Annotated in this window: 44 protein-coding genes, 2 tRNA genes, 1 other RNA gene and 1 pseudogene (2 of these 48 cut by a window edge); 23 read left to right on the plus strand and 25 right to left on the minus strand. The window is 65.2% G+C overall.

The annotated features are described in order from the left end of the window. Together gluQRS and CAFEA_RS00695 are read left to right on the plus strand one after the other, a co-directional pair. Nucleotides 1–574, plus strand: partial view of a tRNA glutamyl-Q(34) synthetase GluQRS gene (gene gluQRS, locus CAFEA_RS00690; protein WP_063938754.1) — the 3' portion only. It extends 365 nt beyond the left edge of the window; the window shows 574 of its 939 coding nt (coding positions 366–939); its start codon lies off the left edge, out of view; its stop codon occupies nt 572–574. 96 nt (nt 575–670) lie between these two features. Further along, nucleotides 671–3871: a YPDG domain-containing protein gene (locus tag CAFEA_RS00695; RefSeq protein ID WP_063938730.1), complete on the plus strand. Its 3201-nt coding sequence runs from the start codon at nt 671–673 to the stop codon at nt 3869–3871. 70 nt (nt 3872–3941) lie between these two features. Here CAFEA_RS00695 and CAFEA_RS00700 read toward each other — a convergent pair whose 3' ends face one another. Beyond that, nucleotides 3942–5666, minus strand: a complete 1725-nt coding sequence (locus tag CAFEA_RS00700) for an alkaline phosphatase D family protein (RefSeq protein WP_238635454.1) — start codon at nt 5664–5666, stop codon at nt 3942–3944. Between the two features lie 132 nt (nt 5667–5798). Further along, nucleotides 5799–5887, minus strand: a tRNA-Ser gene (locus tag CAFEA_RS00705). A gap of 122 nt (nt 5888–6009) precedes the next feature. Here CAFEA_RS00705 and ffs point away from each other — a divergent pair. From ffs to CAFEA_RS00735, 6 genes are all read left to right on the plus strand, one after another. After that, nucleotides 6010–6105: signal recognition particle sRNA small type (gene ffs, locus CAFEA_RS00710), an RNA gene on the plus strand. Nucleotides 6106–6126: 21 nt separating this feature from the next. After that, nucleotides 6127–7407, plus strand: coding sequence for an aspartate aminotransferase type Ic (locus tag CAFEA_RS00715; RefSeq protein ID WP_063938731.1), 1281 nt, complete (start codon nt 6127–6129; stop codon nt 7405–7407). Between the two features lie 10 nt (nt 7408–7417). Continuing rightward, nucleotides 7418–9550: a DNA polymerase III subunit gamma and tau gene (locus CAFEA_RS00720; protein WP_063938732.1), complete on the plus strand. Its 2133-nt coding sequence runs from the start codon at nt 7418–7420 to the stop codon at nt 9548–9550. 39 nt (nt 9551–9589) lie between these two features. Next, nucleotides 9590–9964 carry a YbaB/EbfC family nucleoid-associated protein gene (locus CAFEA_RS00725; protein WP_063938733.1) on the plus strand — a complete coding sequence of 125 codons (375 nt, stop codon included), beginning with the start codon at nt 9590–9592 and terminating at the stop codon, nt 9962–9964. 63 nt (nt 9965–10027) lie between these two features. After that, entirely contained in the window at nt 10028–10654 is a 627-nt protein-coding gene (gene recR, locus CAFEA_RS00730) for a recombination mediator RecR (RefSeq protein ID WP_063938734.1), read from the plus strand. A gap of 103 nt (nt 10655–10757) precedes the next feature. Further along, nucleotides 10758–11837, plus strand: coding sequence for an HNH endonuclease signature motif containing protein (locus CAFEA_RS00735; RefSeq protein ID WP_063938735.1), 1080 nt, complete (start codon nt 10758–10760; stop codon nt 11835–11837). A 10-nt stretch (nt 11838–11847) separates the two neighbouring features. Here the strand turns inward: CAFEA_RS00735 and CAFEA_RS00740 are convergent, their stop codons facing one another. The 6 genes from CAFEA_RS00740 to CAFEA_RS00765 form a co-directional block, all read right to left on the minus strand. Further along, a complete protein-coding gene (locus tag CAFEA_RS00740) occupies nt 11848–12561 on the minus strand; it encodes a type 1 glutamine amidotransferase (RefSeq protein ID WP_063938736.1) in 714 nt (237 codons plus the stop codon). Then, nucleotides 12554–13852, minus strand: coding sequence for a MurT ligase domain-containing protein (locus CAFEA_RS00745; RefSeq protein ID WP_063938737.1), 1299 nt, complete (start codon nt 13850–13852; stop codon nt 12554–12556). The genes CAFEA_RS00740 and CAFEA_RS00745 overlap by 8 nt, the downstream gene beginning before the upstream one ends. A 10-nt stretch (nt 13853–13862) precedes the next feature. Next, entirely contained in the window at nt 13863–14855 is a 993-nt protein-coding gene (locus CAFEA_RS00750; protein ID WP_063938738.1) for a DNA polymerase III subunit epsilon, read from the minus strand. Nucleotides 14856–14869: 14 nt separating this feature from the next. Beyond that, on the minus strand, nt 14870–16111 hold the full coding sequence (locus tag CAFEA_RS00755; RefSeq protein WP_172796739.1) for a hypothetical protein: 1242 nt from the start codon (nt 16109–16111) through the stop codon (nt 14870–14872). A gap of 56 nt (nt 16112–16167) precedes the next feature. Next, on the minus strand, nt 16168–17979 hold the full coding sequence (gene leuA / locus CAFEA_RS00760) for a 2-isopropylmalate synthase (RefSeq protein ID WP_063938740.1): 1812 nt from the start codon (nt 17977–17979) through the stop codon (nt 16168–16170). Between the two features lie 180 nt (nt 17980–18159). Next, entirely contained in the window at nt 18160–19011 is an 852-nt protein-coding gene (locus tag CAFEA_RS00765) for a DMT family transporter (RefSeq protein ID WP_034996911.1), read from the minus strand. 90 nt (nt 19012–19101) lie between these two features. On the opposite strand from CAFEA_RS00765, the gene CAFEA_RS00770 reads away from it, so the two are divergent. Both CAFEA_RS00770 and CAFEA_RS00775 read left to right on the plus strand, forming a co-directional pair. After that, a complete protein-coding gene (locus CAFEA_RS00770) occupies nt 19102–20367 on the plus strand; it encodes an aspartate kinase (RefSeq protein ID WP_063938741.1) in 1266 nt (421 codons plus the stop codon). A 12-nt stretch (nt 20368–20379) separates the two neighbouring features. Further along, nucleotides 20380–21405, plus strand: coding sequence for an aspartate-semialdehyde dehydrogenase (locus CAFEA_RS00775; RefSeq protein WP_063938742.1), 1026 nt, complete (start codon nt 20380–20382; stop codon nt 21403–21405). A 109-nt stretch (nt 21406–21514) separates the two neighbouring features. Here CAFEA_RS00775 and CAFEA_RS00780 read toward each other — a convergent pair whose 3' ends face one another. The 9 genes from CAFEA_RS00780 to CAFEA_RS00820 are packed head-to-tail and all read right to left on the minus strand — an operon-like array spanning nt 21515 to nt 30143. Beyond that, entirely contained in the window at nt 21515–23026 is a 1512-nt protein-coding gene (locus CAFEA_RS00780) for a YkvI family membrane protein (protein ID WP_063938743.1), read from the minus strand. Between the two features lie 25 nt (nt 23027–23051). Next, entirely contained in the window at nt 23052–23600 is a 549-nt protein-coding gene (locus CAFEA_RS00785; RefSeq protein ID WP_082855742.1) for a YdhK family protein, read from the minus strand. A 24-nt stretch (nt 23601–23624) separates the two neighbouring features. Next, a complete protein-coding gene (locus CAFEA_RS00790; protein WP_063938744.1) occupies nt 23625–24164 on the minus strand; it encodes an RNA polymerase sigma factor in 540 nt (179 codons plus the stop codon). A 12-nt stretch (nt 24165–24176) separates the two neighbouring features. Beyond that, the gene (locus tag CAFEA_RS00795) at nt 24177–24512 is read right to left on the minus strand and encodes a Na+/H+ antiporter subunit G (RefSeq protein WP_063938745.1); all 336 of its coding nucleotides are present in this window, start codon (nt 24510–24512) and stop codon (nt 24177–24179) included. Nucleotides 24513–24514: 2 nt separating this feature from the next. After that, entirely contained in the window at nt 24515–24781 is a 267-nt protein-coding gene (locus CAFEA_RS00800; RefSeq protein ID WP_063938746.1) for a cation:proton antiporter, read from the minus strand. A 3-nt stretch (nt 24782–24784) separates the two neighbouring features. Then, entirely contained in the window at nt 24785–25222 is a 438-nt protein-coding gene (locus CAFEA_RS00805) for a monovalent cation/H+ antiporter subunit E (RefSeq protein WP_063938747.1), read from the minus strand. Further along, the gene (locus CAFEA_RS00810; protein WP_063938748.1) at nt 25222–26769 is read right to left on the minus strand and encodes a monovalent cation/H+ antiporter subunit D family protein; all 1548 of its coding nucleotides are present in this window, start codon (nt 26767–26769) and stop codon (nt 25222–25224) included. The genes CAFEA_RS00805 and CAFEA_RS00810 overlap by 1 nt, the downstream gene beginning before the upstream one ends. Then, nucleotides 26769–27230: a cation:proton antiporter subunit C gene (locus CAFEA_RS00815; RefSeq protein ID WP_034996923.1), complete on the minus strand. Its 462-nt coding sequence runs from the start codon at nt 27228–27230 to the stop codon at nt 26769–26771. Before CAFEA_RS00815 ends, CAFEA_RS00810 begins: the two co-directional genes overlap by 1 nt. Nucleotides 27231–27233: 3 nt before the next feature. After that, nucleotides 27234–30143 carry a DUF4040 family protein gene (locus CAFEA_RS00820; RefSeq protein ID WP_063938749.1) on the minus strand — a complete coding sequence of 970 codons (2910 nt, stop codon included), beginning with the start codon at nt 30141–30143 and terminating at the stop codon, nt 27234–27236. A 148-nt stretch (nt 30144–30291) separates the two neighbouring features. Between CAFEA_RS00820 and CAFEA_RS00825 the strand changes: the two genes are divergently transcribed. Further along, a complete protein-coding gene (locus CAFEA_RS00825) occupies nt 30292–31680 on the plus strand; it encodes a hypothetical protein (protein WP_063938750.1) in 1389 nt (462 codons plus the stop codon). 132 nt (nt 31681–31812) lie between these two features. On the opposite strand, the gene CAFEA_RS00830 is transcribed toward CAFEA_RS00825, so the two are convergent. Beyond that, complete coding sequence (locus tag CAFEA_RS00830; protein ID WP_063937531.1) at nt 31813–32991, minus strand: IS1249 family transposase; 1179 nt, start codon at nt 32989–32991, stop codon at nt 31813–31815. A gap of 188 nt (nt 32992–33179) precedes the next feature. On the opposite strand from CAFEA_RS00830, the gene CAFEA_RS00835 reads away from it, so the two are divergent. Continuing rightward, nucleotides 33180–39203, plus strand: coding sequence for a G5 domain-containing protein (locus tag CAFEA_RS00835; RefSeq protein ID WP_063937819.1), 6024 nt, complete (start codon nt 33180–33182; stop codon nt 39201–39203). Between the two features lie 280 nt (nt 39204–39483). After that, nucleotides 39484–42714, plus strand: a complete 3231-nt coding sequence (locus CAFEA_RS00840) for an alkaline phosphatase (protein WP_063937817.1) — start codon at nt 39484–39486, stop codon at nt 42712–42714. Between the two features lie 87 nt (nt 42715–42801). Here the strand turns inward: CAFEA_RS00840 and CAFEA_RS00845 are convergent, their stop codons facing one another. Then, nucleotides 42802–43548: a hypothetical protein gene (locus CAFEA_RS00845; RefSeq protein WP_063937815.1), complete on the minus strand. Its 747-nt coding sequence runs from the start codon at nt 43546–43548 to the stop codon at nt 42802–42804. Between the two features lie 311 nt (nt 43549–43859). Between CAFEA_RS00845 and CAFEA_RS00850 the strand changes: the two genes are divergently transcribed. Beyond that, complete coding sequence (locus CAFEA_RS00850; protein ID WP_063937813.1) at nt 43860–45053, plus strand: IS481 family transposase; 1194 nt, start codon at nt 43860–43862, stop codon at nt 45051–45053. 1251 nt (nt 45054–46304) lie between these two features. Here the strand turns inward: CAFEA_RS00850 and CAFEA_RS00855 are convergent. The 3 genes and pseudogenes from CAFEA_RS00855 to CAFEA_RS00865 form a co-directional block, all read right to left on the minus strand. Next, a pseudogene (locus CAFEA_RS00855) lies at nt 46305–46967 on the minus strand (IS256 family transposase); the annotation flags it as partial. A gap of 77 nt (nt 46968–47044) precedes the next feature. Further along, nucleotides 47045–47121: transfer RNA gene (locus CAFEA_RS00860), tRNA-Pro, on the minus strand. A gap of 84 nt (nt 47122–47205) precedes the next feature. Continuing rightward, the gene (locus tag CAFEA_RS00865; protein WP_063937811.1) at nt 47206–48102 is read right to left on the minus strand and encodes a metallophosphoesterase; all 897 of its coding nucleotides are present in this window, start codon (nt 48100–48102) and stop codon (nt 47206–47208) included. Nucleotides 48103–48126: 24 nt separating this feature from the next. On the opposite strand from CAFEA_RS00865, the gene CAFEA_RS00870 reads away from it, so the two are divergent. Then, nucleotides 48127–48576, plus strand: coding sequence for a GatB/YqeY domain-containing protein (locus tag CAFEA_RS00870; RefSeq protein WP_063937809.1), 450 nt, complete (start codon nt 48127–48129; stop codon nt 48574–48576). On the opposite strand, the gene CAFEA_RS00875 is transcribed toward CAFEA_RS00870, so the two are convergent. Beyond that, on the minus strand, nt 48573–51029 hold the full coding sequence (locus CAFEA_RS00875) for a penicillin-binding protein (protein WP_063937807.1): 2457 nt from the start codon (nt 51027–51029) through the stop codon (nt 48573–48575). The two genes, CAFEA_RS00870 and CAFEA_RS00875, sit on opposite strands and share 4 nt — an antisense overlap. 180 nt (nt 51030–51209) lie before the next feature. Here CAFEA_RS00875 and CAFEA_RS00880 point away from each other — a divergent pair, with 180 nt between their 5' ends. From CAFEA_RS00880 to CAFEA_RS00895, 4 genes are read left to right on the plus strand one after another with little or no spacing between them, the layout of a single operon-like run. Then, nucleotides 51210–51569, plus strand: a complete 360-nt coding sequence (locus CAFEA_RS00880) for a WhiB family transcriptional regulator (RefSeq protein ID WP_034996937.1) — start codon at nt 51210–51212, stop codon at nt 51567–51569. 15 nt (nt 51570–51584) lie between these two features. Continuing rightward, on the plus strand, nt 51585–51740 hold the full coding sequence (gene sp36, locus CAFEA_RS00885) for a Sp36 family protein (protein WP_076590059.1): 156 nt from the start codon (nt 51585–51587) through the stop codon (nt 51738–51740). After that, nucleotides 51741–52196 (plus strand): RidA family protein, encoded by a 456-nt coding sequence (locus CAFEA_RS00890; RefSeq protein ID WP_063937805.1) that lies wholly within the window; start codon nt 51741–51743, stop codon nt 52194–52196. A 40-nt stretch (nt 52197–52236) separates the two neighbouring features. Next, the gene (locus CAFEA_RS00895; protein ID WP_063937803.1) at nt 52237–53049 is read left to right on the plus strand and encodes an MBL fold metallo-hydrolase; all 813 of its coding nucleotides are present in this window, start codon (nt 52237–52239) and stop codon (nt 53047–53049) included. Between the two features lie 66 nt (nt 53050–53115). Here CAFEA_RS00895 and glxR read toward each other — a convergent pair whose 3' ends face one another. Beyond that, complete coding sequence (gene glxR / locus CAFEA_RS00900) at nt 53116–53799, minus strand: CRP-like cAMP-activated global transcriptional regulator GlxR (protein ID WP_034996942.1); 684 nt, start codon at nt 53797–53799, stop codon at nt 53116–53118. A 264-nt stretch (nt 53800–54063) separates the two neighbouring features. Between glxR and nth the strand changes: the two genes are divergently transcribed. The 4 genes from nth to CAFEA_RS00920 are packed head-to-tail and all read left to right on the plus strand — an operon-like array spanning nt 54064 to nt 57264. Then, nucleotides 54064–54837, plus strand: coding sequence for an endonuclease III (nth, locus tag CAFEA_RS00905; protein ID WP_063937839.1), 774 nt, complete (start codon nt 54064–54066; stop codon nt 54835–54837). Next, a complete protein-coding gene (locus CAFEA_RS00910; RefSeq protein WP_063937801.1) occupies nt 54834–55367 on the plus strand; it encodes a TlpA family protein disulfide reductase in 534 nt (177 codons plus the stop codon). The genes nth and CAFEA_RS00910 overlap by 4 nt, the downstream gene beginning before the upstream one ends. Continuing rightward, nucleotides 55368–56066 (plus strand): NUDIX hydrolase, encoded by a 699-nt coding sequence (locus CAFEA_RS00915; RefSeq protein ID WP_034996947.1) that lies wholly within the window; start codon nt 55368–55370, stop codon nt 56064–56066. Nucleotides 56067–56076: 10 nt separating this feature from the next. Continuing rightward, complete coding sequence (locus CAFEA_RS00920) at nt 56077–57264, plus strand: MarP family serine protease (RefSeq protein ID WP_034997774.1); 1188 nt, start codon at nt 56077–56079, stop codon at nt 57262–57264. Here the strand turns inward: CAFEA_RS00920 and CAFEA_RS00925 are convergent. Beyond that, on the minus strand, nt 57254–57671 hold the 3' portion of the coding sequence (locus tag CAFEA_RS00925; protein ID WP_063937799.1) for a phage holin family protein. Its footprint extends 140 nt past the window's final position; the window shows 418 of its 558 coding nt (coding positions 141–558); its start codon lies beyond the right edge, outside the window — the gene reads right to left on this strand; it ends in the stop codon at nt 57254–57256. The two genes, CAFEA_RS00920 and CAFEA_RS00925, sit on opposite strands and share 11 nt — an antisense overlap.

Consider the following 57671-nt stretch of genomic DNA (forward strand, 5'->3'; position numbering starts at 1 on the left):
CTGCCGTGATCTTTCAGAAGAGCAGCGTGCTTTACGACGCTCCGAGCTCCACGCCGAAGGCCGCCTCCCCGCAATCAGGCTGCGCGCGCACGTGCGCGAGTGGACGGTGCACGACTTCTACCAGGGGGAATACACCGGTCCGGTGGACGATGTGATCCTGAAGCGTGGCGGGCGGATCGACCAGGCGCAGGCGGGGGACTGGGCGTACAACCTGGCCGTGGTGGTCGACGACGGCTACCAGGGCGTGGACCAGGTGGTGCGTGGAGACGATCTGTTGTTTTCGGCGCCGGCGCAGGCGTACCTATCCGACCGCTTAGGGTTCACAGCACCCGTTTATATTCACGTTCCGTTGGTGGTTGGGCCGGAGGGACGTCGATTAGCAAAGCGCGACGGGGCGGTGACGCTGCGGGAGATGCTCTCCGAGAACGATGTGGACGATGTAGTGGCGCAAATCGCGGAATCGCTAGGTTACGTGGGGGTTTGTAGCGTGCGTGAGTTACTGGAAAAGTTCGACCCATCACAACTTTCGCAACATCCTTTTATGTGGACGCCTCAACAATATGAAGATTTGTGAAGCATAACCTGTCCGTTATATGAGAAAATGTTGCGAAATCTCTGAATTTTGCTCATATTGGGCGACGCCTTTTTGTTAGTTATCGAGGAGAACCCAATGAACGCGAAGAAGATCGCCGCGAGCGCCGTCGCGGTGGCTCTCGGCACCTCCGCCATCGTGGCGCCGCAGGCGGCTGCGCTGCCGGAAGAGTTTGTCAGCCCGCCGGGTGCGGTCGGCAACCCGGGACAGGAGGAATGCCAGGTTGTCATGGAGGACACCGTTTCCACCTCTCGTCCGGACGAAGCCAGGGAGGCGTACCAGAGCGGTGTCTCCGCTGGTGTCGCGCTGAACAGGACTAACACCGAATATCTGACGTGGGTCACCCTGGACAAGAAGGGTGAGCGCATCTTCGAGCGCGCCAAGGCGGAGTTCGACGTAATCAACTACGCATCCAAGGACGTCACGCAAACGTTCACGGTGAAAGAGCAGCAGCCGGGCGCGCTGACGTTCGACGCCAAGTTCCCGGAAAGCGGCGATGCCGTCGCGCTCGACGTCACGGACATTGTTCCGGCCGGCACCAACGAATTCTCGCTTGCACCGCGCAAGAACCAGTATGTTCCTGTGGGGCTTGGCCTGAACAATTCCCTGGATAAACAGACGTGGGCGTGGAAGATCAACCAGCCCAGCGCCATGGGCTCGACTGGCACCAGTGTGAAATCCCGGGCGAGCGTCGAAGTCGCTCCGTGGCCGATTGAGACGGACAACTGCATGCCGATCACCGCGTCGTCCACCGAGTCCAAGGCGATCATCGCCGACGACAACGAGTACGACACCGGCATCACCGTCGCCAACGCCGAGAACGACTTCGAGCGTCTGACTGGCAACGTCACCGTGGGCGGCAAGGCCGTCGCCGACGCGAAGGTGCGCGTGGACGCCAACGGCAAGGTCTACGTCACCCTGCCGAAGGGCGCAACCGGCGGCGTGGACAACAACAAGCCGGCCAAGGTCGACGTGCAGCTGCTCGCCCAACCGCGCGAGGAGACCAAGGACTCCAAGTTCGAGGCCTACAACTCGCCGCAGGCGCTGCGCGTGGTGGACGACCTCGGCCGCGTGACCCAGGATTCGCCGGAGTTCACCGGCGAGGTCCCGGTGCAGCAGTTCGCTCCGGAGTACGAGTCCCCGGCGACCGTGAAGCCGGGCAAGACCGTCAACGTTGCGCTGCAGACCCAGCCGGGCGACGTGCGCGGCAAGGCAGTGGACGCCACCTACACCGTGAAGAACGCCCCGGAGGGCTGGACCGCTGCACCGGCGAAGGACGGCACCCTGAAGGTCACCGCACCGAAGGGTGCGAAGGGTGGCGACACCGCTGAGTTCACTGTTGAGGTGGCGTACCCGGACGGTTCCGTCGATACGCTGAAGCCCGTTGTGAAGGTGACGGACTTCCAGGCAACCGTGACCACTCCGGGCTACGGCGAAGAGCAGGGCAAGCGCGGCACCGAGGTCACCCTGCCCCAGACCGAGAAGCTGCCGAAGGGCTCCACCTTCACCATCACCGAGGGCCAGGACCTGGGCGACTGGAAGCCGGAGATTGACCCGGAGACCGGCAAGATCACCGTCACCATCCCGAAGTCCGCGAACCCGGGCGACGAAAAGACCATCCTGGTTGACGTGAAGTACCCGGACGGCTCCACCGATACAAAGGTCCCGGCCAAGGTCATCGTGCTGAACGACCCGGCATACGGCGAAGTCACCGACAAGCCGGGCGAGACCGTCGAGCTGCCGCAGACCGGCGACGTGGTCGACGGCTCCACTTTCACCATCAACCCGGAGCAGGACCTGGGCGACTGGAAGCCGGAGATTGACCCGGAGACCGGCAAGATCACCGTCACCATCCCGGAGGGCGCGAAGCCTGGCGACGAGAAGGAAATCCTGGTCGATGTCAAGGATCCGAAGTCCGGCAAGGTTGACACCGTCCCGGCGAAGGTCATCGTCCACGGCGTTCCGGAGTACCCGGCAGTGGAAAAGACCCCGGGCGACAAGGTTGTCCTGATCCCGGCAAGCAGCCAGACCCCGGCAGACTCCACCTACGAGATCACCCTGGACCAGGATCTGGGTGACTGGAAGCCGGAGATCGACCCGAAGACCGGCGAGATCACCGTCACCGTGCCGGAGACCGCCAAGGACGGGGACAAGAAGACCATCAACGTCACCGTCACCTACCCGTCCGGCAAGACCGACGAGGTCCCGGCGGAGATCAACGTCAAGGAGCCGGCACCGACCGAAACCCCGGAGCAGCCGGGCACCCCGGGCACGACCGGCCCGACGATCATCATCCCGGGTGAGACAAAGGAGCTCACCCCCGAGGTCATCGGTGACAAGGACGGCGACCCGACCTACAAGATCCCGGACGGCTGGAAGATTCCGGACGGCTGGAACATCACCGTCAACCCGAAGACCGGCGACATCACCATCACCGCGCCGAAGGACGCCACCCCGGGCACGAAGATCGACGTGCCGGTGGAGATCACCTTCCCGAGCGGGAACACAAAGACCCAGGAGATTCCGGTCGAGGTCGGCGAGACCTCCGAGGGCACCATCCCGTTCGTCCCGGGCCAGAAGGATCCGCTGGTGATCTTCGTACCGAAGGACGCGGACAAGGGCACGGACCCGAAGCTGCCTGAGGGCTGGACCATCGTCGAGCGCGGTGACAACACCTTCACCATCGGCGTGCCGGAGGGCACCAAGCCGGGCACCTACGAGATCGTCTTCACGGGCAAGGACGGCTCCGGCGAGGTCAAGGTACTGGTCGAGGTCAAGGAGGGCGCGATCGTGACCGAGCAGGGCTCCTCGGAGAACCTGCAGAAGTGCTTCGCCAACATGTCCTCGGAGTCCAACCCGCTGCTGTGGCTGATCCCGGTCGGCCTGCTCATCGCCATCGGCGCACCGCTGGCCGGCCCGCTCGGCCAAGAGCTGAGCAAGGCTGCCGCGAACGTGTCGGCGCAGATGAACATCCCGAACCCGTTCGAACAGTTCGGTATCGACGGCACCATCAACCGCCGCCCGCAGCCGGAGTGGATGACTCAGCTGCAGGCTGAGGCTGGCCGCATCCAGGCGCAGTTCGGCCCGCAGGTCACCCAGGCCGCCGCAATCGGCCTGTCCCTGGCCGGCCTCGCAGCAGGCCTGGGCGTCCTGGCCGCGCTGTGCAAGGACGGCGAGCTGCCGGAGTGGGCGGCGTCCTCCACCAACGCGGAAGGTTCGTCCTCGAACAAGGACGCTGAGGGTTCCTCCAATGAGGAGAATCCGGCTGAGGAGAAGTAACTCCCACCGCTAGAACGCCCAGCCGCCCCCCGTTAGATCAACCGGGGGCGGCTGGTTTTTCGTCGATAAGCTATTGCCCGAAGCCCTCGCTCTTGTGCCACGTCAGTGACGCGCCGGGGGAGACCGGCGAGGCCGGGTCCAAGATGTTGTGGACACGAAGCCACTGCGCGTCCACCTGCTCGGGCGTGATGTCCACAACCGTGTAGCCGTGCGTGTCCAGCGCCACGTGGTGCAGGCTGGGGTTCGCCGCGCGCAGGTAGCCGCACGCCGCGCCGAAGATGGGGTGGCCGGCGCGGATTTTCGTCGACTCCGCCACGTTCGGGGCGGTGATGGAGGAGCAGACGATCTCGCAGCCGATCTCGTCGCCGCCGTGGGTGATGGTGTGCGCCCACTCGGAGTGGATGTCGCCGGTGAGGAAGATCGGCTGCTTGCCCAAACGTCCCAGGGCGTTGATCAGGCGGCGGCGCTCGAAGTCGTAGCCGTCCCACTGGTCGCCGTTGAGCGGCATGTCGTTGAGCTCGGGCAGCGGCGCCTGCGCCGGCACAATATTCGCGCTGAGCGACTTAGCGACGGGACGCGTGGCCGCATGGTTAAACGTCGCGCCGATGTGCAGCGGGGAGAACATCACCGAGTTGCCCAGCGCGTTCCACGTCGCGGTGGAGTGCTCGAGGGTGTCGATGAGCCAGTCGTACTGCTCGGAGCCGAGCATCGTGCGCGCGTCGCCGGTCTGGCGGGCGCCGCCGCGCCAGAACTCCTTGTCGCGGTAGGTGCGCAGGTCCATGATGGTCAGCTCCACCAGGTTGCCGAACTGTAGGGAGCGGTAGATGTGGCCCTCGTCGGAGGTTTCGGTCAGGCGCACCGGCATCCACTCGTAGTAGGCGCGCATGGCGGCGTCGCGGCGGGTGTGGAAGTCGCCCTCGTCCGCGTTGTGGTTGTCGGCGCCGTCGCGCCAGTTGTTGTTGGCGATTTCGTGGTCGTCCCACACCACCACCCACGGCATGGCGGCGTGGGCGTCGCGCAGGTGCGGGTCGGTGCGGTAGCGGCCGTAGCGGGTGCGGTAGTCCGCCAGGGCGACAATTTCGTGGGCGGGTTGGTGCAGGCGCACGGGTCCGTAGCCTGCGTATTCGTACTGGGCGTATTCGTAGATGTAGTCGCCGAGGAAGACGGTCAGGTCCAGCTCGCCGTCCCAGGCGCGGGCCGCCATGTCCTTGTAGGCGGTGAAGAAGCCGGATTCCCAGTTGGCGCACGACGCCACGGCCCAGCGCTGCCGGTCCACGTGCCCAACGGGGGCGGTTTTGGTGCGGCCGAGCGGGGAGGCAGCACCCTCGTGCGGGCCGTTGGCCACGGTGAATGCGTAGTAGTAGACGGTGTCCGGTTCCAGGCCGGACACGTCGACGTGGATGGTGTGGTCGCGCTCTGCGCGGCTTTCGGTCTCGCCTTCGGCGATGACGTCGCGAAGCTGCGCGTCGCGCGCGACCCGCCAGCGCACCCGGGTGTTGGTGCCGCCGCCGGAGCCGGGCATCGCCTGCTCGTCGGGGGTGATGCGCGTCCAGATCACCACCGCGTCCGGCAGCGGGTCGCCGGAGGCCACGCCGTGCACAAACGGCAGCGGCGCGAGCTCCATCTCCACGGGCACCGGCTTCGTCGGCAGCGTGCTCTGCGATTGCGCACTCGGCACCGCCACCGCCGCACCCGCCGCCGACGTCGCCACAGCGGCGGTGCGCAAAAAGCCGCGTCGAGACAGGCGCTTTTGCCTATCGACGCCCTCCGGTTGCCTCCGCTCACACCCGTACACGCCCCACAGTGTGGGCTCTGCGCGCCCGGTCTGCTACCGGGGGAGGGCGATGTAGCTGGGAATTCGCCGGAAGTTCGCGCGGAGTTTACTTGCGGCAACGCAAAAGCCGGCACCCCGTGGGGTACCGGCTTGTGGCGGAGGATGTGGGATTTGAACCCACGAGGGTCGTGAAACCCGCACGCGTTCCAGGCGTGTGACATAGGCCGCTAGTCGAATCCTCCAGCGACGCTCGAAAGCGTCTTGCGATATATTAGACCACCCAGCGCCCACGGCCAAAACCGCAGCGCATCCGGCTTATGCGCCCTTGGCTTGTTTCTGGAGGGGCAACATGGCTACAGTAGCGGGCAGGATCCCACGCGGTGTTATCTTGTGAACTCCCCCAGGGCGGGAACGCAGCAAGGGTCAGCGAGCTCTGGCAGGTGCGTGGGGTCCCTTTTTAATGCGCGCTACGATGTAACCCATGTCTCTTTCGGATCTTGATCCCACTCAGTTCTCCGAGCTGGCCCAGCGCACCCGTCAGCAGTACGACGAGCTCAAGGCCCGCAACCTCAACCTGGACCTCACGCGCGGCAAGCCGTCGAGCGAGCAGCTCGACTTCTCCAACGCCCTGCTCTCCCTGCCGGGGGAGGGCGATTACACCGACAACACCGGCGCGGACGTGCGCAACTACGGGGGCCTGACCGGCATCGCCGACATCCGCGAACTGTGGGCCGAGGCGTTAGGCATCGATCCGGACAACCTCATCGCCGGCGATTCTTCCAGCCTGAACATCATGTTCGACCTGATCTCCTGGTCGTATATATGGGGCACCAACGACTCGCCGCGCCCGTGGAAGGACGAGGAGCGCGTCAAGTGGATCTGCCCCGTCCCGGGCTACGACCGCCACTTCGCCATCACCGAGCACTTCGGCTTCGAGATGGTCCAGGTGCCCATGACCCCGACCGGCCCGGACATGGACGCCGTCGAGGAACTGGTGAAAGATCCGCAGGTCAAGGGCATGTGGACGGTGCCGATTTACGGCAACCCGACGGGGGTGACGTTCGCGCCGGAGGTCGTCGAGAAGCTTGCCGCGATGGAAACCGCGGCTGAAGACTTCCGCATCGTCTGGGACAACGCCTACGCCATCCACACGCTTACCGGCGCGCTGCCGGACAACCCCGACGTGATCGCGCTGGCGCAAAAGCACGGCAACCCGAACCGCTTCTGGTACATGTCGTCCACCTCCAAAATCACCCTCGCCGGCTCCGGCGTGGCATTCTTCGCTTCCTCGAAGGCCAACTTGGAGTGGTACGCCTCCCACGCCTCCATCCGCGGCATTGGCCCGAACAAGGTCAACCAACTTGCACATGCGCGTTTGCTTGGCGACGTCCAAGGGTTGCACACGCTCATGAAACACCACGCCAACTCGCTGGCGCCCAAATTCGAGGCCGTCATTGGGATCCTTGGCGACCGCCTCGGCGAGTTTGGGGTAGCCGAGTGGACCGAGCCGGAAGGCGGCTACTTCATCTCCCTCGACGTGCTGGACGGCTCCGCCACCCGCGTGTGGGAGCTGGCCAAGGACGCCGGCATCACCCTGACCAAAGCCGGCGCCTCCTTCCCGCACGGCGTGGACGAGAACGACCAGAACATCCGCCTCGCGCCCTCGCTGCCGCCGCTGGACGAGGTGCGCACCGCCATGGACGGCGTTGCCACCTGCGTGCTGCTCGCCTGCGTGGAAGCTGCGGAGGCGCAGGCGGGCTAGACTTGCCCGCGTGGCTCTGTACAGGAAATACCGCCCCGCAACGTTCGGCGAGGTCATCGGCCAAGAGCAGGTGACCCGCCCCCTTTCAACCGCCCTGGACAACGGGCGGATCTCGCACGCCTACCTCTTTTCCGGCCCGCGCGGCTGCGGAAAGACATCCTCGGCGCGCATCCTGGCGCGCTCGTTGAACTGTGCCGAGGGGCCCACCTCCACCCCCTGCGGCGTGTGCGAATCCTGCGTCGCGCTTGCGCCGGGCGGCACCGGCAACCTGGACGTGATGGAGCTCGACGCCGCCTCCCACGGCGGCGTGGAGGATATGCGCGAACTGCGAGAGCGCGCCCTTTTCGCGCCGGCGGAGTCGCGCTACCGCGTCTTCATCATCGACGAGGCCCACATGATCACCAAAGAGGGCAACAACGCCCTGCTGAAGATCGTGGAGGAGCCGCCCGCCCACCTGATTTTCATCTTCGCCACCACCGAGCCGGAGAAGATGCTGGGCACTATCCGCTCGCGCACCCACAACTACCCGTTCAGGCTGCTGGCGCCGCAGGCGATGCGCGAGCTGGTGCAGCACGTGGTGGAAGAAGAAGGCGTCCACGTTGACGAGAACGTCTACCCGCTGGTCATCCGCGCCGGCGGCGGCTCGCCGCGCGACACCCTTTCGATCCTGGACCAGATGCTCTCCGGCGCCGGCGAGGACGGCCTGACCTACGAGCTGGCCCTGCCGCTTCTCGGGGTGACGGACCTGACGCTGCTGGACGCCGCCGTCGACGCTTTGGCGGACCGTGACGCGGGCGCGATGTACCGCACCATCGACCAGGTCATCGAGTCCGGCCACGAGCCCCGCCGCTTCGCCCTCGACCTGCTAGACCGCATGCGCGACCTGCTGCTTATCCGCACCGTCCCGGATGCCTTCGGGCAAGGGCTTGTCGACGCACCTTCGGACCGCGCCGACATCCTCACCCAAGAAGCCCACCAGTTTTCCCCGCAGCACCTGGCGCTGCTGGCGTCCGAGGTCAACGACCGCATCGCGAGCCTGCGTGGCGCAACCTCCCCGCGCCTGCTGCTAGAGATCATGGCCGCCCACCTGCTGACCCTGCAGCCGGCCGGCGGGGCCGAGCTGCCCCAGCCTGCGGCTTCTCCTGCGCCGTCCCAGTCCACGCAGCCGCAACAGGCGCAGCAGCCGCAGCAACCCAGCCCTGCGCGTGCGGGCGGAGGCGCGGCCGCGGCGGCCGCCGCAGCTGCCGCGGCCGCGTCGAAGGGCCGCCAGCAGGAGCAGCAGGCACCCGCACAGCCTGAGCCGGAGCAGCCGGCGCCGGACCCGCGCCCGCAGCCTGTCGAGCAGCCGCAGGAACACCAAGCGCCAGACACCGACGAGTTGTTTGAGCGCATCGACAAGGATTGGACGCGGCTACGCCAGTCCGTCGGCGAGCGCAACAAGGTTGCCGAGATCATGCTCACCGAGGCCACACCGCTCGGCTTCGACGACGACGTGCTCGTGGTCGGCCACCACACCGGCGCGCTGGCCGAGCGCATCAACGCCGAAAAGAACAACGCCGACATCGCCACCGTGCTCTCCGAGAAGCTCGGGGCGAAGATGCAGGTGCGATGCGTTATCGGCACCGACCCGGCGACCGCGAACCTGCGCCGCCCCGCCAAGCGCGAGGTGTGGAACCCGGGCGCGGAGACCAATGAGGGCTCAGGCGGTGCGGGCGACTCTGACAGCTCGGACGGCTCAGATTCCGACGACCCCGCGCCCGCCTCGACCGCAGGCTGGGACGCGCCCGCCCAGATCGGCGGGCCCGCACCGGCCGGCCAGCAGACGCAGCAGCAGGCACCGCAGGCACCAGCACCGCAGCCAACCCCGTCGATGCCTGCCAAGCGCGAGGACGACTGGCGCTCCGCCGCCCTGGCCGCCAGCCAAAAAGCCGCCGAAAAAGCCAAGCGTGAACGCGACGAAATCCCGCCGCCGCCCGAGCCGTACAACTACGAGGAGGAGGCGCCGCCCGAATACACCCGCGAGGACGAAGAACGCGACATGGCCGACCAGGCGCGCGCCGAGACAGGCACCGCGGACCGCCGCGACGCCACCGAAGTGGCGATGGACCTGCTCGCCGCCCAGCTCGGCGCGAAGCCGTTGTAGACTGGCGCGAGAACTATCAGTGAACGAAAGGGGACAACCATGACCCAGCCGCAAGATATGCAGGAACTCATCAGCCAGGCCGCCGAGGTGCAGGCCGCCCTCCAGCAGGCGCAGATGGAACTTCTGCAGACCGAGGTCACCGGCACCGCCGGCGGCGAACTCGTCACCGTCACCATGACCGGCGGCGCCGAGATCACCGACATCAAAATCAAGCCGGAGGCCGTCGACGCCGACGACATCGAGTCGCTGCAGGACCTCATCCTCGCCGCGTACCGCGACGCCCACAACCAGGCCGGCAAGCTCGCCGAGGAGAAGATCGCCCCGCTGACCGGCGGCGCGATGGGCGGCGGCGCACCGCAGGGCGGCGCACCGCAGGCAGGCCCGGGCGAGGTCCCGTTCGGCGGCATCATCTAACTCCCGCTTAACCGCGTCCGGCCCCTTTGCGGTCGGGCGCGTTTTCTTTTGTGAAAGGACGCCGTGTTCGAAGGACCACTGCAGGACCTTATCGACGAGCTATCGCGCCTCCCCGGTGTCGGACCGAAGTCCGCGCAACGGATCGCGTTTCACTTGTTGAAGGAGGAACCGGAGGACGTCGATAGGCTGCGCGCCGCATTGGCTGCCGTGCGCGACGGGGTGACGTTCTGCCGCATCTGCAACAACGTCTCGCGCGAGGACGTCTGCCGCATCTGCGCCGATTCGGGGCGCGACAAAGCGCTCGTGTGCGTGGTGGAAGACGCGAAAGACATCCAGGTCATCGAGCGCACCGGCGAATACTCCGGCCGCTACCACGTGCTCGGTGGGGCGCTGGACCCGCTGGCGAACGTCGGGCCGAAAGACCTCGCGATCGCGCCGCTGTTGCAGCGCATCGGCGGTGTCCTGCCGGACCTGGAGGGCACCGAGGCGCCGGCGGTAAGCGAGGTCATCTTGGCCACCGACCCCGACACCGAGGGCGAGGCGACCGCGTCGTATCTCGTGCGCCTGCTCAAGGACTTCCCGGACCTGACCATTTCGCGGCTCGCCTCCGGCATGCCGTTGGGCGGGGACTTGGAGTTTGTCGATGAGCTCACGCTCTCCCGCGCGCTTACCGGGCGTCTGCAGCTTTAGCCCCCCTTTTTACTGCGAGAATGCCGGTTATCCACAGGGGTGGTGTTGCAAATTCCACAGGGCGGTCCGGGATGGGGTTGCGTTGGGTTTAGGGTCTGTGGCCATGAACTCGTTCGACGCATTCATCCAGGCGATGTCCGCAGTATCCATGGAGACGCTGCGGCACTTTGACCTGCCGGTTGCGCTTGCTGCCGGGATGGCGCCGGATCGGGCGCGTGCGTGGGATCAGATGCAGGACGTCTACTACGGGACAACGAAATTCACCCGCAAGCAATCGGAAGCCGCGCAGAAAGCCCGCGGGTTCTCCCTGGACGAGCTCGCGCTGATCGAACGACGTGTTGCCGTGGTGAAGGATGCCGGCGAGCGGTGGCGGCTGCGGCTGGAACTGTTGGATGTCACCGGCGGGTACCGCGCGATCGAACGCGCCGCACGAGAGATCGTGCCCCGCGAGGACAATGCCCCTAAGAAGAAACAAGTGGCGTTCTCGCAACCGAAGAACGGGCGGGCGCGCATCACCATCGACACCACCGACCGCAAAGCAGCCGACTTAGAGCACCGCCTGCGGCAAGGCATCGACGCCACGCTGCCGGCGGCGGCGCAGATGGAGGAGGCGTTCTGGCGCATCGTCGAAGGTAAGGCTGGCGGGGTGGTCGCCGCCGCGCCACGGCCGATCGTGCTGGTGCCGATCACGGAGCACGCCCGGATTATGGCGGGTGACGGCGACGACGTCATCCTGACGCTGACTGACGGCACCAGCATGACGGGTGCGGAGTACCTCCAGCAAGAGTTCGGCGAAGCCTTGGAGGTTGCCGCCTTCCACCCCGAGGAAGGCGCGGTGAACCTCTACGACACCGAACGCTTCGCCAACCAGAAACAGCGCGATATGGCCTGCATGGTCTCACCCGTGTGCGCCTTCCCAGGCTGCCGCCACGGCGCCTACGCTTCCGAGATCCACCACGTGACAGCGTGGAAACACGGCGGGCTGACCAACATGAACAACCTGGTGCCGCTATGCAGGTATCACAACCGGATCAACGACAACGACCCCTGGCGCAACAAACGCGGACACATCACCATGATCAGGGGCGCGCCCTGGTGGGTCTCACCCCGCGGCTACCACATCAAAAACACTGACCGCGGAGCACTCGACCAACTCTTCGGACCCCGAAGAGCTGGCCCCTAAGCAACGCGAATTAACGCAGGCGCTCCTCGCGCAGCTTGGTCACCGCGTCGAGCTCAAGCGGCTGTAGCTCCGCGAGCGGGATGTCCAACGCGCGGGCGATGAGCAGGTCCGCCAGCTGCGGGTTTCGGGCCAGCGCCGGGCCATGCATGTAGGTGGCTATCACGCTGCCTTGCACCACACCGTCGACCTTCGCGTCGCCGTTGCCGACGCCGCGGGTCACGCGCCCCAACGCAGACGCGTCCGGGCCGAGCACGGTTGCGCCCATGTGGTTTTCGAAGCCGGTCAACGGCTCGGAAAGCTCGGCGGTGACACCGGCGCGGGTGGGCTCGGAGGCGAGTTCGCCGGTGGCGCGGCGGGAAAGCGGGGTGGTGGTGACGTCGAGAAGCCCGACGCCCTCGGCCTCCTCGCCGTGCGCGCGGAACGTGTGGCCGAGCACCTGCAGGCCCGCGCACACCGCGAAGATTGGCCGGCCGTCGGCGGCCGCGGACTGCAGACCCGGGGAGGCGCTCAGACGCGCCGCGGCGAGTAGTTGGGCGGAGTCTTCGCCGCCGCCGAGGGTGTAGAGGTCGTAGGAGGGCGGGATGTCGTCGTGAAGCAAAATGCGCTCGATGGACGCCTCGATGCCGCGGCGGCGCGCACGCTCGCGCAGGACAAGGGCGTTGCCGTCGTCGCCGTAGGTGCCCAACACGTCGGGCAGGACGAGGCCGATGGTGAGTTTAGGCACGGTAGTCCTCCTCCTTGGTCAGCGCGCGGCGCAGGTTGAGCAGCGCGGTGTAGTTGGCCAGCACCTCGACGCGCCCGGGCGGGCAGGCGCGGATGGCGGCGATCGCGTCGTGGACGACGTCGTGGTCGATGCCGCCGTAGGTGAGGCGTACGGCGAGGTCGGTGGCGCGCTCGCCGGCGGCGACGACGTGGGTGTCACCGAAGTCCTCAAACTTGACGTCCCAGAGCCAGGAGACGTCTTCGCCGTCGCCTTGTTGCGCGTTGACGGCGATGACCACCCCGTCGGCGTCGCGGTCGACCATGGACAGCGCCTCCTGCCAGCCGGCGGGGTTTTTGGCCAGCAGGAGGTGGACGTCGCGCTCGCCGAGGTGGACGGTGGTGTAGCGGCCGGCGACGTTGTCCACCTCAGCGGCGGCGTGTACGGCGGCATCGAGGGGGACGCCGAACGCTTCGACGGCGGCGGCGATGGCTTGGGCGGCGTTGCCTCGGTTGGCGCGGCCGGGGAGTTTGAGCTCAAGCTTTGCGACGCCCTCCGGTCCCACCAACGTTTCCCCCTCGACCGCGTACTTGGGGGTGGGGCGGCGGAATTCGCGGCCGTCGGGCAGAGGGTCGACGGCGTACCAGTCGCTTTCGCCCGTGGCGTTGTCGTCGTGCGTGACGGAGGAGCGCACGACGTGGCCGCCGGAGCGGGGGTTGGTCACGGAGTCGCCGGTCCAGCCGGCGCCGGCGGAAACCCAGACGACGTTCGGGTGGTCGTAGGCGATGGAGGTGATCAAAACGTCGTCGCAGTTGGCGACGACGGTGGCCTCCGGGTGGGCCATGACGGCTGCGCGCAGGGCGCGTTCGATGGAGTTGATCTCGCCGACCCGGTCGAGCTGGTCACGGGTGAGGTTGAGCAGTACGAACGCTGCCGGCTGCAAACGTTCGGCCACCTTGGGCACGTGCAGCTCGTCGCATTCGAGGACGATGGCGTCGGCGTCTTTGCCGGCGAGCAGGGCGGAGATGATGCCGGCGTCCATGTTGTCGCCGCCGTCGTTGGTGGCCACGTTGTGCTTGGTGCCGACGGCGCCGGCGAGCATGCGGGTGGTGGTGGATTTGCCGTTGGTGCCGGTGACCAGGACGGCGGGGCGGCCGCCACCGAGGGAGGCCATGATGTTCGGGTCGATCGCTGCGGCGACGAGGCCGCCGATCATGCCGCCGGCTCCGCGGCCGGTGGCGCGCGAGGCGGCCGTGGCCAGGTTGGCGGCGGTGGCGGCTACCGCGGTGCGGATGCGCGAGATGGGTCCTTGCATGCGGACAAGGCTACTCCGCGGATTCCATCTGGCCGACTAGCCGCGCGAATTCTTCCCCGGAGACGACTGGGATTTCTTTGCGGTGGGCGTGCATGGCTTTTCCGCGCAGCTCAGCGCCGCGCTCCATGGCGTCGGAGACGGCGACGGAGGTTTCGCGGGTGAGCTTTTCGCGGTAGGTCAGCCCTGCGCGCACGCCGGCGTCGATGAGGTCGTCGGGGTCGAGGGCGATGTCGTCAGAGACGACGAACTCCATGCCGCGCAGCAGCCCGCCTTTGCCGAGGCGCCCCGGGTTCGCGCCGACGGCGGGGGCTTTTTCCGCATCCACGCGTATCGACGAGCGCTGCAACCCGAATGCGTCCGGCGCCAGATCCTCGGGGTTGAGCTCGACGAGCCCGCCGGGGGCGAGCTGGAGGTGCATGGCCACCAGTTTCAGGGTTTGGCCGCGTGAGAAGTCCGCTTCGGGCTCGCCGATGCGCTCGGTGGAAGCGGTCGGCGGGGTGGACGCTACGCCGACGAGGTTGGCCACGGCGTTGATGCGGGTGTCCACCGGGATGTGGCTCTGCCGGCGGGCGGTGGCGAGCAAGTCCACGATCGCGGTTGGCTTGGGGACGTGGCCGACACGCTGGCGGCGCCTGTTGCCGCGGCCGCGGCGCGAACGGTTCGCCCGGGCCGCGGCGTTCATGGCGCGGCGCGCCTCGGAAACAATGTATCCCCAGGTGACGGGGGAGTCGTGGGTGACTACCACGCGGCCGTCGAGAAGCTTGTCCAGCGTGCGCAAGAAGCGGGAAAAGCGTGGGGCTTGGGCGAAGTCGTGCGCGGTCAGGCCGTGGGTGTGGGCGGGGCCGGGATCGGTGGCGGGGTTAACTACGGCGTGGAACTCCTCGCCCACGCGCCCGGCGACGTCGAACGTGACCGCGTCGATGGTGAGCAGGCGCCCCGTCGACGGGTGAATCCCCGTGGCCTGTGTAAACAGCGCCACGTAGGGGTAGTCGTTCTCAGTCATCGTTCCAAGGTAGCTTACGGCTCGGCTACCTCGTACAGGGGCTGATCCAGCCTGGTGTTGGAGCGCACCTTCAGCCCGCCGATGGAGTATTCGTACTGCTGTTGTTGCGGGGCAGGCGCTGGCGCAGGTGCAGGAGCGGGGGCGGGGGCTGGCGCAGGCTCGGGTGCCGGGGCTGGCGCGGGAGCGGGGGCGGGTGCCTGCTGACGCGGCGCCGGCGCGGGTGCCGGGGCAGGCGCGGGCGCACGCTGCACCGGGGCTTGCTGTGGCTGCGGGGCAGGCGCGGGCTGCTGGACCTCCACCACCGGCTCCGGGGCCTTCTCCGGCAGCGCGGTGCTGAACTGAGAGGTCGACTCCGAAGGTTCGGTGGGCTCGGTGGGCTCAGTGGTCGCCGTTGGCTCAGTTGACTCGGTAGAGCTGCTCGGCTCCGAGACCTCCGTGGTTTCCCGGTACGCCGAGGTGGAGTCGCGCTGCATGCTCGACGGTGAGCTCATCACCACGGTGCCGATGCCAGCCAGCACGAGCGCCACGACCGTCGCGGCGATCAGCGGGCCGCGGACCGTGCTCGGCTCGCGCGTGGCGTCCGTCGGGGACTCCTCGGTGTCCGCCGCCAGAGCCGCGGCTTCCGCGTCCACGGTGGCGAAGAAGTTCGTGCCCGGGTGCGCTACCTCCACCTCGCGCACGACTGGCGGAAGCGGGGAGATAGAGATGTCGTCGCCTTCGATCGGGCCTGCGATGACGGCTAGTGAGGTGCCGCCTACCACCGCGGTGGTGTAGCCGCGCGCCACCGCGATAAGCCCGCGGTCTTCTAAACGCCGCAGCGTTGGGGTCAGCGCCTCGCCGGCGGCCGGGTCCAGCTCGCCGACAATGTCGCCGTCGACGCACAGCTCGATGTCGCCGGCATCGTCGAAACCCATCGACACCAGCACCTGCGCCGGCGCCTCCACCGGCAGCTCTTCGTGCAGTTCAGCCACGTAGCGCTCGCCAGCGGGCAGCAGTGCCCAAGGCTCGCGCGGCGGGGTGTTCACTGGCAGCACCTGACCCGCTGGCGGCAGTACAACCGCACCGCCGTCGGTGGCCACCACCGGGGTCACGCCAGCCGCGGCCAGCTGGGCCAGCTCCGCGTCCTCCACCGAGCCGACGACTTCACCGTCCACCACTACGTCGAGGTCCGGGGTGAGGGTGGCCGAAGGGGCGTCGATAGGCAAACGCTCCACGGGGAGGCGACGGGTGCCCGCAGGCACCTCGTACATAGCCATCACGCAACCTCCCGCTGAAATGTGTGGTCAAGTCACGCAAGTATAGCGCGCGGGGGCTAGTTTGCGGCAGTCGAGCGGTTGACTGCCGAGACGATCGCCTCCAGCGACGCGCGTGTGGTCGACCCGGCGATACCCACACCCCACGCGGAGGTGCCGTCGACGTCTGCGTGGATGTAGCAGACCGCGTCCGCGTCGTCGCCGGCGGTGCGGGCGCGCTGCGAGTAGTCCTGCACCTCAAAGTCGATGCCGACGTGCTCCAGCGCGTTCGCGAACGCTGCGATCGGGCCGTTGCCGGTGCCCGCGACCTCACGGGACGCGCCTTCGTAGACCACCGTGGCCTCCACGCGGGTGTCCTGGCCTTCCTCCTCGGCGGCGTCGATGCGGTAGTGTGCCAGCTCCAGCGGCGAATCCAGGTCCAGGTAGGTGGTGGCGAAGACGTCCCACATGTTCTTCGAGTTGACCTCGCCGCCCTCCGAGTCGGTGATGTTTTGCACGATGGCGGAAAACTCCGGCTGCATGGCGCGCGGCATGTTGATGCCGTGGTCCGTCTTCATGATGTAGGCCACCCCGCCCTTGCCGGACTGCGAGTTCACGCGGATCACGGCCTCGTAGGTGCGGCCGACGTCCTTCGGGTCGATGGGCAGGTACGGCACCTCCCAGGTGGTTTCGCTCAGCTCTTCCCAGGTGACATCGGAGCTGGTGGCGTCCGGGCGCACGGTCTGCGCCAACGCGTCCAGCCCCTTATTAATCGCGTCTTGGTGGGAGCCGGAGAACGCGGTGAAGACCAGGTCGCCGCCGTAGGGGTGGCGCTCCGGCACGCGCAGCTGGTTGCAGTACTCGACGACTTCGCGGATGCGGGTGATGTCGGAGAAGTCGATTTGCGGGTCCACGCCCTGGGTGAGCATGTTCAACCCCAGGGTGACCAGGTCGACGTTGCCGGTGCGCTCGCCGTTGCCGAACAGGCAGCCCTCGATGCGGTCGCCGCCGGCCATATACCCCAGCTCGGCCGCGGCCACACCGGTGCCGCGGTCGTTGTGCGGGTGCAGGGAGATGATGATGGACTCGCGGTTGTTCAAGTTGCGGTGCATCCACTCGATGGAGTCGGCGTAGACGTTCGGGGTGATCATCTCCACCGTGGACGGCAGGTTGATGATCATCGGGTTCTCCGGCGTCGGCGCCATGACGTCCACGACCGCGTCGCAGACCTCTTTGGCAAAGTCCAGCTCGGTGCCGGTGAAGGACTCGGGCGAGTATTCCCAGCGCCAGTTGGTGTCGGGGTAGTCGGCGGCGATGGTCTTGATCAAGGCGGCGGCGTCGGTGGCCAGCTTCTTAATCGCGTCGCGGTCCTTGCGGAAGACCGCGCGGCGCTGCAGCTTCGAGGTGGAGTTGTAGAAGTGCACGATGACGTTCTTCGCGCCGGCGCAGGCCTCGAAGGTGCGGCGGATCAGGTGCTCGCGAGCTTGCACGAGGACCTGGATGGTCACGTCGTCGGGGATCATGTCCTTTTCAATGATCTCGCGGACGAAGTCGAAGTCCGTTTGGGAGGCGGACGGGAAGCCGACCTCGATCTCTTTGAAGCCCGTTTCCACCAGCAGGTTGAACATGCGGCGTTTGCGTTCGGGGCTCATCGGGTCGATTAGCGCTTGGTTGCCGTCGCGCAGGTCCACGGCGCACCACTGCGGCGCGCTGGTGATTTTCTTGTCGGGCCAGGTGCGGTCCGGCAGCTGGATGTCTTCGACTTCTTCGGCGAAGGTGAGGTAGCGCTCTACCGGCATCTGCGAGCCGCGCTGCTTGTTCCACGCGGGCTGGCCGTCGCCTCGCGGGCCGGAGGGGGTTTGGATCTCGCGGGGTGCGAAAAAGTCGGTCATTGGAGCTCTCCTTTGTTGGGGGTGTTCCACGGCCGGCCAACAGAAACTCCGCGACGGGGTGCCGGCCGTGTTAGCTGGCCTGATTCCCGCCGCGGCGTAGAAGGAGAAGCGCCCTGTGCGACATGTGGCACACCTTACGTCAGGCAGGTGTTGTCGCGCGGGATTTATATCCACCCGCGGTCATCGGATGGATACGCGTGTAAGCATCGCGGCGGAGACGAGCATTACGCCTATCGACGTCCCAACGGCCGCCCACCCGGCAGCCGAATCAACACGGAAAGATTCGCCGAGCAAAAACACGCCCAGGGAAAACGCGACGAGCGGCTCGATGATCTTCGACGCCGGAAGCGAGGTGGCCAGGTTGCCCGCGGCGAACGCGTATTGCTGCACGACCGTGCCGGCCGTGGCCGCCAGCAGCATGGCCCACAGCTGCCACGTGGCCAGCAGGCCGGGCACGCCGCCGTGGACGAAGCCGTCGACCGCCACTTTGGAAAACACGGCCTGGTAGCCGTACATGGCGCCGCAGGCTGAGCCGAAGATGAGGGCTTTGGAGGCCGGAGGACGTCGAGAAGCAATGGCGTAGGAGGCCGCGATGATCGCGACCGCGGTGCCCACGACAACACCCCACTCCCAGGTGGCGGGGTCGCGCTCGCCGGGCAGCGGGCGGCCGAGTACGACCACCCCGCCCACACTCGCGGTCAGCAGCACCGCCCAAAACGCCTCCGCGGTGTGCATGTGGCGCTTGTCCGCCCACGCCGAAAACAGCAACGTGAGCATCAAAGACAGCGCCAGGATCGGCTGCACCACCAGCAGGGACCCGAATGCCAGCGCCGCCGCCTGGAAGCCGTACGCCACAAACGCGATGCCCATCGACGCCCACCACGCCGGGCGCTTGATGGACTGCATGGGGGAGTCGTTGTTCTCCCCCTCCGAGGCGCCCGCGCGCATGATGCGGTGGCGCCACACGGTCCCCGCCGCCATGGTCGCGGCCGAGATCAGCGCGAACGCGACGGCGAGAAAATTGTTGTGCACGGTGAATGATATTAACTCGAGTGGCTGAAACGGCGGTTTTGGGACGCTATTCTTGAACGCTGGAATGCACCCAGATCCGCGGAGGTACGAATGGCACTGATCGTTCAGAAATACGGGGGCTCCTCCCTGGAAAGCGCGGAGCGGATCAAGGCCGTCGCCCAGCGGATCGTGGACACGCGCCGCGCCGGCAACGACGTCGTGGTGGTCTGCTCCGCCATGGGCGACACCACCGACGAACTGCTCGACCTCGCCGCCGAAGTCAACCCCACCCCGCCCGCGCGCGAAATGGACATGCTGCTCACCGCCGGCGAGCGCATCTCCAACTCGCTGGTGGCCATGGCGGTGCACGCGCTGGGGGAGAAGGTGCAGTCGTTCACCGGCTCCCAGGCCGGCGTGATCACCACCGAACGCCACGGCAACGCCCGCATCCTCGAAGTCACCCCGGGGCGTGTGCAGGAGGCAGTCGACGAAGGCAAGATCGCCATCGTCGCCGGCTTCCAGGGTGTGAACCGTGAAACCAAGGACGTGACCACACTCGGCCGCGGCGGCTCCGACACCACCGCCGTGGCCCTAGCCGCGGCGATGGGCGCCGACGAATGCGAGATCTACTCCGACGTCGACGGCGTCTACACCGCCGACCCGCGCATCGTGCCCGACGCGCGCAAGCTGGACAAGCTCTGCTTCGAGGAGATGCTCGAGCTTGCCGCATCCGGGTCCAAGATCCTGGTGTTGCGCAGCGTGGAGTACGCCCGCGCGTTCAACGTGCCCATGCGGGTGCGCTCGTCTTACAGCACAAATACCGGCACCCTGGTCGCCGGAGCATTGGAGGATATCCCCATGGAAGAAGCAGTACTTTCCGGCGTAGCCACCGACGACTCGGAGGCCAAGATCACCATCCTGGGCATCAAAGACGAGGTCGGCGAGGCCGCCAAGGTCTTCCGCGAGCTCGCCGACGGCGAAGTCAACATCGACATGGTGATCCAGAACATCTCCAACTCGCACGACAACAAGACCGACATCACCTTCACCCTGCCCAAGGCTGACGGCGCGCGCACCATGGAGAAACTGCGCGTCCTGCAGGCCACCGAGGGCTGGGAGGATTTGAGCTACGACGACCAGATCGGCAAAGTCTCCCTCGTCGGTGCCGGCATGAAGTCCCACCCGGGGGTCACCGCCGACTTCTGCGACGCGCTGCGCGACGCCGGCATCAACATCGAGATGATCACCACCTCCGAGATCCGCATCACCGCCGTGGTGCGCCAGGCGGACGTGGCTGAGGCCGCGCGCGCCATCCACACCAAGTTCGACCTCGGCGGCGACGAGCTGGCCGTGGTATACGCAGGCACCGGACGTTAGAAAGAGGTTTCAATGACCACCCTTGCAGTCGTCGGCGCCACCGGCCAGGTCGGCCGCGTGATGCGCGACATCCTCACCGAGCGCAACTTCCCAGCCGACAAGGTGCGCTTCTTCGCCTCTCCGCGTTCCGCAGGCAGCACGCTGGAGTTCCGCGGCGAGGACATCACCGTCGAGGACCTCACCCAGGTCACCGAAGAGTCCATCAACGACGTGGACATCGCCCTGTTCTCCGCCGGCGGGTCCACCTCGCGCGAGTGGGCGCCGGTGTTCGCCGCCGCGGGCGCGACCGTGGTGGACAACTCCTCGGCGTGGCGCAAGGACGACGAGGTCCCGCTGATCGTCTCCGAGGTCAACCCGGAGGCCGCGCGCGAGCTGCCCAAGGGCATCATCGCCAACCCGAACTGCACCACGATGGCGGCGATGCCGGTGCTCAAGCCGCTGCACGACGCGTTCGGCCTGACCACCCTCCGCGTCGCCTCCTACCAGGCTGTTTCCGGCTCGGGGCTCGCTGGCGTCGAGGCGCTGGCCACCCAGGTCGAGGCGCTGGGGGATCCGCGTGGGCTGGTCCGGGAGGACGTCGATAAGCCAAGCGATCTCGGGCCGTACGTGGAGCCCATCGCGTTCAACGCGCTGCCGTTTGCGGGCTCGCTTGTCGACGACGGCTCCGCCGAAACCGACGAAGAGCAGAAACTGCGCAACGAATCGCGCAAGATCCTGGGGATCCCGGAGCTGAAGGTGGCGGGCACGTGCGTGCGCGTGCCAGTGTTCACCGGCCACACGATGGTCGTGCACGCCGAGTTCGAGCAGGCCGTCACCCCGCAGCAGGCGGAGGAAACCCTGGCGGGCGCGCCGGGCGTGAAAGTGGTGGACGTGCCGACGCCGCGCGCCGCCACCGGCATCGACGAGTCTCTGGTTGGCCGCATCCGCCAGGACCAGTCCGTCGACGGCGGCCGCGGGCTCGTGCTCGTCGTCGCCGGCGACAACCTGCGCAAGGGCGCGGCGCTAAACACCATCCAGATCGCCGAGCTCCTGGTGTAGCGCGGCGGCGCTGACAAATCCCGCCGCCCGTTTGTGCCGACCAGGCACGATAAAGCCCCACTGACAGATTCCGCCGGGGAACGTCAGTGGGGCTTCGGCGTTGAAAACACTACAGCTTTGTGGAGCCGGTGCCCTTCGCGGAAACAGCGGTCGAGCCGCCGGTTTCCTCCACAGCGTCTTCCTCATCGTTGGCGTCGCCGCCCAGGCTGTTGTCCGGCCCGGCGGCCTCTTCGGCCTCCTCTGCGGCGATCATGTCGTCGACGGTGCGGTCGTTCCACGGCTCGTCGGGGTTGGCCGCGTACTCGTCGGCGGAGACGGGGTCGGTGTAGGAGACGTAGACGACGTCGGAGGGATTGTCGATGTCTTCCTCCTCGAACTCGCTCTCCTCGTCGTCGATCAGCTCCTGGGCGACTTCCTCTTCGAGGGCCTTGACGAGCTCCTCTTCGTCCACGTTGGACTTGGCGGTGAGGTACTCCAGCTCGCGCTCGTCGTTTTTGGTGAAGCGCTCGGCCGGGTCCATCTTCTTGCGGGTCAGCTCAAGCGCGCGACGGCGGCGGTCGCCTTCCTTGCGCAGCTTCGGGATGCCGCGGATCCACGCGAGCGTCATCACGACGATGAGCAGCAGGCCAAGGTAGCCCAGGATCGGGTAGACGGTGGACACGAGCTGCTGGAAGCCCACGAACGACAGCACGAATCCGATCAGGCAGGCGGAGATGAAGATGATGCGGAACTTGTCTTCGCGGCCGCGGGAGAGGCGCTTGCCCAGGGCGAAGAACATGCCCAGGCAGGTGGCGAAAATCATGCCGAAGATGACCAGGGACATGATCAGGCCCATGGTGGGGTTGATGTCCGAAATCAGGGCCAGAAGCGGCATGTCCTGGCCTTCGACGGTGTCGATCTTGACCAGCAGCGCCATGGCCAGCAGCATGAGCATGACCAGGTAGCCGATGCCGCCGAAGAGGCCGCCGAGGCCGGCTGCGCGGGTGTCTAGCTGGTTGCCGCCGATGACCAGTGCCATGGACACCACGCACATGACGTTCAGGCCGGTGTAGTTCAGTGCGGAGATCCACCAGTTGGGCAGGGAGGTGTCCACCTGCGCGGCCGCGGCGTTGAGCGCCTCCCAGTTCGGGTGGGAGTTGATCAGCGTCCAGCCGCAGCCGAAGATGACAAAGATCAGCAGAAACGGGGTGAGTGCGCCGATGGCGCCGGTGACTTTGTCCACGTCGAGCATGCCGAATCCGATGGTGGCGGCGAGCATGAGCACCGCGCCGATCCAGACGGGGATGCCGAACTGCTGGTTCAGGTTGGCGCCGGCGCCGGCGAACATGACAAACCCGATGGAGAACAGGGTGACGATGGTGGCGATGTCCAGGATCCAGCCCATCACCTTCGAGGAGATTGAGCCGAGGACTTCCATGTGCTCTTTGGCTTGGAAGAACGAGCCGAGCTGGAGAATGGTCACACCGGCGATGAGCATGAGCGCGGAGCCCAGGACTGCGCCCCAGAGGCCTTGGGTGCCGAAGGCGGAGAAGTACAGCATCGCTTCCTGGCCGGAGGCGAAGCCGGCGCCGACGACGGTGCCGATGAAGGCGAATGAAATTAAGAGTGCGTTCTTCAACATAGTGTGATCAGTCTATTCAAAGGTTCTACTTGGGCTGGATTTCGCTTTCGACGACCCACTTGTGCCGCTTCATGGTCATTTCCGGCGAATCGATGTCCACCATGTAGACCGTCTCGTCGGTAGCGGAGTCGATGGTCGCCTCCGCGCCCTGCATGCCGGACATGTGCTCGGCGGTGATCGTGGCCGTGTCGCCCGCGCCAAGCTTCTCGCTGCCAACACCGTCGAGCTCTTCCTGCACGACCCACTTGTGGTTGGTCACCGGGTCGCCGCCGTCCGTGGGGGTGTAGGACACGGCGTAGGCGGTGGTGTCGAAGGCGCCGGAGATGGTTGCGGTGGCGCCGTCCATGCCGGGCATGTGGTCGGCGGTGAGCGTGACTTCGGTGCCCACGGGGTAGGTCGGGTCGGCCGCCTCGGCGATGCCGGTCGGGGCAGGCCCGCCGTCCGCCGGGTGGTCGTGCCCACCGTGGTCAGCGTGCTCTGCGGGGGCGTCGTCGCTTTCCGACGCACACCCAGCCACCGACAGAGCCGTCACCGCCGCAAGGGTGGTCAGTGCAATTGATCGAAAGATACGCATGCCTTCAACCCTAGCTCTACCGGCCTAGTTACTCCCGGCAACCAGATCCCGTCGGGCGCGGGCCACCCGGGAGCGGATGGTGCCGACGCGCACGCCTGCGATGCGGGCTGCTTCTTCGTAGGTGTAGCCCATCACCTGCGTCAGGACTAGGGCTTCGCGGCGTTCGGGCGGCAGCTCGTCGAGAAGCGAGCGTGCGTCGATGACGTCGCCCCAGGTGTTGGGGTTGTCGGGGCTGGGGTTGGCGGCGGCGACATCTTCGTACTCGGTCGCGGATTTGCGGGGCCGGGCCATGTCGTGGCGCACGGAGTCCACCCAGGCGCGGCGCGCCAGCGACAGGATCCAGGTGCGGGCGGTGGAGCGGGCTTGGAAGCGCGGCAGGGAGCCGAGCACGCGCAGGTACGTCTCCTGTGTGAGGTCGTCGGCGTGTTGGGGTCCGGCGAGGTGGGCAAGGAGGCGCCACACGTCGTTTTGGGTGAGCCGGATGAATTCGGTGAGCGCGTGTTTGTCGCCACGGCCGGCGCGCAGTGCCAGGTCCGTGACGTACGCGTCGTCGCTAGTGCTCACAAGCTCATTACGTTAGCGGTTGCGAGGTTCGGCGAAGGTGGTTTTGTCGGAGACGGTCACGCCGTACAGGGAGCGGCCCATGATGAAGGATGCCACGGAGCCGACGATCCACACCGCGAAGATGGCCAGCACGGCGCGGATGAAGTCGTTGAGGTCGAAGCCGGTGGTGGTCCAGGAGTGGATGAGCTTGGCCACGATGAGGATGGGGAAAGCGACGACCACGAGCGGGCCGAGCAGGTTCACGCGCGTCAGGGCGTCGGGGGCGCGCAGCTGCAGGATGGTGGTGGCGACGACGCAGATGGTGGCCACGACAACCAGCACGGCGACGATGATTTCGGCGATGGTCATGTTTAGCGGCGTCCTCTCGAAATGATTCGGGCCATGGAGATCGTCGGGATCACGCCGCACACCAGGCCGGCGAGCAGCGGGATTTCGTAGGCGATGGCGGACGAGTTGAACAGCGTCCACACGAGGAAGATGGCGATCATGGCGTAGAAGATCACGTCTGCCATCACGGCGCGGGAGAGCTCATCTTTAGTTAGGATGACCCCGGCCAGGGAGATTAGCAGGCTGACCGCCATGATGATCAGGCAGATCTGCATGATTGTGGTGAACATGGGCTACACCATCCTTTCGGCCGGCGTCACGTGGTCGTCGTGGTGGTCTGGGCCGTGGTCGACGTAGGGTTCCCAGGCCACGGTTTTCGGGTCGATGGGGCTTTTGCTTAGCGACGGCCGAAGGTGCTCCTCCATATCCACCAACCCTGCGATGACCTCTTCCGGGTCGGAGCCGAACGCCGCCTGCACTAGCAGGGTGAGCGGACCGTTGTCGGTGACGGGGTGGCGCAGCCCCATGGATAAGGTGCCCGGGGTTGCGGTGATGGAGGTGGAAAACCAGAACACGTCCCAGTCGGTGTTTATGCGCAGTGGGTAGTAGATGACGATGGGGTCGAATTTCGTGGCCGGGTTGAACGCTTTGGCAACGGCGTCGAAGCCGGCCACGAAGATCTCTTTAGCAATCCAGATGGCGTATCCCACGCCGTGGAAGAAGCCTCGCATTAGTTCTCGCCTCCATTGGTTTGGGCGCCGAAGGTGTCGCCGGGTGCGGGGACGCCGATGGGGTCGTCGCCGAGTACGGCGGTGGTGTAGGCGTCAACGTCGAGCAGGTCGTCGACGGCGTTGGTGGTGATGTCCCACATGTGGCCGGCGAAGATGAACATGCACAGCGACATGACCATCAGTACTGCGGACGGCAGCATGAAGCTCACGCGGACGTTGAGCGCCTCGGGGTAGTTCTGCATCGGCCGGCCCCAGAACACGCGCTGCCACATGCGCATCATGGACAGCAGCGCGCCGAAGGACGCGATGATGATGGCGGTGATGGCCACCCAGGAGCGCCAGTCCCCGGCGGAGGCGGCTGCCAGCACGACGGTGACCTTGCCGAAGATGCCGGAAAACGGCGGGAAGCCCACGATGGAAAACGCGCCGGCGACGAACACGGCGGACGTCCACGGGTCGCGCCGGGCGATGCCGGAGAGTTTCGCCATGGTGCCGGTGCCGTAGGTTTCCTCGATCGCGCCGGAGTTCAGCACGAGTGCGGCGATGGTGATCATGTGGTGCAGGGTGTAGAGCAGGCCGGCGGCGAGGGCGTAGCGTGCGTCGTCGTTAGTAAAGGCCAGCATGATCAGGATGAACGGCATGCCGTTGACCATCTGGTAGGCCAGCACGCGGCGCATGGTGGCCTCGGCCAGGCCGGCGAAGCCGCCGATGACCATGGAGATGACCATGACCACGATGAGCAGCGTGTTCCAGCGCGGGTCCATGTCGAACATGATCACCCAGATGCGGAACAGCATGTACACGGCCACTTTGGTGTGTAGGCCGGAGAACAGGCCCATCACGGCCGCGGAGGTGGATGGGTAGGTGCGCGGCAGCCAGGTGTAGACGGGGAACACGCCGGCCTTTGCGGCGATGGCGATGACGACGATGCCGGCGGCCACCGTCGCCGGGCCGCCGCCCGCGGCCACGCCCTGCAGCGACGCCAGGTTCACGGCGCCGGTGACGGCGTAGAGGTAGCCCACGCCGAGCACCAGCATTGTCGACGCCGCCAGGTTCACCAGCACGAACATGCGCGCGGACAACAGGCGGTGGCGGGTGCCCGTCATGGCGATCAGACCGTAGGACGGCAGCAGGCACACCTCGATCATGACGAAGAAGTTGAACAGGTCGGCGGTGAGCAGCGCGCCGGAAACACCGGTGATGAGCACGAGTGACAGCGGCACGTAGAACCGGGACTGGGTTTCGCCGACGACGATGGCGAACCAGTTGGACATCAGCGCCACGATCATGGTGGTCACGATCATTACGGCGGAGAACGTGTCGGCGGCGAAGGAGATGCCCACGCCGCCCTGGTACAGGCCGATGACGTGGCCAACGGTGCCGTGGTCGCGGGTGTGGCCGTAGAGCCACACGCCGAGGGCCAAGTTGATGGCGGGGATGAGGATCGCCAGGGCGTCGCTGAGCCACTTCCAGGGGCTCAGCGCCGTGACCGCGGAGACGATCAGCGGCAGCGCCACAAATACGGGCAGGATTGCGTCTACGGCCATTAGTCGGTCACCCTCAGGCTTTCGTTGTCAACGTGGCTGATCTCGCGTGCGCGGATCTCTTCCAGCTTCTTCTGGTTCAGGCGCGCGTTGCGGCCGGCGGTGGACAGGGCCGACGGGCTCAGCCGCATCTTGGAGTAGCCGGCGTCGGTGCCGGTGGGCAGCTCCGCGGTGTCGTCGTTACGCCCCAGCGCGGAGAGCATGAGCAGGATCGTGGTGGTGGCCATCGCGATGACGATGGCGGTGAGCACGAACGCCTGGGGCAGGGGATCGCCCATGTCTTCGAAGGGCACGCGTGACGGGAATGCTTCCCCGCGCCACGCGCCGACGCCCGCGGCGAGCAGGGTGAGGTTTGAGGCGTGGCCGAACAGGGACATGCCGAAGATGACGCGCACCATGCCGCGTTGCAGGACCAGGTACACGGATCCCGCGACCAGGACTGCGATGGTAAGTGCCATGACCATGGGTTAGTGCTCCTTCGTGGTAACCGGTCGCGGGTCGTGCGCCGGGTTGATCGGCTCCGGGTGCGCGTCCACGGGGTTTTCGGGGTGCATGGGCTCGGGGATGCTCGGCAGCGGGTTGTCCGCTTCGTCTCGGGTGTAGTCCAGGTCCGACAGGTCCATGCCGGGGCGCAGGTAGCCGCCGAGCGCGTTGATCGCGGCGGTGACCATGCCGAGCACGGCGAGGTAGATGCCGAAGTCGAAGATCAGCGAGGTGGTCATGTGCTCGCCGGCGATCTCGCCGTGGATGGCGTACATGAACCCGCCCTCGATGAAGCCGAGGAAGCCGGAGGCGATGGCGATGATGATGCCCCAGCCGGTCAGTCGGATCGGGGTGAAGTTTTCCACCACGTCCGCGTCCGCGCCGCGCGACAGGTAGTTGATGGCGAACGCCGTGGCCATCACAAGCGCTGCGACGAAGCCGCCGCCGGGGTCGGTGTGGCCGCGGAAGAAGATCAGCACGGACAGCACCACCAGCACCGGCGCGACCAGGGCTGAAGCCTTGCGCAGCGGGATGGAGTTGAGCTGGGACTGGCCGAACGGGCGCGGGCGGGTGCCAGCCTCGAACATGTGGCGCGGCATGGAGCTGACCACCGCGGCGATGACCACGGCGCCCATGCCGAGCACGGACAGCTCGCCCAAAGTATCGACGCCACGGAACTCCACGATGATCACGGCGACGATGTTGTCCGCGCCGGTGACCTCGCCGCCTTCAGTGAGGTACCACTCGGCCAGTTCGGAGCGGTCGCGGCGGCCGGTCAGGCCGTAGACGCCGAAGAAGGTGACCACGCCCGCGATCAGGGCGAAGATGGAGGCAAGAGCTTTGCGACGAGCCTTCGTCTCCGGGAACATCCGCGGCTGGTAGCGAAGCACCACCATGATGACCACCACGGTCAGCGCCTCCACCAGGAACTGCGTCATGGCCACGTCCGGGGCGCCCAGCAGGAACATCTGCAGGGTCATGCCCACGCCGACGGTGCCGAGCAGCACAGCGGAGGCGAGACGGGAGCGGGTGAACACCATACCCAGCACGGACATCGCGATGATGGCGAACGGGATGAGGTCCCACCACACATCCAGGCCTTCGGCGCGCGGGGCTGGGGTGACGCCATCGATACCATCGGTGAGCACGATCACGCACAGGCCCATCGCGGTGACGGAGGCCAGCAGCGGGAAGAGGTGGCGCGACGGGTTGAAGCCGTCGGCCAGCGAGCCGAGCTGTTTGCCCAGGTCGGACAGGCTGCGGGTGAGCCAGGCCAAGACCTCGGTGCCGTCTGCGGGCAGAAGGTCCTTGTTGCCCAGTGCTGCGAAGACGCGCTTGCGGAAGAACACCACGAACACCACGCCAGCGACCAAAACTGCCACCGACACCAAAAACGGCGGGGTCACGCCGTGCCAGAGTGCGAGGTGGGTGGCGAAGCTGTCGTCGCCCGTCACGGCGCGCACGCCTGCGGAGACGGGGTTGTCCACCCAGAACAGTAGGAAGGGCAGCACCGCGGAGGTCAGGCCGGGCAGCGCGGCGGGCAGCCAGAGGGCGGTGGGGGCTTCGTGGACGTCGGGGAGGTCCTTTGGTCCGTCGATAAATGCGCCGAAGACGATCTTCGCCGAGTACACGAAGGTGAGGAACGCGGCGATGCCTGCCACCGTGAGCAGGAGCGCGCCGTAGGAGGATTCGTGGAAGGCGTCCAGGATGGATTCCTTGGACACGAAGCCGAACAGCGGCGGTACCGCGGCCATGGAGGCGGCGGCGATGACGGTGGAGGCGAACGTGAACGGCATCTTGTTGTAGATCGGGCCTAAACGGCGCATGTCGCGCGAGCCCGCCTCGTGGTCCACCACGCCGATGAGCATAAACAGCGAGGATTTAAACAGCGCGTGCGCGAGCGTGTGGGTCAGCGCCGCGGCCAGGGCGACCGGGGTGCCGATGCCGATCGCGGCGACGATCCAACCCAGGTGGGACACGGTGGAGTACGCGGTGAGATGTTTCAGGTCCGTCTTAGTAATGGCGAACAGCGCGGACATCAGCGCCGTGAACAGGCCTGCGGTGACCAGCAGGTAGTTCCACGCCGCGACGTCCGAGAAGATGGTGGAAAAACGCACCAGCAGGTAGATGCCGGCCTTGACCACCGCCGCGGCGTGCAGGAACGCGGAGACCGGGGTGGCAGCGGCCATGGCCTCGGGCAGCCAGAAGTGGAAGGGGAACTGCGCGGCCTTGGTGAACGCGGAGAACGCGATGAGCAGCGCGACTACGACGGTGACGCGGTTGTCGCCCCAGATATCGGCGGCGAGGATGTCCTGCAGGCGCGTCGTGCCGGTTTGCGCGGAGGCCACGGCCAGGCCAGCCAGCAGCATCAGGCCGCCGAAGAAGGTGAGGATCAGGGTGCGGTAGGACCCGGCCTCGCCGGAGGAGCCGGAGCGCGCGATGAGCAGGAACGACGCGATGGAGACGAGCTCCCAGGCGATGAACAGCAGCACGGCGTCGTCCGCAAGCACCAGCAGTAGCACCGACAGGGTAAACGCCGTCATGATGGTGTAGAAGCTGGTGTTGCCGTCGCGCTCGGGCAGGTACGCGGCGGAGTACAAAAAGACCACGCCGCCGATGACCAGCGCTAGTAGCGCGAAGAAGATGCCCAGCCCGTCCGCGCGCAGTGCGAAGTCCACGGAGGTGCCCGTGCCCATCACGTCGCGCGCCCACTCCTTGGACCATTCAAGGTCCGTACCGCGGGAGACTTCTGTGAACTTGGAGCCGAGCACGGCCGCGGCGGCGAAGAGAATCGCCGCGAGCGGGTACCCGGCCTTCTTGTCCATGACTCGCACGAGGATCGGTGAGAGCACCACCGTCGCTGCGACGAGCCCGATGACAAGGGGAAGCGTCATGGTGAACCCATTTCATTCCATGGTTTTGGCAAGAACCCTTACGACAGTATCAAGGCTGCCGACACGGTTCTAACGGTGCGCATTCTCGGCGATGTGCTGGCGGTGCGCCTCCCGCAGCAAGTCGGGCGCGAGTGCTAAGAACAATGCCATGAAATCGGGCAACGCGTGGCGGTTGGTGTGTGCGCTTCTGGCGCTGGTTGTCGGGGCGTTTTTGCCCATGAATCCGGCCGACACATGGGCGAATGCGGGGCGCGATGCTGAGGTCTCGGGCGCCCCGCAAGTCGGCCCGGACAATCTTGGCGACGCGCGCCGTGCCGCCGGTGAGGCCGGCCAGCAGGCGAAGGTGCTCAAGGAGGGCGCCGGCCAGCTCGCCGCGGGCATTGGCGAGGCGCAGGGGCAAACTCAGCAGCTTATCGACGCCCTCGCCGCCGCCCAGTCCGGCTCCCAGCAACTCGCCGACGGCATGGTTGAGCTCCAGGCCGGCACTGGCCAGCTGGGCGCGGGCGCGACGCAGCTGGCGGATTCCATCGGCGAGGTGGTCGGCCAGGTGTCCGGGTTTGAGGCAGTGCGCGGCCAGGTGGTCGGCGCGATCGACCGTTCCCTGGAGGAGCTCAAGGGCGCGAAAGACCCGGAGGCGGTCAAGGCCCGCGAGTCGCTGAAGGACCTGCGGACCCAGGCGGAGACAGCCCAGCTGCCGCCGGACGTGGTGGCGAAAATGAACCAGCTTCGCGACGGCTCCCGCGACCTGGCCAACCAACTCGCCGTACCGGGCTACGGCTACCACGACGGTATATATACAGCCACCAACGGCTCCGCCGAGCTGGCCGCGGGCTTGCGTGAGCTCCAGGCGCAGACCGGGCAGGCCACCGGCGGCATCGACGAGCTGGTCGCTGGCGTGGAAAAGATCGACCAGATGGCGGGCATGAACGCCGACAAGGTTGGCGCGGTGCGCGCGGCCCTGCCAGTGCCGGCGGCCGCGTCGGGTGCCGCAGAGAACGCGCCGGCCAGCTCAACCCTCGCCCCGGTGGCCGCGATGTTGCTTGCGGCGATGGCCGTGCTCGGCGGCACCGCGCTGGCGGCGGCTGCGTGGTTCGCGTCCCGCGGGCGCTGGTGGATCTTGGGCGTCGGTTCTGTGCTTGTTGCTGCCGCCGGCACCATCCTGGCTGGGGTAATCGGGTCCGGGTTTGGCGTGCAGGAATACGGGGTGGCGTTTGCGGGTCTGCTGCTGGGCACGCTCGCTAGCGCGGGGCTGGCTTCCGTGTTAAGTCGAGCATTCGGCGCTGGGGTTGGTCTTGGTTTAGCCGGCGTGCTTGCGCTGGTGCAGACCGGACTCGTCGGCTGGGTGTGGCGCACCGCGACCACCGCGCAGGTCGACTCTGCGTGGGTTTCGTTGTCCCAGGCAGCGCCGATGCACTGGGTGTCCACCGCTGTCTCGGCGGGCGGCAACGGTGGCGACTACCGCGGCATCGTCTCGGCGGTGCTGCTGTCCGCTCTGCTTGCGGTGGCGGGCCTGGTTGGGGCACGGGGGCGTCGTTAAACAAACGCTTAGGTAGACAGCTGTCTTCCCAACCCCTAAAATGTGATGTTATCTGCCACCTCTCCGTTGGGACGTGGTGACACTTCAGGGTTAAACGACAAAAAGTGTGTCTGATTCAGCGTGTCGTGGGGGTTAGATTTGGCCTTTTTGGATGCCGATTGAGTGTGTGTAGTTGGTGTCGATAGCGTTGTCGTAGAGGGCTGGTCGTCCGGTTTCGTGGTCGGCTTCGTTCTCGTTTCGGGTCAGGGTGGATACTTTGGCGAGTTGGCCCTGGCCCCAGTCGGACTGACTGGCGATTCGTACTGGATCGTCAGGCAGTTCCGTTTTCAAATAGAGCCACCAATCCAGCATGCGGCGTTGTCGTTCACCTGATCTGCCGCGGTGTGTTCTGGCGAGCAGTTTGAGCTGGGCGTTGATGCCGCCTTCCAGGCTGTTGGTGGTGGATTTGATCCACTCTGGTTGAAGTACTGCTTTTGGCGGGTTGAGGTAGACAAACAGCATCTCGGACCGCCAAAGATGGTTGAGGCTGTTGTATGCCTTGCGCACGTTGTGATGCGTCCACACGCGGGTCCATGCACCGGTTTTGGGATCTTTGACCAGGGTTTTCTCGTCCATCCATGACCGGTAGAGCGTGGAGAACTCGTGCAGCTGCGCACCCCATGCAGCGGCTTCATCCAGCGTGGTGATCCGGGTCAGCTTCAGCGCAAGTCGGTAGATGGTGCGCCCGGCATCGGTGCGTGGGTTACTGGTGGTGTAGCGGCGTACCACGCGTTGGGCGTGGACGAGGCAGCGTTGAATTTTCGTAGTCGGCCAGCACTTTTTGATCGCGCTGTATGCGCCTTGGCCGCCGTCGATGACGGCGATGAGTGGGGCTTCGATGCGCTCAAGCAGCAGTTGGTAGTCGCGGGTGGTTTCGTGTTTGCACCAGTGCCAGGCAATCACGTGGTCGATCGTCGCCGCGACGATCAAGCAGCCGCCAGCGGTGTAGGTGCCGTCAAGGAAGATCTGGTCGTAGACCCGCTTGTCGTGGCCGGCGGTGGGGTCAGGCACATCAACGAACCAGAACGGTTCGAATCGACGTTGCATCGTGCGCGGTGAGCACCCCACACGGCGGGCAACGGTATCGAGGCTGGCGCCGGTGGTGAGGTGGTCGATGAAGACGGTGAACGCCGCCGCGTTGGTGATGTCGCTTCTGCGTTTCACGCTGGAGGCGCCGCATCGTTTGCAGCGCCACCTGGTGGTGCCTTTGCTAGTGGTGCCGTTTCGTTTCATTTCTCCGCCGCAGTGGCAGCGTGGTTGGTTCTTTGACATTGCGACACCACACCACGCCGCACATAGCACATCACGGCAGCCACACCGAGGATTGAACGCTCGAGACCTAAATATATGCCCCCGAAGCATATATTTCCCTGAAACCTACAGGTCAAACCCTGAAAATCGTCGATTCCAGACACACTTTTTGTCGTTTAACCCACACTTCACTTCAAAGAGGAGCAAAAATGGCTGAATCATCTCGTCGTTTCCGTAAATCAACCTCGCGCAGCATTGCGGCATCGTCCGCGATTGCGCTCGCGCTTGGCGGCATCAGCATCGTGGGGCCGGGGCCGCTGGCGCCGCACGCTGCCGCTGACACCCTGCGCGGCGGCATCCGCGAGAAGTCCGGCGCGGTCGAACAGGACGTCCAGCAGGAGTCCGACCTGCCGGCGGGTTCGTGTGTTGTTGACAGCGGTAAGCCGAGCGGAAGTCAGGCAGGTTTCAGCTGGAACACCCTGGAGCCGAATGCAGAAAGCCCCGACAAGAAAGCTTGGGGCCTGAGCGTCTCCTTTGATAACTCGAAGGACCGCACGTTTACGGATTGGTACTTTTCCAATACGGGGGACCTTAAGGACGTCTTGAATACCGGCCAGGTGCCCTCCATGGAGGCCGACCAGACCTTCCTTGGCAAGAGCGTCACTCACAAGGCTGACGAGAGCATCGACATTACTGCTAGTGGTCGCAGACTGCGAAGCTTGAATGTCTACGCAGACCTGACCGGTGAGAAAGTCAAGCAGTTCGCTTCGGCCTCTGCCGGTAACCCTGTGCGTTACGCCTGGCAAAGCAATTACAAGCAGGACAATCCTTATGGCTCGAATGCCACCCAGGGGGGCAGCGCTACTTTTGGCGCTACTGTGAACCCGTGGCCGAGCGAGAACATCGAATGTAACCCGATCTCGGTGTCGTGGGAGTCTGCCGAGGTAGCCGAGAAGCATGTGATCGTCCCTGGTGAGGAAACGAAGGTCGGTCACATCAACGTCCCTGAGCTGTCTAACGGCGAGACGGACGACTCGCTGTCCCGCATGGTCGTGGAAGCCTATGACGGCAACGGCGAGTTCATCGGCACCACAGACCCAGAAGCCTCCGGCGGTGAGCAGCTCCTGCGCGTCGACGAAAAGACCGGCGACATCTTCTTCACCTGGCCTGAGTACCGCGGTACCGACCAGGCGACCGACAAGAACGTGAACTTCTCCGTTCTGGCGAAGCCGCGTAGCGTTAACCAGCTCCAAGCTGCCACTGAGCACAACAACGACGGCAATGGCGAGGCCTTCGACAGCTCCAACTCGCTGGATCGCTACAGCAAGGCGAACGTGATCGACTCGAAGGCGTTCTCACTGGACGACACCGAGTATCACGACCCGAAGTACGACAAGACGGACGCTTCGATTATTTCGGGCGTCGATAGCGCGACGGGCCCGCTCGCTACCGAGCCGCAGAAAGTGACTTTCACCCAGGTTTCGGACCTGATTAAGGACCTGGAGAAGAAGAAGGGCGACGGCGGCTTCGAAGCCAAGGTTTCCCTCGACGAGAAGTACGTCTATGACGGTTGGACCGTCGAGATGGACGAGGACTACAACGTCACTGTCACCGCCCCGGAGGAACCGAAGCCGGGCACCTTCGCCCGACCGGTGGTCACCGTCGAGTACTCGAACGGCTCGACCGATGAGCTCGAGCTGCTCGTGGTTGTTGACCCGAACAACACCCAGGTCACCGACCTTGTTCGCCCGAGTCTGACCAAGGGCACCATTGGCGACGACCTCACCGCCCAGGTGGGCACCAAGTCCATCATGAAGGGGCACAAGCCGGTCCACCCGGCAAAATTCGAGGTTGACCCGTCCACCGTCCCCGATGGCTGGACCGTCACCGTCGATGATACCGGTAAGGTCACCGCGAAGGCGGACGACACCGTCGCGCCGGGCACGATCATCACGCCGAAGGTCAAGGCAACCTACCCTGACCAGACCACAGATGAGATCGAGACCCAGTTCCAGGCCGTCGTGGACATCAAGGTTCCGGACTACGACACGGTGACTAACAAGCCCGGCACCAACGTGAGCCTGCCGCCGACTGTTCCGGATGTTGGTCTGAGCGGTAATAAGGATGACGAGGCTCCGACTCGATACACCTTCGAGGGCGAAAAAACTGAGCTCACGATCGAGGACGAGGCCGGGACGTGGACCGTCAAGATCGATGAGGAAACCGGCGAGATCACTACCACGATCCCGAGGACCGCTCCCGAGGGACACGTCTTGGATGTCCCGGTTCTCGCTTACTACAGCGAGGAGAAACCACAGCAGGTCAAGGGCACTGTCGTCGTGCTCAAGGGCGATATCGCACCGGTCTACTCCGTTGAGTCCACCGGCCCGAGCAAACCTGTGGACCACCAGATCCAGGACGCGCCGAAGGGTTCGACATACTCCTTTGGCAAGGATGAAAACGACGAGCCGATCACCGAGATGGAAACTGTCGACGGCTGGAAGTACACGATCGACCCGGACACCGGTGTCGTTTCTTCCACGCCGCCGGCCGACTCCAAGCCGGGCGACAAGAAGACCATTAGCGTCACCGTGGACACGCCGGACGGCTCCTCCCCGAAGGTTCCTGTGACCACCGTGGTGAACCTGGCCAACAATTGGGAAGCCGATCCGACCTATCCTGAGGAAACGGTTTACCCGGGTGGTACGGCAACGCTGCCGGTGACTCTGGAGAAGCCGGACAACGTCAACGTTGCGGAGGAAAACCCTTACAAGTTGGGTGATCTCCCCGAGGGTTGGACCGTCAGTATCGACGACAACGGCGTAATTACCGCAACTTCACCGGCAGACGCAGAGCCGGGCAGCCAGGTCGAGATCCCCGTCACCGTGACCTACGAAGACGGTTCTACGGACACCGCCAAGGCTGTGGTGAACGTCGTCGACGTTCCGACACGCGAGCTTCCGTTCGACGTCGAGTACAAGTTCGACGACACCATCCCAGCCGGCGAGTACAAGGTTGAGACCGAGGGCGCGCCGGGCGAGGAGAAGCAGAACAAGGACGGCACCTGGGAGCAGACCACAGCCCCGACCAACGAGGTCGTCGTCATTGGCACCAAGCCTGCCGAGAGCGCTAAGGATGTGACCTGGACGTTCCCGATCCCGTTCCCGACTGAGGTCCGCGAGAACTCGGAGCTGGCACCTGGCGAGACCAAGGTTGTCCAGGAGGGCGAGAAGGGCGAGAAGACCTACACCGCCAAGTTCACCGCTAAGGGCGACAAGGCTGACGTTGTTGAAGATGAGAACACCAAGGAACCGGTCAAGCGCATCATCGAGTACGGCCCGCGTCTCGGTGCTGACGAGCTGGTGACCAAGACCGACAAGCCGATCCCGTTCACCACCAAGGTCGTCTTCGATGACACCCTCGCAGAGGGCGAGCAGGTCGTCGATCAGCAAGGCGAGCTCGGCAATGAGGTCTCCACTTCCACGCAGAAGCTTGTCGACGGCAAGCCCTCCGGTGACCCGACCGTCACCACGGAGCGCACCAAGGAGCCGACTGAGCAGATCATCCGCGTGGGCACCAAGACCGCCGGCCAGACCGTGAACTCTGTTGAGGCCGAGATCCCGTTCCCGACCCGTATCGTCTACGACCCGACCCTGGCGCCGGGCGAGCAGAAGGTCACCCAGGAAGGCAAGCCGGGCACGAAGAAGGTCACCGTCACGCAGCCGGTTGAGAACAGCCAGCCGAACAGCGAGGCGACCTCCACCGAGGAGATCCTGGAAGAGCCGACTGAGCAGATCATCGCTGTCGGCACGAAGCCGGATGAGGCTACCGAGCAGGTCGAGTGGACCGCACCGGTGCCGTTCAACACCGAGGTCAAGCCGAACCCTGAGCTGAAGCCGGGCGAGGTCAAGGTTGTCACCGAGGGCGTGCTGGGTGAGAAGAAGTTCACCGCTGACTTCTCTTCCAAGGGCAGCGACGCAACGGTGACCCCGAAGGAAGAGCAGACCAAGGATCCGGTGGACGCGCTCATTGAGTACGGCCCGACCATCGCTGACCAGACGCTGATCTCCACCAAGACCCGCGAGGTCGCCTTCGAGACCGAGATCGTCTTCGACGAGACGCTGCCGGCAGGCGAGCAGGTCGTCGACCAGCAGGGCGAAAAGGGCGAAGAGCTGATCACCTCGACGCAGGAGATTAAGGACGGCAAGCCTTCCGGCGAGCCGACCATCTCCACCGAGGAGACCAAGGCTCCGAAGAAGGCCATCATCCGCGTCGGTACGAAGCAGGTGGATCCGGATGAGCCGGCCCCGGCGCCGTCGCCAAGCGTTGAGCCCCTCACCATCCCGGTCGCGTACCCGGTGAAGTACGAGTTCGACCCGAACCTGCCTGCGGGCGAAGAGGTCGTCGATCAGGAGGGCACCCCGGGCTCCAAGACGCTCCGCCCGAAGCTGGAGATGGTCGACGGCAAGCCGGTGTGGACGATCGAAGAGGTTGAAACCCAAAAGCCGGTCCAGCGCGTTGTTCGCGTGGGCACCAAGCAGGCGGAAACCAACCCGTTCACCTGGACCTCCGAGGTTCCGTTCAACACGACCGTTAAGCCCAACCCCGAGCTCGCACCCGGCGAGAGTCGCGTTGTGCAGGTTGGCGAGAACGGCTCCACGAAGTACTCCGCAGACCCGGCAACCGGCGAGGTGACCAAGCTCGAGGAGAAGAAACCGGTCGAGCGCATCGTCGAATACGGCCCGAAGGACGATGTCGCCGTGACCAAGGTGACGCGTCCGGTGCCGTTCGAGACCGAGGTGATTTACGACCCCGATCTGCCGGAGGGCGCGCAGCGCATCGAGCAGGGTGAAGTCGGTGAAGAAGTTGTCACCACCACCCAGAACTTTAAGGACGGCCAGCTGGTTGGTGAGCCGACCACGAACACCGAGCGGACCCGCGAGCCGAAGAACGCCGTCGTCCGCATCGGCACCAAGAAGACGCCGAAGAACGCGTCCGTGACCGAGCTGGAGGTTCCGCCGACCACGCAGCTGATCTTCGACCCGTCGCTCGAGCCGGGCGAGCAGGTTGTTGTCCGCGAGGGCACGCCGGGCACCGTCCGTGTGACCACCGTCGATGATGAGACCACCGTGGAAAACACCCTGGACGCCATCCCGCGCCTCGTCCGCGTTGGTGCGAAGCAGCCGGACCAGCTGAACTGGCTCGAGCCGCTGCCGTTCAAGGTGATTGCGACGGAGAACCCGGACCTGCCGGCCGGCGAGCACAAGGTGATCCAGGAAGGTAAGCCGGGCCTGGTGCAGCACGTGGGCGACACCGCCACCACTGTCACCGAGCCGCAGGATTACATCCTGGAGATCGGCACCGCGAAGGATGTGCAGGAAAAACGCGAGGTCATCACCGAGCCGATCCCGTTCGAGACCATCGTCGAAGAGGACGACACCCTGGCCGCTGGCGTGGTCAAGGTGGTCACCCAGGGCGAGAATGGTGCCAAGCGCACCACCAAGGTCTGGGAGATGAAGGAAGGCAAGGAACTCGGCGACCCGACGGTGACCGACGAGACGCTGCGCGAGCCGACCAACCTGGTCATCCGCGTGGGCACCGGCAAACCGGTCGAGGAAAAGCCGGAGGATCCGAAGCCGGAGCAGCCGAAGCCGGATACTCCGGTGGAGGACGAGAAGGGCTCGTCCGCGGAGCGTTGCGTCGCCAACGCGTTCGCCGCGAACAGCCCGCTGCTGTGGCTGCTGCCGGTCGGTCTTCTCGGCGCAATCGGCTACGGCGTCAACGAGATGTACGGCCCGCAGATCAACCAGGCATCCGGCGCGTTGAACGCCCGCTGGGAGGCATTCGTCCGCGAGAACACCCCGGACTTCGGCCACGGCCACCGTGGCATTGAGAAGCCGGAGTGGGTCCGCCAGGCGGAGGCTCAGGCCAACGCGCTGAACCAGCAGTTCAATCAGCGCTTCGCCGGCTACGGCGAGCAGCTTCGCCCGGTGGGTATCGCCCTCGGCGCCCTTGCTGCAGTCGCGCTGACGGGCACGCTGATCGCGCAGGCTTGTAGCGAGGAGGGCTTCGACAACGGGATGACCGTGCTCGGATCCACTGAGCGCAAGTTGGACTTCGGCGCGTCGTCAGAGAAGGCGGACGGCGCGAAGGCTGGCTCATCCTCCCGTGAGGCTGGTTCTTCTAAGAAGAACGCGCTGACCACCGCAGCGAAACCGACAGGCGAGAAGTAACTCGCGCTAGCCCGCGCGAAGAAAGACGGCCTACGGAGCGATCCGAAGGCCGTTTTTGCATTGAAGGTCCGGTTGCTGGGGGAGTGGTCAGACCTCTCGTGACGAATAAAGCGCCGCTAGTTGAACACCGATTTCACTTACCTGCAACAAATATAGGGCCAGGAGCTGTGCTGATGCGGACGTAACCTGAAATTCACCTGAATGTCACCTCCTGTACGCAACCTGGGAGTAGCTTGCGCCATGGTTACAAAAACCGTCCCTCTTACCTCAAGGAATTCTTATGCGTTTCTCCTCCAAGGCAGTGGCAGCTGTCGTCAGCGTCTCCGCGCTGGCACTGGCAAACCTGCCGGTTTCTCTCGCTCAGTCCGCGGAGCAGGCGTTCAACGGCAAGGACACCTGCATCTCCATTGATTCCGAAGGCAACGTCGTCGCGCCGCAGCCGGGCGATTGCACCCAGTTTGGCAAGGGCGGCCAGGGCAACTCCGACGCCCAGGCCCGCAACGTCATCTTCATCCTGGGCGACGGCATGGGCCACCAGGAGATCACCGCGGCGCGCAACTACCTCAAGGGCGCGAACGGTCGCTTCGAGGGCCTCGACGAGCTCACCGCGTCCGGCGCGTACACCACCTTCGCAATCGGTGAGGACGGCAAGCGTCAGTACGTCACCGACTCCGCCGCGTCCGCGACGGGCTGGTCCACCGGTGGAAAGACCTACAACGGCGCGCTGTCCGTGGACATCACAGGCAAGCCGCATGAGAACCTCCTGGAGATGGCCAAGAACGCCGGCATGCGCACCGGCAACGTCTCCACCGCGGAGATCCAGGACGCCACTCCGGGCGCGATGCACTCCCACATTTCCAAGCGTGGCTACTACTCGCCGTCCGGCGACGCGAAGCCGGTCAAGGGTGCTGAAGCTCGCGAAAACGGCGGTCTCGGATCCATCTCCGAGCAGATCATCGATACTCGCGCCGACGTTACTCTGGGCGGCGGCCGCAAGTACTTCGACGCCGAGGTGCTTGAGGGCGGCGAAAACCGCAACCCGTTCCTGACGGAGAAGAACGACGGCGGCGCTGACTGGGAGGACGGCAAGTCCGTCCGCGAGAACGCGATTGCCAAGGGCTACCAGGTTGTCGACGACAAGCAGGGCCTCGAGGACATCACCGTAGCGAACCAGGACCAGCCGGTGCTCGGCCTGTTCCACGACAAAAACATGACCCGCAAATTCGAGCAGACCGTACCGGTGAAGTCCGATGGCACCACCGAGCCTGAGGTCTGCAAGGAAGCTGATCGCGGTGACGAGCCGTCCGCAGCTGAAATGACCAAGAAGGCCATCGAGCTTCTCGACGACAAGAGCTCCGACAAGGGCTTCTTCCTGCAGGTCGAGTCCGCATCCATCGACAAGGCGGACCACGCGGCCGACGCCTGCGGCATGATCGGCGAGACCGAGCAGATCGACGAGGTGATCAAGGAGGCCCTGGACTTTGCCAAGGCTGACGGTGAGACCATGATCGTCGTCACCGCCGACCACGCACACACCGCGGAAATCATCCCGGACGGGCGCCCGTCCGTCTCTGCTGTGACCCGCCTGCAGTCCCCGAAGGACGGCGGCGCGGTCATGTCCGTCGGTTTCGGCACCCAGCCGTGGTTGGATGAGAACGGCAACCCAGTTTTTGACAAGAAGGAAAACGGCGACCCGTTCGACACCCCGGGCTTCTCCATGATGCACACCGGCACCCAGGTGCGCATCGCAGGCTTCGGTCCGGGTTCCGAGAACGTCAACGGCCAGCTCGACCAGACCGACGCCTTCTACGTCATGGCGAACGCGCTCGGACTCAACGGCGGCACCGACGGTGGCCAGAAGCCGTGGAAGATCAATAAGGACAACAAGGTCGTATCCCTGGCCAACCGCTCCAAGGCGAAGCCGGGCGACGAGCTCTGCTACCTCGTCGCCGCTGGCGAAGCTCCGAAGGTGGGCGACTGCGCCCAGTTTGGCAAGGACGGCCAGGGCATCGACAACGCCAAGGCGAAGAACGTCGTGGTCCTGATCGGCGACGGCACCGGTGATTCCGAGATCACCGCAGCCCGCAACTACCTGAAGGGCTCCGCTGGCCGCTTCGAGGGCCTGGACAACCTGGACTATACCGGCTACCTGACCACCTTCTCCCTGGATAAGGAGACCGGCCTGCCAAACTACGTGGCAGACTCCGCCGCCACCGGTACCGCATGGAACTCCGGCGTGAAGTCGTACAACGGCGCCATCGGTGTGGACAACGCCGGTAAGCCGGTCGCCACCACGGGTGAGCTGGCCAAGGCCCGCGGGATGAAGATCGGCAACGTCTCCACTGCCGAGATCCAGGACGCCACCCCGGCGGCCTTCGCCGCGCACGCGCTCGACCGCTCCTACTACGCACCGTCCGGCGACAAGAAGGTGGCCAAGGGCGATCAGCTGCGTGAAAACGGCGGTTTGGGCTCCATCTCGGAGCAGATCGTGGACCTGCGCGCCGACGTCACTCTCGGCGGCGGCAGCAAGTACTTCGACACCGAGGTCGTTCAAGGCGGCAAGTGGAACGCCAGCGGCAACACCTGGACCGCCGGCAAGTCGGTGTTGGACAACGCGAAGGACAACGGCTACCAGGTGGTGACGAACGCGTCCGAGCTTGAGGCCATCGCCGAGGCCAATTCCGACAAGCCGGTGCTGGGCCTGTTCTCCGAGGGCAACATGCCGCGCGTGCTCAACCAGTCCATCCCGACGACCGACGGTGGCGACCAGCAGCCGGCGACCTGTGTGGCGAACCCGGAGTTCACCGAGGAGACCCCGCGCTTGGGCGCGATGACCTCCAAGGCGCTGGAGCTGCTGCAGAACGACAACGGATTCCTGCTCCAGGTCGAGTCCGCGTCCCCGGACAAGGCCGACCACCAGGCGGACGCCTGCGGCCTGATCGGTGAGGTTGGTCAGCTCGACGAGGCCGTCCAGGCTGTGCAGAAGTGGGTCGAAGAGACTGGCGAGGAGACCCTCATCGTCGCCACCGCCGACCACGCCCACACCGCGCAGATCACCTACGACAACGCCAACACCGCTGGCCGCGTGACCCAGCTGACCACGGTGGATGGCTCCACCATGGCCGTCAACTTCGCCACCTCCAAGACAAACGAGGACGAGGACGCCCTCGGTGGCCAGCAGCACACCGGCGCGCAGCTGCGCGTCGCGGCATCCGGCCCGGGTGCGGCGAACGTGACCGGCCAGATCGACCAGACTGACCTGTTCTTCCTGGTCAATAATGCTCTCGGCATCGAGAGCATTAACCACGGTCTCACCTTCGACACCACGATGACGCCGGTTGAGGCCCAGCCGGAGGGGGATTCCGAGGGCTCTGCGCAGGGATCCTCGACCACCAGCCCGTGGCTGATCGCCGTGCTGTCCATCTCGGGCATCATCGGCCTGCTGTCGCTCATCTCGCTGCTCTTCCCGTTCCCGATCGATGAGGTGCTTGGCCCGATCGCGAAGCGCTAAACGCCTCACGCTTATCGACGCCACGTCCCGTCCACCCCGCAATTCTTAAGGGGTGGGCGGGATGTGTCATTGACGCGGCTCTTTGGACTACAAGCCGGGCATGCTTATGCCGGGCAGGTTAATGCCCAGCATCGGCAACGCCGCCGCGATGCCAGCCAGCGCCAACAGGGCAGCGATTACGCCACCAACGATGGCGGCGACGTTCGGGGTATCCTTCATGTCGCCCGGCTTGGTCTTATCCAGCGCGATGGGGGCAGTGGGGAAGTCCAGCTCCTTCACGTCGCCGCTGGCGCAGGAGGTGGCGGCCGCGGCGTTAGCTTCGTCGATAAGCTGCTGGTTCATGAAGAGCATGCCGCTGGGGGTTGCGGACCATGCCTCGTAGAGCTCGGTGCCCTCGGTGAACGGGGCTTCAGCCATCGGCGTGGTGGAGGGGCCGACCATCCACGCGTCCACGTTGACGCCCTCGAGGGTGGTGGCGGTGGTCGGTTCGGTCTCGTCGAGCATCCGCAACGCATCGGTGTACGGCTTGACCAGCTCTGCCGGCAGGATCTTGGAGTAGTCCGGCGCCTCGCCTTTGAGAGCGGACTCGTTGGCGGCCATGACACCCGGGTAGACCGTCTCCACAGCGGCGATGAAATCGCGGGCGCGCTCGTGCGCGCCGATCTGCTTGGCCTGGTCGAAGGTGTCCATGATGAACTCCTTCTCCATGTCCGTGAGGGTGACGGCGCAGTTCCCGCCCGCGTCCTTCTCGCCGACGGTGGCGGCGTGTGCCGGGGCGGCGACGGCGCCGAGCGCGATCGCGCACGCGGCGGCGCTGGTGATGATGCGTTTCATATGGACTTCCTTGAGGTGTAGGTGTGTACTCGAAGCGGTACACGCACCAGTTTGATGGGGGCCATGTTGCAAGAGCGTTAACGCGGAGGGTGAGCATGCACCCCGACGCCCCCAAATGCGAAAAACCCGCCTTGAAAGGCGGGTTTGTGTTGGTCGGGATAACAGTGTCTGAAGTCACGACATATTTGACGGGGTGTGCCTGCGGAAGACGTTGTGATCCTTGACAGGTCAGTCGCGTCATTGTTGACACTTAGGGCTACCTCAGTCGTGTCGGTGATGTTTGACTGGTGAGTCGGGACATGTTTGACACTATGAACAATCCTAACCGCAACATCGCCATCGTCAGAGCCGTCAGAGATCAAGGCGGCACACCCACCAGCGTCGCCAAACGCTTCGGCATCTCACGGCAACGCGTCCACCAGATCCTCAACGCCTACGACGCAGGCGGCGCCGAAGCAATCGCACCGAAATCACGCGCCCCTCACACCCACCCGCACGCCGTGCCGGAAGCACTACGCAACGAAATCATCAGCATCCGCAAACAACTCACCCGACACGGACTCGACGCCGGGCCCGAAACCATTGCCTACCACCTCGAACAGGCCGGCAAACGCGCCCCCTCAACATCAACGATCCGCCGCATCCTCACCAACGAGGGCTTGATCACCCCGCAGCCGCAAAAGAAGCCGAAAAGCTCTTACATCCGCTTCGAAGCCGCGATGCCCAACGAATGCTGGCAAGCCGACATCACACACCTCTTCCTCGCTGATAACACGCGGATAGAAGTCCTCGACTTCCTCGACGACCACTCGCGATACCTGTTATCAATCACCGCGGCCGCCGCATTTACAGGCCCCGCCGTCGCCGCCGAACTCACCCGCCTGATCGGCGCATACGGCCCGCCAGCATCCACGCTGACGGACAACGGCCTGGTGTTCACCGCCCGCCTAGCCGGGCGCAAAGGCGGGCGAAACGCATTCGAAAAAGTGCTCGCCACACACAAAATCCAACAGAAAAACGGCCGGCCAGGCCACCCCCAAACCCAAGGAAAAATTGAGCGATTCCACCAAACCCTCAAAAAATGGATCACCGCCCGACCCCCAGCACAAACCATCGATGAGCTGCAACAACTCCTCAACGAATTTCGCCAATACTACAACTGCACCCGACCCCACCGCGCCCTAGGCAGACACACCCCGCAACAGGCATACACCACCGGAGTCAAAGCCACACCCAACGACAACCCCAAAGAAGAATGGCGCACCCGAAACGACACAGTCGACAAAAACGGCAAAGTCTCCGTGCGCTACGCCGGCAAACTCTTCCACCTCGGCATCGGACGCGCCTACAAACACAAGAAAATCCTCATGGTCATCACCGACAACCACATCATCACATCACTGGCCGAAACCGGAGAAGTCATCACCGAGCACTACATCGACACCGCCCGCGACTACCAAAAGGCCTACTGGAAACACGGCGACCCACCACTGCCCCCCGAATGAACAAAACCGGCACCCCAGAACAAAAACAACTGGGATGCCGGTCCGTCCAGCATGTCGCGACTCATGCGTCAAGCATGACGCGACTCATGACATTGGTCGGGATAACAGGATTTGAACCTGCGACCTCTTCGTCCCGAACGAAGTGGAACTGCCGGAGTGTGTCGTCTACCTCGTAGTTCACGTTTGTTCGGGGCTCTCTTGCGTGTCTCGTTTGTCTCGTATCGTCACCCTGGGTGAGAAACGGGTGACAAGAATGTGCCATGAGACGGGCACGAAAGAAGCGAAGAAATCAGTCCACGTTGGACCTTGTGAGCATCCGGTCGGTCAGTTAAGTGCCCCGCGATGAGCTCGTCGCAGCATGCACGTTGACATCGAGCAAGAAGTTACTCAGTCATCCAGAACGCTTTCACCTTCTTAGGTTGATCCATGCCTACAGATAATCTTGGTCATGTTTCGGCTTCGTTGCAGCGTAAGCGAAAGCACAAATAAAGAGCCCTGCTGTAGCGGCAACTATAGCGCTATCGTTAATTCCATAAAGTAACAGCAACGTCGCCGAAGCTAGGTAACTGACGAAAGAAATAGCGAATAAAACCGCTCCCCAAATCGAGCGATCACTAACCAGCGGATGATTGGGACGGCGTCTGCATGCGGAATAGCTTGCAGTAGCCATGACCACTGAGGCGCTGAGAGTTATCAAAATTGGAAACCAAGAGCTAGCCAAAATTCCTCACCCCTGAGAGGGCCACCGTTAGGACAACAGCAGCGGTAAAAGCCTGCTTGGTAGGGATAAAGTTTTGGCCTATCAAAATGTTCTCCAAATCATTACGGTAAGCGTACTTTCAGATTCTTCGACTTTCCCAGAAGGAGCCCCGAAGGTTGAGGTACTTGCTCGGTGTTAGCAACTTGTTTTAGTGAGTCTATGCCGGAGGCGTCAGCTCTAGCTCAACAGGAGTTGAAAATAACTGCAAATTCCTCGTTTGCACCTCCACTCTTCCAATGCCCTGGCAAAGGTACCGTAATATTTACGGAACAAATACGCTCCCCTTGTGGAACCAGCAACGTACCCGCGATTGGGACGGAGGCACGCAAGGTCTGGAACAAAGAACGTAGTCCTCGGGGAGCTCCCAAAGACCGCAGTGGGAGAAGGTGTTCGGTCAAGTCCTGGGAAGTGGTGTATTTGGCTTTCGGGTATGTGGTTAGTTTCGGGGGCGGGTGCTTGGGGCCGTCTCGGGGGCGGGGGGTGGGTTAGCATTAGGCGGCGATCTTTTTGCTGTCGGTGGGAGTGTCGTCGACGAGGTTGGCAGCGATGATTTCCTTGGTCTGGGTCAGGCTGGTCAGCGACATGTAGCGTTTTTGCTGGATCCACTCATCGTGTTGTTCCACCAGGACGGCCCTGACCAGCCGGATGACGGCTTCACAGTTTGGGAAGATCCCGACGACGTCGGTGCGACGTCGGATTTCTCGGTTGAGCCGTTCGGTGGGGTTATTAGACCAGATCTTGGTTCATACCGGTTTCGGTGCAGTAGTAAAAAGCTAACAGCGCATCGGGTGATTCCTCCAGGTAGTCGGCCACATGAGGAAATTTTTGCCCGCAGAACCTTACAACCTCACGGGCCTGAGCACAGACGCTGTCAGCGTCGGGCTGCTGGAAGAGAGTGTGAAACATTGCCGATAGCGTCGGCCATTGTGTTTTCGGCACCTGCGAGTAGAGGTTCTTCGCGGATTGGGTCCGGCACCGTTGCCAACTCACCTGCGGTAAGCAGTGACCAACGGCTGCTTGGATACCAAGATGTGCATCACTGGTGACGAGGAAAACCCGGTCAGGCCACGGGCGATTCAGTCGCGGAAGAACCCAGTCCAAAAGGCAGTGGACTCAGCCGTGGCGACCTGCATGTCCAACAACTCCCGGTAGCCAGGTGACAAACAAAGCACAAAAGAAACGGGCCGAATCACTGCATTTGAAGTAAATGCAGGTCATCGACCCGTTGAGGTGGTCGGGATAACAGGATTTGAACCTGCGACCTCTTCGTCCCGAACGAAGCGCGCTACCAAGCTGCGCCATATCCCGGTTGTATCTGCAGGCTCTCGCCCGCGGTACTGGCAACACATTACCCCCGGGTGGCGATTCGGCCAAAACACCAGGTAGGTCGGCCTATTCTCCTCGCTCCACCACGCGGATCAGGCTCGCGGACGGCGGACAGAACAGCCGCACCGGCGCGTACTTGGACTGGCCCAGGCCGTTGGAGACCTCCATCCACATCTCGCCGTACTTGTGCAGGCCGGATGCGCGCTCGCGGTCGATGTCGGCGTTGGTTACAATCGCGCGCTGACCGGGGAGGCAGATCTGCCCGCCGTGGGTGTGTCCGGACAGGGCAAGCTGGTAGCCGTCGGTTTCAAATGAATCCAGCACCCTCCGGTACGGCGCGTGGAGCAGGCCAATGGACAGATCCGCGTCCCTGTTAGGCGCGCCTGCCACCTCGGAGTAGCGGTCCAGCTCGTGGTGGGGGTCGTCCACGCCCGCCAGCGCCAGGCGCACCCCGGACGCCTTGAATTCCAGCCGGGCGTGGGTGGCGTCTTGCCAGCCGCGCTCCACAAACGCGGCGCGCATGCCCTCCCACGGCAGGTCCTCGTACGACGGCTCGCGCTTCGCCCCGGTCACGTACTTCAGCGGGTTGACCGGCCGTGGCGCCCAGTAGTCGTTGGTGCCGAACACGAACGCGCCCGGGCGGTTCAGCAGCGGGCCCAGGGCGTCGAGCACCCACGGCACGCCGCCGACATCCGACAGATTGTCGCCGGTGTTAATCACCAGGTCCGGCTCGAGCGCGTCCAGGCTGGAGACGAACTCCACCTTCCGCCGCTGCCCCGGGATCATGTGCAGGTCGGAGATGTGCAGCACCTTGAACGCATCACGACCGTCCAACACACCCGGTGCGAGCAGGGGCAATGTGTATTCACGCAGCTGGAAATTGTTGCGTTGGGTGTACCCCCACGTCAGCGCGGCGGCGCCCGTCGATAGGCAAAGTGCTCCGATTCCCGTCAACTTCTTCACCCGCACCACTGTAATCTCGCAAGCATGAGTGCACTGAAAGACCAGATCCGCGCAGACCTCAAGGAAGCCATGAAGGCGAAGGAAAAGGAGCGCACCGGCACCATCCGCATGCTGCTGGCCGCGATCCAGACCGCCGAGACCGAGGGCTCCAAGCACGAGGTGGATGACGCGGAGATTCAGAAGATCATCGCCCGTGAGATAAAGAAGCGCCGCGAGTCCGCGGACATTTATAAAACCAACGGCCGCGACGACCTCGCGGACGCCGAGCTCGCGGAGGCGGGCATCCTCGAGGCGTACCAGCCGAAGCAGCTGGATGACCAGGAGCTTGCCAAGCTTATCGACGAAGCTATCGCCGAAACCGGCGCCGAGTCCATGGCCCAGATGGGGCAGGTTATGAAGGCCGCCACGGCGAAGGCTGCAGGCCGCGCCGACGGCAAGCGCCTGTCCGAGGCCGTCAAGGCCCGCCTGAGCTAGTTCGGGGCTGCGTCGTTGCCGGCGTCGTTGCCGGCGTCGTTGCCGACGCCGAAAGCGTCGGCGATGGCATCGCGGGCGTCGTTGAGCGATTGCTCGAGCCCCTCGATGCCCGGCGGGGGAGCGGGGCTTGGCGAAGGCGGCGCGGTCGGCGACGTGGGCGCCGGCGAGGTGGTCGGCGGCGCGGTGGGACTAGCGCTGGTAGCGCCGGCGCCGTCAGAGATGTTGAGAGTCACCGTGGTATTCGCGCCGTCCTGAACCGCAGAGACCACCGTGCCAGCCGGCGCGCCGGCGCCGTAAACCGTGTTCAGCGTGACCACGTAGCCCTGCGCCTCAAGCTGGGACTTCGCGGCGGAGGAGTACTGTCCGACCACCGCGTCCAGCGCCCCGCGCTTGGTGCCGCGCACGTGCGCCGGGCTCGCAGGCGGCAAACCACCAGCCGCGGCACCCGGCACCCCGGCCGCAGCCTGGAACCAGGTGTCTGCGGCCTCGTTGCCGCCGAACAGGGTGCCGTACTGGCACTGGCGCACCGGCTGGGTGCAAAGCGGGGTGGACTGCACGCCGTCGTTGTAGATGTACGGCGCCGCCGCCATGCCGCGGGTGAATCCCAAAAACGCGGTGGAGTGGTGGGACTCCGTCGTGCCCGTCTTCGCGGCCGTTTGGGCTGACCAGCCGTTGTTGCGGGCAGAAGCGGACGCGGTGCCGTCGATAATGTCCTTCGACATACCGTGCGACAGCGCGCCAGCGACCTCCGGCGAGACGGCCTGTTCGCAGGCGGGACGGTCGATAAAGACTTGCTTGCCGTGCTGATCCAGCACTTCCTTGATCGGGTTCGGCTCGCACCAACGCCCACCCGAGGCCAAGGTGGCGCCCACGTTGGACAGCTCCAGCGCGTTGACCGCCAGCGGGCCCAAGGTGAAGGCACCCATGTTGTCCTCCTTCGCCGCCTGGGCGATGGAGCGGCCGTCGCCGAACGAGTTCTCGTCCGCGTACGAGCGCAAGCCCAGGCGCACCGCCAAGTCAACCACCGGCGTCACACCGGTTTTCTGGATCAGCTCCACAAACGTGGTGTTCGGCGACTGCGCCAGCGCATCCTGCAGCGTCATACGCGGGGCGTAAGTGCCGGCGTTTTCCACGCAGTAGGCACCCGGCGGGCAGTTGGCTGCGCCGCCGCCGCCCATGCCGTAAAGCACCGAGCGCACCGGCGTTTCCAGCATCGTGTTCAAACCGTAGCCCTGCTCCAGTGCCGCGGCGGCGGTGAAGATCTTGAACACTGAACCTGCGCCGGCACCTACCAGCGACACCGGCTGCGGCAGGATCGTCTGGCTCTGGTCCAGGTCCAGGCCGTAGAACCGCGAGGACGCCATGGCCAAAATGTCGCGGGAATCAGCGCCGGGGCGGACGATGTTCATCACCTCGGCCACACCCGGGGCATAGGGGCTGACATTGTTGCGGACCGCGTTGTTGGCCACCTGCTGCACCGCCGGATCCAAGGTGGTGGTGATGGTGTAAGAGCCGTTGAGGATGGTCTCCGTGTCCAGCCCCTTGTCCTCCAGGTAGCGCAGGGCGTAGTCGCACATGAACCCCTTGTCGCCGGCGGCGATGCAGCCCTGCGGCAGCGTCTTCGGTCGCTCCAAGATGCCCAGTGGGGTGCCGGCCAGGCGGTCCGCTTCCGCCTGGTCCATGTAGCCCTGGGCTGCCATGTTGTTCAAAACCACGTTGCGGCGCTGGGTGGCTCCCTCCGGGTTGGTGTACGGATTGAGCGCTTCCACGGACTGCAGGATGCCCACCAGGAGTGCCGCCTGTTCCGGCTTGAGGTCGCGGGCGGGGACGTCGAAGTACGTCAGCGCCGCCGCCTCGATGCCGAAGGCGTGATTGCCAAAAGAGACGAGGTTGAGGTACCTGGTTAGCACCTCGTCCTTTTCCAGCGTCTTGTCCAGGTCGGAGGCCATGCGCATCTCGCGCAGCTTGCGCGGGATGGACTGCTCGGTGGCGGCGTTGGCCTCTTCCTCGTTTTCCGCGTCGATGAGCCAGAGGTAGTTCTTCACGTACTGCTGGTTGATCGTGGACGCGCCCTGCTCCACACCACCGGCGAGCACGTTGGTCACCATCGCGCGGGCGAAGCCTTGCATGTCCACGCCTTCGTGCTGGTAGAAGCGGCGGTCCTCCGTTGCCACCAGGGCGTCTTTGACGTGCTGGGAGATCCCGTCGCTGGCCACCTCGTAGCGGCGTTGCTTGAAAATCCAGGCCATGGGGGCGCCGGTGGCGTCGTTAATTGTGGTGACGCCGGGGACTTCGCCGTGCGTGAGGTCGGAGAGATTGGACTGCATCGTCTCGTCGGTGCGGGCGACGGCGGCGCCGCCCAGGCCTGCGACAGGAGCGAGGCAAAGGGCAATAGCCAGCGCCGCAGCAACGAGCGCGGCCAGGAGGCTTCCTAGGGATTTCAGTGCGGACACGCCAATACCTTAAATGACTGGGCCTGTGCGTGGGAATATAAAAGGCCCCCCGAAAATGTGATCCATTCGACAGCAAACTTTTTTATGTGATTACATTTACATGGGACCGGAGATATGCGGTCAGATGTATAAAACTGCGCCCAGGAGGCGGCGCAGGCGAACGAGAAAAGGAGCACGGCTATGAGCACGGCTTTGGGTAACAGGACGCAGCGAAACGCACAACGGACCACGTCCCGCAAGTGCGACGCATCCGGACATCTCGTTTTTGACCGGGGGGATTGGGTAACTCACGCACAGTGTCGCGGCAAGGACCCGGACGCCTTGTTCGTGCGCGGCGCGGAGCAGCGTAAGGCGGCCGCGATCTGCCGCGCGTGCCCGGTACTCACCGAGTGCCGAGCGGACGCGCTGGACAACAAGGTCGAGTTCGGTGTCTGGGGCGGGCTGACGGAGCGTCAGCGCCGCGCGGTGCTGCGGAAGAACCCGCACGTGACCGACTGGGCGGAGCACCTGTCCGCCGGCGGCGAAGTTGTCGGCCTGTAGGTAGTGTTGGGCGCCATGACGAAATGGGAGTACGCAACGGTTCCGTTGCTCACGCACGCCACCAAGCAAATTCTGGACACCTGGGGCGAGGACGGTTGGGAGCTCGTCTCCGTCGTTCCGGGCCCAACCCAGGACAACGTTGTCGCTTACATGAAGCGGGAGGTCGAGTAAATGTGGACTGACCGTCTGAAGGAACTGGGCATCGAGCTGCCCGCCGTCGCCGCGCCTGTGGCGGCGTACGTGCCCGCTGTCCAGGCCGGCAACCAGGTGTGGACGTCCGGCCAGCTGCCGTTTACCGACGGCAAGCTGCCCGCCACCGGCAAGGTCGGCGCGGAAGTCACCGAGGAGGCCGCCTACGGCTACGCCCGCCAGGCCGCGCTCAACGCTATCGCCGCGGTGGATGACCTTGTGGGCATCGACAACGTCGCGCGTGTGCTCAAGATCGTCGGCTTTGTCACCTCTGACCCGGCGTTTACCGGCCAGCCCGCCGTGATCAACGGCGCCTCCGAGCTTTTGCAGGAGGTCTTCGGCGAGGCCGGCGCGCACGCCCGGTCCGCAGTGGGCGTGGCGGCGCTGCCGATGGACACGCCGGTCGAGGTCGAGCTCGTCGTCGAGCTGAAGAGCTAGAACTCCAATAAACGGCTGCTAAGCGGGTACGCTGGGGCACATGCAACATCCCGCTTACAGCCAACTGCGCCCTGTGACCGCCAACGCCGCGGTGGTCCTGGCGCCGAACCCCAGCTACGCGGCGCTCGAGGGGACCAACTCCTGGGTGATCAGGGGTGAGGGGGATCAGCGAAGCATCGTCGTTGATCCGGGCCCGGAGGACGAGGGCCATCTCAACGTCCTCCACTCCAAGGCGGGGGAGGTGGCGCTGATTTTGCTCACGCACCGCCACCACGATCACGCTGATGGCGCGGAGCGTTTCCGTCAGCTCACTGGTGCACCGGTTCGCTCGTTGGACCCGCAGTACAGCTCGGGGGCTGATCCGCTTGTCGACGGCGAAGTGGTCGCCGTCGACGGCATCACCCCACGCCTGAAGGTCGTGGCCACCCCGGGCCACACCAGCGATTCCGTGTGCTTCTACGTCTACCCGGGCGACCCGGACTCCACTGAGCTGGAGGGCATCATCACCGGCGACACCATCGCCGGCCGCCACACCACCATGATTTCGGAGACCGACGGCGACCTGGGCAAGTACCTGGATTCCCTGGAGCTTCTGGAAGAGCAGGGCAAGGACATCCCGCTGTTGCCGGGCCACGGCCCCGAGGGCGCGGACCTGTCGGCCTATGCCCGCAAGTACATCGACCGCCGCAACCAGCGCCTGGAGCAGATCCGCGAGGCGCTGAAGATCCACGGCGAAAACGCCGACATCAACACGCTGGTCGACGCGATCTACGACGACGTCGACCCGGTGCTGCGCGGCGCCGCTGAGCAGTCCACCCGCGTGGCCCTGCGCTACTTGAAGGCCGCGCCCTAGGGGCGCCCGTCGTAAAAGCTCCGGCCTCTCCCTTAAATGGAAAAGCCGGAGCTTTGTCGCTTCGTGCTAACGGGCGCGGCGGGCCAGGTGCTCGGTGTCGACGATGAGCACGCTCTTGCCCTCCAGGCGGATCCAGCCGCGGTGGGCGAAGGTGGCCAGTGCCTTGTTCACCGTCTCGCGGGAGGCGCCGACGAGCTGGGCGATTTCTTCCTGCGTCAGGTCGTGGTTGACGCGCAGCGCCCCGCCTTCGTGGGTGCCGAAGCGGTTGGCCAGCTGCAGCAGCGTCTTGGCCACGCGGCCGGGCACGTCGGTGAAGATGAGGTCCGCCAGCGAGGCGTTAGTGCGGCGCAGGCGGCGGGCCAGCACGCGCAGCAGCTGCTGGGAAATTTCCGGGTGGGTGTCAATCCAGGTGCGCAGCATGGTGGAGTCCATGGTGGCGCAGGTGACTTCGGTGACGCACACGGCGGAGGAGGTGCGCGGGCCCGGGTCGAAGATGGACAGCTCGCCGAACATGTCGGACGGGCCCATCACGGACAGCAGGTTCTCACGGCCGTCTGGGGCGTGGCGGGCGAGCTTAATTTTGCCGTCCACGATGATGTAGAGACGGTCGCCGGGCTCGCCTTCGTCGAAGATGGTGGTGCCCTTGGGGAAGGTCACCGTGTCCATCTCGTTGATCAGCGCGGCTACGGCTTCCGGGTCCACGCCCTGGAAAATGCCGGCGCGGGCGAGTGTGTCCTGTACACCTTCCATGAATCCTCCTCATTGCGGGACGGCCAGGGGTAGTGGTTACAGTCACTTTCGCGTAACTTTTTAGCAGCCGTCACAGTGCGTTTCGCACTTTACCACCCGTTTGCAGTCTTGGTCAGGTGGTTGGCCAAGTTGGTGTTAATCCACTACGCGCGCCTCGAGCCGCTCCATCGCCAGTGGGAACGCCCCGAGCACAAGCGGGACCAGCAGCACGAGGATCACATTCATAGGTGTCATTTTACGCCACGGGTAACTAGCATGTCCGTCATGTCCTCCACCTCTCCGAAGAAGCACCGCCGTGCCGGGGCGCACCCGGCGGCGAAGGGGGCGGAGACGGATTTAGGGCGCACCAGGAGGGCCCGCCGCATCAACCGCACGCTGGCGGAAACGTTCCCAAATGCGCACGCTGAGCTGGACTTTTCCAACCCTCTGGAGCTGCTGGTGGCAACGGTGCTCTCGGCGCAGACCACGGACGTGCGCGTCAACATGGTCACCCCGGCGTTGTTTGCCAAGTACCCCACCGCCGAAGCGTACGCGGAAGCGGATCAGGCGGAGGTGGAGGAGCTGATCCGCTCCACCGGTTTTTACCGCTCGAAGGCCAAAAATCTGATCGGCCTGGGACAGAAGCTTGTCACCGATTTCGGTGGGGAAGTGCCCACCAAGCTGGAGGATCTCGTGTCGCTTCCGGGGGTGGGCCGCAAGACGGCGCACGTGGTGCGCGGCAACGCGTTCGGCATCCCGGGGTTGACGGTGGACACACACTTCCAACGGCTGGTGGGCCGCCTCATGCTCACCGTTGAGACGGATCCGGTGAAGATCGAGCATGCCATCGCCGAGCTCATCCAGCGCCGCGAGTGGACCATGTTCTCCCACCGCATCATCTTCCACGGCCGCCGCATCTGTCACGCCCGCAAACCGGCGTGCGGCGTGTGCCCGATCGCGTTCGACTGCCCCAGCTTTGGCGCCGGCCCGGTGGACCCCGAGGCGGCCGCGGGGCTGGTCACGGGACCGGAGCGCGAGCATATTTTGGGGCTTGTATGAAGCGCGCGATCTGGGTGAGTGTTGCGGTCATCGCGGCGGCCACGGTGCTGCTCGTTTTCGGGGTGCGCAGTTTGCTTATGGACGATCAACCTCCGGGGGAACCTGTGGCCGTCGACAAGCAAGTGCCTCAACGGCCCGACTGCCCGGCTGGGCTGGACCTGCCGTGCCTGGGCGGGGACGTGGCCGGCGAAGCCAAGGAGATCACCGTGGTCAACGTATGGGCCTGGTGGTGCGACCCGTGCCGCGCGGAGCTGCCGGCGGTAGAGGAGTTCGCGCGGACGCACCCGGAGTACACCGTGGTGGGCGTGCACGCGGACCGAAACGCCGGCAACGGCGCGGCGCTGCTGGAGGATCTCGGTGTGAGCCTGCCCAGCTACCAGGACGACTCAGGCGCCTTCGCCGCGGCGCAGGGGCTGCCGCCAGTGGTGCCGGTGACGGTGGTGCTGCGCGGCAACGAGCAGGTGGCGGTGTTTGCCAAGGAGTTCACCTCGGCCGAAGAGCTCGCCGAGGCGGTCGAGGGGGCCGTGTAAGTGGACGTGCCGCTGCGCCCGGACCGCGCGCCCAGGTGGCTCGTGCCGCTACTTGAGGCCATCGCGGATGGCGGGGCAGAGATCCCGCGCAGGCTCCTGTCGCCGCGCGTGCCGCAAAAAGACGGCGCAGATCAAGCCGCGGTGCTGATCCTGTTCGCCGGCGACCCGCGCGCCACCGAGCTGCCGGAAGACGCGCGGGTGCTGATTACCCACCGTACCCCGCGTATGCGCAGCCACTCCGGGCAGATGGCGTTTCCTGGCGGCCACATCGACGCCGCGGACGGCGGGCCGGTTGGCGCCGCGCTGCGTGAAGCGTGGGAGGAAACCGGCCTGGACCCGGACCGGGTGATCCCGCTGGCCATGCTCGACGCGGCCACCACCGGCGGCAGCAACCGCCGTGTGCGCCCCGTGGTGGCGTTCACCCCGGAGCCGGGCGAGGTCTACCCGGCCAGCGAGGAGGAAACCGACGCGGTGTTTTTCGTGCCGGTTCGCGAGCTAGTGGATCCGCGAAACCGGGCGATGCTGGGCATCAAGGAGTGGTCGGGGCCCGCGTTTTGGGCGGGCGAGTTTCTGGTGTGGGGCTTTACCGGGGTGCTGCTCGCCGTGGTGCTGAAGCTGGGCGGCTGGGTGCGGCCCTGGGACGAAAAGCCCGGCGACTTGCGGGCTGCGCTGGCGCGCTCTGCCAACCGTGAGCGGTAACATCACCGAAATGCACCTGGTTATCGACGTCCTGCTCGCGCTCGCCGTCGTCGCCGCCTTTATCAGCGGCTGGCGTCAGGGGGCGCTGTCCGCGGTGCTTTCTGCTGTTGGCGTTGTGGCGGGCCTGGTCATCGGTCTTGCGTTGGCGCCGTTCACGCTGGACCTGTCGGAATCCCAGACGGTGCGCATCGTCCTGCTCATCGCCCTGGTCGTGCTGTTTGTGGGGCTGGGCAACCTGGTCGGCGTCACCGTCGGCGGGAACCTGCGCGGGCGCGTGCGTTCGAAGGGTCGCCGCACGCTGGATTCCGCGCTCGGCGCGACGTTCCAGTCGGTGGCGGTGGCGGCGGTGCTGTGGTTCATCTCCATCCCGCTGGCTGCCTCGGTGCCGGGCGAGATCGGCGACGGCATCCGCTCCTCCCGCGTCTTCGGCACCATCGACGCCGCCGCCCCCGAGGCGGCCTCCAAGCTGCCGGCGAGGTTCGCCGCGCTTCTCGACGAATCCGGGCTCCCGCCTTTGGTCTCGCCCTTCCAATCGCCGGGCGGGGCGCAGGTGGCGGCGCCGGATGAGTCCGTGGTGGCCCCGGGGGTCGTGGAGAAGCTGCGCCCAAGCGTGGTGCACGTGATGGGTGATGCGGAAACCTGCCGGCGGCGCCTCATGGGCACCGGTTTTGTCATCGAGGACGGCTACGTGCTCACCAACGCGCACGTGGTGGCCGGCACCGAGCGGGTGGCCCTGGACACCGTGGTGGGAGTCAAGCCCGCGCAGGTGGTGCTGTTCGACCCCGACACCGACATTGCGGTGCTGCGCGCCGAGGCGCTGGGTCTTCCGGAGCTGCAGTGGGCGGACGACGAGCTAGCAGTGGGCGATGACGCCGTGGTGATGGGCCACCCCCGCTCCGGCCCGTTTGAGGCGGCGCCGGTGCGCATCCGCGGCAAGCTGGACATCGCAGGCCCGGACATCTACACCACCGGGCGCGTGGAGCGCGAGGCGTACACCATCCGCGGCAACATCCGCCAGGGCAACTCCGGCGGGCCGCTGCTCACTCCGGACGGTGAGGTCGCGGGCATGATCTTCGGGGCGTCGCTGGACACCTCAGAAACGGGATACGCGCTGACTGCACACCAAGTGCAGCAGCGCGTAGGGGATGTGCGGAGCTTAACGCGCCCCGCGGATACGCAAGCGTGCGTTAGCGGTTAACGGCGGTGGAGCCAGTGCGCGGCAAAGAGGAGCCGGTGCCGGTGGAGGTGTAAAGACCAGCCTCGTCCTTTGCCAGGTTCTTCTGTGCCTGGCCCGGCTTGAGGTTCTTCAGCTCGTTGACAGACTCGATAGTCTTCTCCGGCGCCTTGATCTTCTTGACCTTCTTGAAGCCGATGAAAGCGAGCAGGCCCGCCAGCGCCAGCATGGCCAGGAAAACGATCAGGAACGCCCAGCCGCGGTGCATCCAGGACGCGAGCATCTCCGCGATGGCGAAGAAGAGGAAGAAGGTGGAGTACAGCGCGATCACGCCGGCCGCGGCGAACAGGCCGCCGCCCATCGCGCCCTTCTTCACCTCGCCGACAACCTCGGCCTTGGCCAGCTCGATCTCGCCGCGGACCAGGGTGGAG

Source organism: Corynebacterium afermentans subsp. afermentans, from assembly GCF_030408355.1.
GTDB classification, from domain to species: Bacteria; Actinomycetota; Actinomycetes; order Mycobacteriales; family Mycobacteriaceae; genus Corynebacterium; species Corynebacterium afermentans.

Coding starts and splice junctions, on each gene's coding strand:
- CAFEA_RS00775 (WP_063938742.1), top strand. CDS start 20,380: ATGACCACCCTTGCAGTCGTCGGCGCCACCGGCCAGGTCGGCCGCGTG.
- CAFEA_RS00795 (WP_063938745.1), bottom strand. CDS start 24,512: ATGACCATCGCCGAAATCATCGTCGCCGTGCTGGTTGTCGTGGCCACC.
- CAFEA_RS00820 (WP_063938749.1), bottom strand. CDS start 30,143: ATGACGCTTCCCCTTGTCATCGGGCTCGTCGCAGCGACGGTGGTGCTC.
- glxR (WP_034996942.1), bottom strand. CDS start 53,799: ATGGAAGGTGTACAGGACACACTCGCCCGCGCCGGCATTTTCCAGGGC.
- CAFEA_RS00750 (WP_063938738.1), bottom strand. CDS start 14,855: ATGACTGAGAACGACTACCCCTACGTGGCGCTGTTTACACAGGCCACG.
- CAFEA_RS00890 (WP_063937805.1), top strand. CDS start 51,741: ATGTGGACTGACCGTCTGAAGGAACTGGGCATCGAGCTGCCCGCCGTC.
- CAFEA_RS00780 (WP_063938743.1), bottom strand. CDS start 23,026: ATGTTGAAGAACGCACTCTTAATTTCATTCGCCTTCATCGGCACCGTC.
- CAFEA_RS00785 (WP_082855742.1), bottom strand. CDS start 23,600: ATGCGTATCTTTCGATCAATTGCACTGACCACCCTTGCGGCGGTGACG.
- CAFEA_RS00830 (WP_063937531.1), bottom strand. CDS start 32,991: ATGTCAAAGAACCAACCACGCTGCCACTGCGGCGGAGAAATGAAACGA.
- CAFEA_RS00895 (WP_063937803.1), top strand. CDS start 52,237: ATGCAACATCCCGCTTACAGCCAACTGCGCCCTGTGACCGCCAACGCC.
- CAFEA_RS00880 (WP_034996937.1), top strand. CDS start 51,210: ATGAGCACGGCTTTGGGTAACAGGACGCAGCGAAACGCACAACGGACC.
- CAFEA_RS00835 (WP_063937819.1), top strand. CDS start 33,180: ATGGCTGAATCATCTCGTCGTTTCCGTAAATCAACCTCGCGCAGCATT.
- sp36 (WP_076590059.1), top strand. CDS start 51,585: ATGACGAAATGGGAGTACGCAACGGTTCCGTTGCTCACGCACGCCACC.
- CAFEA_RS00745 (WP_063938737.1), bottom strand. CDS start 13,852: ATGCAAGGACCCATCTCGCGCATCCGCACCGCGGTAGCCGCCACCGCC.
- CAFEA_RS00810 (WP_063938748.1), bottom strand. CDS start 26,769: ATGGCCGTAGACGCAATCCTGCCCGTATTTGTGGCGCTGCCGCTGATC.
- CAFEA_RS00920 (WP_034997774.1), top strand. CDS start 56,077: ATGCACCTGGTTATCGACGTCCTGCTCGCGCTCGCCGTCGTCGCCGCC.
- CAFEA_RS00815 (WP_034996923.1), bottom strand. CDS start 27,230: ATGGTCATGGCACTTACCATCGCAGTCCTGGTCGCGGGATCCGTGTAC.
- CAFEA_RS00770 (WP_063938741.1), top strand. CDS start 19,102: ATGGCACTGATCGTTCAGAAATACGGGGGCTCCTCCCTGGAAAGCGCG.
- CAFEA_RS00850 (WP_063937813.1), top strand. CDS start 43,860: ATGAACAATCCTAACCGCAACATCGCCATCGTCAGAGCCGTCAGAGAT.
- CAFEA_RS00755 (WP_172796739.1), bottom strand. CDS start 16,111: ATGGCTATGTACGAGGTGCCTGCGGGCACCCGTCGCCTCCCCGTGGAG.
- CAFEA_RS00725 (WP_063938733.1), top strand. CDS start 9,590: ATGACCCAGCCGCAAGATATGCAGGAACTCATCAGCCAGGCCGCCGAG.
- leuA (WP_063938740.1), bottom strand. CDS start 17,979: ATGACCGACTTTTTCGCACCCCGCGAGATCCAAACCCCCTCCGGCCCG.
- CAFEA_RS00735 (WP_063938735.1), top strand. CDS start 10,758: ATGAACTCGTTCGACGCATTCATCCAGGCGATGTCCGCAGTATCCATG.
- CAFEA_RS00840 (WP_063937817.1), top strand. CDS start 39,484: ATGCGTTTCTCCTCCAAGGCAGTGGCAGCTGTCGTCAGCGTCTCCGCG.
- CAFEA_RS00870 (WP_063937809.1), top strand. CDS start 48,127: ATGAGTGCACTGAAAGACCAGATCCGCGCAGACCTCAAGGAAGCCATG.
- CAFEA_RS00715 (WP_063938731.1), top strand. CDS start 6,127: ATGTCTCTTTCGGATCTTGATCCCACTCAGTTCTCCGAGCTGGCCCAG.
- CAFEA_RS00695 (WP_063938730.1), top strand. CDS start 671: ATGAACGCGAAGAAGATCGCCGCGAGCGCCGTCGCGGTGGCTCTCGGC.
- CAFEA_RS00845 (WP_063937815.1), bottom strand. CDS start 43,548: ATGAAACGCATCATCACCAGCGCCGCCGCGTGCGCGATCGCGCTCGGC.
- nth (WP_063937839.1), top strand. CDS start 54,064: ATGTCCTCCACCTCTCCGAAGAAGCACCGCCGTGCCGGGGCGCACCCG.
- CAFEA_RS00910 (WP_063937801.1), top strand. CDS start 54,834: ATGAAGCGCGCGATCTGGGTGAGTGTTGCGGTCATCGCGGCGGCCACG.
- CAFEA_RS00825 (WP_063938750.1), top strand. CDS start 30,292: ATGAAATCGGGCAACGCGTGGCGGTTGGTGTGTGCGCTTCTGGCGCTG.
- CAFEA_RS00805 (WP_063938747.1), bottom strand. CDS start 25,222: ATGCGAGGCTTCTTCCACGGCGTGGGATACGCCATCTGGATTGCTAAA.
- CAFEA_RS00800 (WP_063938746.1), bottom strand. CDS start 24,781: ATGTTCACCACAATCATGCAGATCTGCCTGATCATCATGGCGGTCAGC.